This is a genomic window from Psychrobacter sp. UBA6766 (assembly GCF_002453355.1).
Classification (GTDB): domain Bacteria; phylum Pseudomonadota; class Gammaproteobacteria; order Pseudomonadales; family Moraxellaceae; genus Psychrobacter.
The window spans coordinates 118122-175792 of record NZ_DKGQ01000042.1 but is presented as its reverse complement, the minus strand read 5'-3'; the positions used below and the strand labels follow the sequence as shown (position 1 = coordinate 175792).

General features: G+C 43.6%; 48 protein-coding genes, 3 tRNA genes and 1 pseudogene (1 of these 52 only partly in view). 33 read left to right on the top strand and 19 right to left on the bottom strand.

Annotation, left to right across the window (positions count from 1 at the left end; all coding sequences use genetic code 11):
• From B4K26_RS09895 to mrdA, 5 genes are all read right to left on the bottom strand, one after another.
• Nucleotides 1-859 carry the 5' portion of a lysophospholipid acyltransferase family protein gene (locus tag B4K26_RS09895; protein ID WP_296245245.1) on the bottom strand. It extends 248 nt beyond the left edge of the window, so the window shows 859 of its 1107 coding nt (coding positions 1-859); its start codon is at nucleotides 857-859; its stop codon lies beyond the left edge, outside the window.
• Between the two features lie 259 nt (nucleotides 860-1118).
• A complete protein-coding gene (rpsI, locus tag B4K26_RS09890) occupies nucleotides 1119-1505 on the bottom strand; it encodes a 30S ribosomal protein S9 (protein WP_193031305.1) in 387 nt (128 codons plus the stop codon).
• A gap of 10 nt (nucleotides 1506-1515) precedes the next feature.
• Nucleotides 1516-1944, bottom strand: coding sequence for a 50S ribosomal protein L13 (rplM, locus tag B4K26_RS09885; protein WP_068407459.1), 429 nt, complete (start codon nucleotides 1942-1944; stop codon nucleotides 1516-1518).
• A gap of 211 nt (nucleotides 1945-2155) precedes the next feature.
• Nucleotides 2156-2842 carry a 16S rRNA (guanine(966)-N(2))-methyltransferase RsmD gene (gene rsmD, locus B4K26_RS09880; protein ID WP_296245244.1) on the bottom strand — a complete coding sequence of 229 codons (687 nt, stop codon included), beginning with the start codon at nucleotides 2840-2842 and terminating at the stop codon, nucleotides 2156-2158.
• 50 nt (nucleotides 2843-2892) lie between these two features.
• Nucleotides 2893-4854: a penicillin-binding protein 2 gene (mrdA, locus tag B4K26_RS09875; RefSeq protein WP_296245242.1), complete on the bottom strand. Its 1962-nt coding sequence runs from the start codon at nucleotides 4852-4854 to the stop codon at nucleotides 2893-2895.
• A 658-nt stretch (nucleotides 4855-5512) separates the two neighbouring features.
• Between mrdA and B4K26_RS09870 the strand changes: the two genes are divergently transcribed.
• The 6 genes from B4K26_RS09870 (at nucleotide 5513) to adk (ending at nucleotide 12546) form a co-directional block, all read left to right on the top strand.
• Entirely contained in the window at nucleotides 5513-6847 is a 1335-nt protein-coding gene (locus tag B4K26_RS09870; RefSeq protein WP_296245240.1) for a hypothetical protein, read from the top strand.
• Nucleotides 6848-7126: 279 nt separating this feature from the next.
• On the top strand, nucleotides 7127-9136 hold the full coding sequence (locus B4K26_RS09865) for a heme lyase CcmF/NrfE family subunit (RefSeq protein ID WP_296245239.1): 2010 nt from the start codon (nucleotides 7127-7129) through the stop codon (nucleotides 9134-9136).
• A 1-nt stretch (nucleotide 9137) separates the two neighbouring features.
• Nucleotides 9138-9788, top strand: a complete 651-nt coding sequence (locus tag B4K26_RS09860) for a DsbE family thiol:disulfide interchange protein (RefSeq protein ID WP_296245237.1) — start codon at nucleotides 9138-9140, stop codon at nucleotides 9786-9788.
• Between the two features lie 74 nt (nucleotides 9789-9862).
• Nucleotides 9863-10393: a cytochrome c-type biogenesis protein gene (locus B4K26_RS09855; protein WP_409521355.1), complete on the top strand. Its 531-nt coding sequence runs from the start codon at nucleotides 9863-9865 to the stop codon at nucleotides 10391-10393.
• Nucleotides 10390-11670 carry a c-type cytochrome biogenesis protein CcmI gene (ccmI, locus tag B4K26_RS09850; protein ID WP_296245234.1) on the top strand — a complete coding sequence of 427 codons (1281 nt, stop codon included), beginning with the start codon at nucleotides 10390-10392 and terminating at the stop codon, nucleotides 11668-11670. Before B4K26_RS09855 ends, ccmI begins: the two co-directional genes overlap by 4 nt.
• Nucleotides 11671-11892: 222 nt before the next feature.
• Nucleotides 11893-12546, top strand: coding sequence for an adenylate kinase (adk, locus tag B4K26_RS09845; RefSeq protein WP_296245252.1), 654 nt, complete (start codon nucleotides 11893-11895; stop codon nucleotides 12544-12546).
• A gap of 227 nt (nucleotides 12547-12773) precedes the next feature.
• On the opposite strand, the gene secB is transcribed toward adk, so the two are convergent.
• The 4 genes from secB to rsgA all read right to left on the bottom strand — a co-directional run bounded on the left by secB (nucleotide 12774) and on the right by rsgA (nucleotide 15676).
• Nucleotides 12774-13226 (bottom strand): protein-export chaperone SecB, encoded by a 453-nt coding sequence (secB, locus tag B4K26_RS09840; protein WP_296245233.1) that lies wholly within the window; start codon nucleotides 13224-13226, stop codon nucleotides 12774-12776.
• A 199-nt stretch (nucleotides 13227-13425) separates the two neighbouring features.
• Complete coding sequence (gene grxC, locus B4K26_RS09835; RefSeq protein ID WP_296245231.1) at nucleotides 13426-13689, bottom strand: glutaredoxin 3; 264 nt, start codon at nucleotides 13687-13689, stop codon at nucleotides 13426-13428.
• Nucleotides 13690-13970: 281 nt separating this feature from the next.
• Nucleotides 13971-14426 carry a rhodanese-like domain-containing protein gene (locus tag B4K26_RS09830; protein ID WP_296245230.1) on the bottom strand — a complete coding sequence of 152 codons (456 nt, stop codon included), beginning with the start codon at nucleotides 14424-14426 and terminating at the stop codon, nucleotides 13971-13973.
• A gap of 146 nt (nucleotides 14427-14572) precedes the next feature.
• Nucleotides 14573-15676: a ribosome small subunit-dependent GTPase A gene (gene rsgA, locus B4K26_RS09825; RefSeq protein WP_296245229.1), complete on the bottom strand. Its 1104-nt coding sequence runs from the start codon at nucleotides 15674-15676 to the stop codon at nucleotides 14573-14575.
• Between the two features lie 227 nt (nucleotides 15677-15903).
• Here rsgA and orn point away from each other — a divergent pair, with 227 nt between their 5' ends.
• The gene (orn, locus tag B4K26_RS09820) at nucleotides 15904-16491 is read left to right on the top strand and encodes an oligoribonuclease (protein ID WP_296245228.1); all 588 of its coding nucleotides are present in this window, start codon (nucleotides 15904-15906) and stop codon (nucleotides 16489-16491) included.
• 166 nt (nucleotides 16492-16657) lie between these two features.
• Here the strand turns inward: orn and B4K26_RS09815 are convergent, their stop codons facing one another.
• A complete protein-coding gene (locus B4K26_RS09815; protein WP_296245226.1) occupies nucleotides 16658-17137 on the bottom strand; it encodes a hemerythrin domain-containing protein in 480 nt (159 codons plus the stop codon).
• A gap of 60 nt (nucleotides 17138-17197) precedes the next feature.
• Here B4K26_RS09815 and B4K26_RS09810 point away from each other — a divergent pair, with 60 nt between their 5' ends.
• Nucleotides 17198-17635: a CopD family protein gene (locus B4K26_RS09810; RefSeq protein WP_296245224.1), complete on the top strand. Its 438-nt coding sequence runs from the start codon at nucleotides 17198-17200 to the stop codon at nucleotides 17633-17635.
• Between the two features lie 13 nt (nucleotides 17636-17648).
• On the opposite strand, the gene B4K26_RS09805 is transcribed toward B4K26_RS09810, so the two are convergent.
• The 3 genes from B4K26_RS09805 to B4K26_RS09795 all read right to left on the bottom strand — a co-directional run bounded on the left by B4K26_RS09805 (nucleotide 17649) and on the right by B4K26_RS09795 (nucleotide 19411).
• The gene (locus B4K26_RS09805) at nucleotides 17649-18866 is read right to left on the bottom strand and encodes a diaminopropionate ammonia-lyase (RefSeq protein WP_296245223.1); all 1218 of its coding nucleotides are present in this window, start codon (nucleotides 18864-18866) and stop codon (nucleotides 17649-17651) included.
• A gap of 354 nt (nucleotides 18867-19220) precedes the next feature.
• Nucleotides 19221-19297: transfer RNA gene (locus tag B4K26_RS09800), tRNA-Asp, on the bottom strand.
• Nucleotides 19298-19335: 38 nt separating this feature from the next.
• Nucleotides 19336-19411 (bottom strand) — tRNA-Val (locus B4K26_RS09795).
• Nucleotides 19412-19889: 478 nt separating this feature from the next.
• Here B4K26_RS09795 and B4K26_RS09790 point away from each other — a divergent pair.
• The 7 genes from B4K26_RS09790 to B4K26_RS09760 all read left to right on the top strand — a co-directional run bounded on the left by B4K26_RS09790 (nucleotide 19890) and on the right by B4K26_RS09760 (nucleotide 30359).
• Entirely contained in the window at nucleotides 19890-21515 is a 1626-nt protein-coding gene (locus tag B4K26_RS09790) for a cardiolipin synthase (protein ID WP_296245222.1), read from the top strand.
• Between the two features lie 144 nt (nucleotides 21516-21659).
• On the top strand, nucleotides 21660-23138 hold the full coding sequence (locus tag B4K26_RS09785) for a tetratricopeptide repeat protein (RefSeq protein WP_296245221.1): 1479 nt from the start codon (nucleotides 21660-21662) through the stop codon (nucleotides 23136-23138).
• Nucleotides 23139-23312: 174 nt separating this feature from the next.
• The gene (locus B4K26_RS09780; protein WP_296245219.1) at nucleotides 23313-24899 is read left to right on the top strand and encodes a 3-deoxy-D-manno-octulosonic acid transferase; all 1587 of its coding nucleotides are present in this window, start codon (nucleotides 23313-23315) and stop codon (nucleotides 24897-24899) included.
• 56 nt (nucleotides 24900-24955) lie between these two features.
• Nucleotides 24956-25717: a 16S rRNA (uracil(1498)-N(3))-methyltransferase gene (locus B4K26_RS09775; protein ID WP_296245217.1), complete on the top strand. Its 762-nt coding sequence runs from the start codon at nucleotides 24956-24958 to the stop codon at nucleotides 25715-25717.
• Nucleotides 25718-25962: 245 nt separating this feature from the next.
• A complete protein-coding gene (locus tag B4K26_RS09770) occupies nucleotides 25963-27087 on the top strand; it encodes a Fe(3+) ABC transporter substrate-binding protein (RefSeq protein WP_296245215.1) in 1125 nt (374 codons plus the stop codon).
• A gap of 88 nt (nucleotides 27088-27175) precedes the next feature.
• Nucleotides 27176-28849, top strand: a complete 1674-nt coding sequence (locus B4K26_RS09765) for an ABC transporter permease (protein WP_296245213.1) — start codon at nucleotides 27176-27178, stop codon at nucleotides 28847-28849.
• A 109-nt stretch (nucleotides 28850-28958) separates the two neighbouring features.
• Nucleotides 28959-30359 (top strand): ABC transporter ATP-binding protein, encoded by a 1401-nt coding sequence (locus B4K26_RS09760; protein WP_296245212.1) that lies wholly within the window; start codon nucleotides 28959-28961, stop codon nucleotides 30357-30359.
• A 46-nt stretch (nucleotides 30360-30405) separates the two neighbouring features.
• Here the strand turns inward: B4K26_RS09760 and B4K26_RS09755 are convergent, their stop codons facing one another.
• On the bottom strand, nucleotides 30406-31272 hold the full coding sequence (locus tag B4K26_RS09755) for a methyltransferase domain-containing protein (protein ID WP_296245210.1): 867 nt from the start codon (nucleotides 31270-31272) through the stop codon (nucleotides 30406-30408).
• Between the two features lie 333 nt (nucleotides 31273-31605).
• Between B4K26_RS09755 and B4K26_RS09750 the strand changes: the two genes are divergently transcribed.
• The 7 genes from B4K26_RS09750 (at nucleotide 31606) to B4K26_RS09720 (ending at nucleotide 41533) form a co-directional block, all read left to right on the top strand.
• A complete protein-coding gene (locus B4K26_RS09750) occupies nucleotides 31606-33318 on the top strand; it encodes an alpha/beta hydrolase family protein (RefSeq protein WP_296245209.1) in 1713 nt (570 codons plus the stop codon).
• Nucleotides 33319-33734: 416 nt separating this feature from the next.
• Entirely contained in the window at nucleotides 33735-36500 is a 2766-nt protein-coding gene (gene gyrA / locus B4K26_RS09745) for a DNA gyrase subunit A (protein ID WP_296245208.1), read from the top strand.
• A 197-nt stretch (nucleotides 36501-36697) separates the two neighbouring features.
• Complete coding sequence (gene rarD, locus B4K26_RS09740) at nucleotides 36698-37768, top strand: EamA family transporter RarD (protein WP_296245207.1); 1071 nt, start codon at nucleotides 36698-36700, stop codon at nucleotides 37766-37768.
• A gap of 264 nt (nucleotides 37769-38032) precedes the next feature.
• Entirely contained in the window at nucleotides 38033-39103 is a 1071-nt protein-coding gene (gene rarD, locus B4K26_RS09735) for an EamA family transporter RarD (RefSeq protein ID WP_296245206.1), read from the top strand.
• Between the two features lie 253 nt (nucleotides 39104-39356).
• A complete protein-coding gene (locus B4K26_RS09730) occupies nucleotides 39357-40025 on the top strand; it encodes a glutathione S-transferase (RefSeq protein WP_296245205.1) in 669 nt (222 codons plus the stop codon).
• An 82-nt stretch (nucleotides 40026-40107) separates the two neighbouring features.
• Nucleotides 40108-40371 carry a hypothetical protein gene (locus B4K26_RS09725; RefSeq protein ID WP_296245203.1) on the top strand — a complete coding sequence of 88 codons (264 nt, stop codon included), beginning with the start codon at nucleotides 40108-40110 and terminating at the stop codon, nucleotides 40369-40371.
• 40 nt (nucleotides 40372-40411) lie between these two features.
• On the top strand, nucleotides 40412-41533 hold the full coding sequence (locus B4K26_RS09720) for a ribonuclease Z (protein ID WP_296245202.1): 1122 nt from the start codon (nucleotides 40412-40414) through the stop codon (nucleotides 41531-41533).
• A gap of 14 nt (nucleotides 41534-41547) precedes the next feature.
• Here B4K26_RS09720 and B4K26_RS09715 read toward each other — a convergent pair whose 3' ends face one another.
• Entirely contained in the window at nucleotides 41548-42564 is a 1017-nt protein-coding gene (locus B4K26_RS09715; protein ID WP_296245201.1) for an ATP-binding protein, read from the bottom strand.
• A gap of 69 nt (nucleotides 42565-42633) precedes the next feature.
• Here B4K26_RS09715 and B4K26_RS09710 point away from each other — a divergent pair, with 69 nt between their 5' ends.
• Nucleotides 42634-43614 carry a serine/threonine protein kinase gene (locus B4K26_RS09710; RefSeq protein ID WP_296245199.1) on the top strand — a complete coding sequence of 327 codons (981 nt, stop codon included), beginning with the start codon at nucleotides 42634-42636 and terminating at the stop codon, nucleotides 43612-43614.
• A gap of 123 nt (nucleotides 43615-43737) precedes the next feature.
• Here B4K26_RS09710 and B4K26_RS09705 read toward each other — a convergent pair.
• The 4 genes and pseudogenes from B4K26_RS09705 to B4K26_RS09695 all read right to left on the bottom strand — a co-directional run bounded on the left by B4K26_RS09705 (nucleotide 43738) and on the right by B4K26_RS09695 (nucleotide 44719).
• A tRNA-Leu gene (locus B4K26_RS09705) sits at nucleotides 43738-43822 on the bottom strand.
• 213 nt (nucleotides 43823-44035) lie between these two features.
• The gene (locus tag B4K26_RS09700; protein ID WP_296245197.1) at nucleotides 44036-44251 is read right to left on the bottom strand and encodes a helix-turn-helix domain-containing protein; all 216 of its coding nucleotides are present in this window, start codon (nucleotides 44249-44251) and stop codon (nucleotides 44036-44038) included.
• 109 nt (nucleotides 44252-44360) lie between these two features.
• Nucleotides 44361-44465 (bottom strand): annotated as a pseudogene (locus B4K26_RS12885) (DNA-binding response regulator); the annotation flags it as partial.
• An 89-nt stretch (nucleotides 44466-44554) separates the two neighbouring features.
• On the bottom strand, nucleotides 44555-44719 hold the full coding sequence (locus B4K26_RS09695; protein ID WP_296245195.1) for a hypothetical protein: 165 nt from the start codon (nucleotides 44717-44719) through the stop codon (nucleotides 44555-44557).
• Between the two features lie 189 nt (nucleotides 44720-44908).
• Here B4K26_RS09695 and rimO point away from each other — a divergent pair, with 189 nt between their 5' ends.
• The 10 genes from rimO (at nucleotide 44909) to fabZ (ending at nucleotide 57519) form a co-directional block, all read left to right on the top strand.
• Nucleotides 44909-46504: a 30S ribosomal protein S12 methylthiotransferase RimO gene (gene rimO / locus B4K26_RS09690; protein WP_296245193.1), complete on the top strand. Its 1596-nt coding sequence runs from the start codon at nucleotides 44909-44911 to the stop codon at nucleotides 46502-46504.
• Nucleotides 46505-46709: 205 nt separating this feature from the next.
• Nucleotides 46710-47435, top strand: coding sequence for a UMP kinase (pyrH, locus tag B4K26_RS09685; protein ID WP_149489717.1), 726 nt, complete (start codon nucleotides 46710-46712; stop codon nucleotides 47433-47435).
• A gap of 129 nt (nucleotides 47436-47564) precedes the next feature.
• Complete coding sequence (gene frr / locus B4K26_RS09680) at nucleotides 47565-48119, top strand: ribosome recycling factor (protein WP_296245192.1); 555 nt, start codon at nucleotides 47565-47567, stop codon at nucleotides 48117-48119.
• Nucleotides 48120-48378: 259 nt separating this feature from the next.
• Entirely contained in the window at nucleotides 48379-49137 is a 759-nt protein-coding gene (uppS, locus tag B4K26_RS09675; RefSeq protein ID WP_296245190.1) for a polyprenyl diphosphate synthase, read from the top strand.
• A gap of 193 nt (nucleotides 49138-49330) precedes the next feature.
• Nucleotides 49331-50140: a phosphatidate cytidylyltransferase gene (locus B4K26_RS09670; protein ID WP_296245187.1), complete on the top strand. Its 810-nt coding sequence runs from the start codon at nucleotides 49331-49333 to the stop codon at nucleotides 50138-50140.
• Nucleotides 50141-50261: 121 nt separating this feature from the next.
• Nucleotides 50262-51470, top strand: coding sequence for a 1-deoxy-D-xylulose-5-phosphate reductoisomerase (gene ispC, locus B4K26_RS09665; RefSeq protein ID WP_296245185.1), 1209 nt, complete (start codon nucleotides 50262-50264; stop codon nucleotides 51468-51470).
• Nucleotides 51471-51593: 123 nt separating this feature from the next.
• Nucleotides 51594-52970: an RIP metalloprotease RseP gene (gene rseP / locus B4K26_RS09660; protein ID WP_296245183.1), complete on the top strand. Its 1377-nt coding sequence runs from the start codon at nucleotides 51594-51596 to the stop codon at nucleotides 52968-52970.
• 261 nt (nucleotides 52971-53231) lie between these two features.
• Nucleotides 53232-55676 (top strand): outer membrane protein assembly factor BamA, encoded by a 2445-nt coding sequence (bamA, locus tag B4K26_RS09655; protein WP_296245181.1) that lies wholly within the window; start codon nucleotides 53232-53234, stop codon nucleotides 55674-55676.
• 167 nt (nucleotides 55677-55843) lie between these two features.
• Nucleotides 55844-56860, top strand: a complete 1017-nt coding sequence (lpxD, locus tag B4K26_RS09650; protein ID WP_296245179.1) for a UDP-3-O-(3-hydroxymyristoyl)glucosamine N-acyltransferase — start codon at nucleotides 55844-55846, stop codon at nucleotides 56858-56860.
• A 149-nt stretch (nucleotides 56861-57009) separates the two neighbouring features.
• Nucleotides 57010-57519 (top strand): 3-hydroxyacyl-ACP dehydratase FabZ, encoded by a 510-nt coding sequence (gene fabZ, locus B4K26_RS09645; protein WP_296245177.1) that lies wholly within the window; start codon nucleotides 57010-57012, stop codon nucleotides 57517-57519.
• Nucleotides 57520-57671 lie beyond the last annotated feature (152 nt).

The following is a 57671-nucleotide window of genomic DNA, read 5'->3' as shown; positions in this document are numbered from 1 at the left end:
GGTTTTGTTTATCACCCAATTTTGCCATCCGCCGAGAAGCGGTAATAGTAGCAGCGGGCACGCCAAAGAACGGTGCCATGACACCTTGTTTTAAACCATAATCTTGGTCAGGTGAGTACCAAATCACGTGCTTAGCTTTAATAGAATTAACAAGGCTACGCATGTCACGGCTAGAAATCTGCTTACCAAAGATTTTAGTGCGTCCGTTATAAATAAACCAATCAAGAAGCGGATTGTTTTGCGGGCGGTACATACAATCGGTGGCAAAAAACTGCGTACAGAGCATGCCGCCAAGATCGAGCATTGTATAATGCGCCCCAAGTAAAATGACAGGACGACCTTGGTTTTGGGCATTCACTAGGTGCTGTAGGCCCGAGATAGAAACCGTACGGGTAAAAATATTGGGACGAAACCAAGCGCACAAAGTTTCAAACACACCGATACCTTGATTGACAAAAACTTGCTTTGCCATCAGTTCGCGCTCTGCTTCAGGCTTTTCTGGAAAAGCCAATCTTAAATTAATTAAGGTATCACGTCTGCGCGAGCCGGCTAGTTTATAGATTGAAATTCCCAGTTTACGACCCAACCAAAACTGCCAACGTAGTGGTAAATATATCATCGGCAAGAAAATCGCTAATAACAGCCAGATGCCCCAATATTGCGGCAATAAAAACTGCCATTGAAAGGGTTTCTTTTCTGCTTGCGCCGTTTGCTTATGGGTTTGCGTAACAGTAGGCATGCCAGCCGGAATGGCTGGTGACTTAGCCATTTTGCTCTGATTATTATGCTGGCCGGCAGTCGGCGGTGGCATATCAGTTTTCGATGGTTTACTAGGGTCGTATTGTTCAGGGGCTTTCATAATGAGGACAGTGTGATAAAAGTTACTATTATGATGGGGGAGCGCGCCTAAGTTTGCAAGCAGGTTTTGCTAAAGTGAACATAGATGGCAAACATATAGTTATGATACTTTAAAAACCATCGCTAAAACACAGCCACAAAAAAACCTTATAAACTGTGACCAGCTTATAAGGTTTTGCAAATCTATTCTTTTTCTTAATACTGCTATAGTGGCTCCGAGAAAAAGACGACAGTAGTAAAAAGAGAAGAGATAGCTTTGATTAACGTTTTGAGAATTGTGGACGTTTACGTGCTTTACGTAGTCCCAATTTCTTACGTTCAACTTGACGTGAGTCACGAGTGACAAAGCCAGCTGCTTTTAGAGCAGGTTTGTTGGCTTCGTCAAGCTCAATCAAGGCACGGGTGATGCCGTGACGGATTGCGCCAGCTTGACCACTAATACCGCCACCTTTTACCGTGATGTAAAGGTCATAAGCAGTAGGTGATTCAAGTAGTTCTAGAGGCTGACGAACAACCATGCGCGATGTTTCGCGACTGAAGTACTCATCAAGTGGTTTGCCGTTAACAACGATAGCACCAGTACCTTTCGCTAAAAAGACACGAGCGGTAGAAGTTTTGCGACGACCAGTTCCGTAATTGCGTTCCATAAGTATATCCTTAGATGTCTAGTTCTTTAGGTTGCTGAGCTTCATGTGGATGTTCTGTACCCGCATATAGTTTCAGCTTTTTGATCATCGCGTAGCCAAGAGGACCTTTTGGAAGCATACCCTTAACCGCTTTGTGTAGAACATCTTCAGGCTTATGTGCAATCAGCTTGGTGAAGTTGGTTTCTTTGATACCACCTGGGTAGCCACTGTGACGATAGTACTTTTTATCTTGCGCTTTTTTGCCCGTTACCGCGATTTTTTCTGCGTTGATAACAACGATAAAATCACCAGTATCTACGTGCGGCGTATAACAAGTCTTATGCTTGCCACGTAAGCGACTAGCGATTTCAGTAGCTAAGCGACCAAGGGTTTTGCCGTCAGCATCTACGACATACCAGTCATGGGTCACTTCAGCTGGTTTTGCACTAAGTGTTTTCATGATAAAACCTTAAAATTAGAATTCGTTGAGAGTTTAGCTGGGAACGGGGCTCTCAAAAAACAGACTGCACATTATAAGCAGTAGCGCCTACGCTTGCAAGCTGCATTGGGGTTTATTTTCGCCTTATATACATTAAACTGCAGCGTCGGCCAGTTTTTTAGCGGTTTTAAACATTTAGAAAATTTGTTAATGAATTTCATTAACCCGACAATTATGACGATGATAGCCGATAAAGTCCAGCGACAACTTGGCCAACTTTGGTCTGTTTTAAGCTTTCAAAACCCATCAGGCCTTGATTGTCTTGCACTTGAAGGTCAGCGTTTTCATTGAGACTTTCTACTAATTGACTCAATTGAAGTGTCAAATCTTTATCTGCTTCTAAATAAATAAGCGTATCTGACGTAATTAACGACTGTTTGATGAGCGTTGCTAGAATCGGTTGCCATAAATCTTGTGCATAAGGTGGGTCGATAAAGACGATATCAAAATGGCGCTGAACAGTTTGATTTTGTATCAAGACTTGTTCAGCAGTTCCTTGAATAATCTGATAGTTACTGGCGTCTAAGCGTAATTGTTCGGCACTTCGGCGCAGCATTTGGCTTTGGGCTGGATTTATTTCAATAAAAGTAGCGTGCGCCGCCCCGCGTGATAATGCTTCAAATCCTAATACGCCGCTGCCAGCGCAGCTGTCAAGTACGTGGGCATCATGAATATCGGCAATTAACCAATTAAACAAGGTCTCACGCAGGCGATCTGGCGTTGGGCGTAAGCCTTCGGCATCGACAAAGCTCACGATGCGGCGCTTAAATTGACCGCCGATAATACGTACATCACCCGCTGCTGCGTTTTTTGCTTTATGATTTTTCTTTTGCTCGCGACCACTTGAGAGTTTTTTCATAGTGTCTCTTATCCACAGCGTTTCGTTTGGTGCATTTTGTTTTATATATTTTATTCAGATGTCGCTGCATTCTCGGCAGCTAGCGCTTGCTCTTTATCACGAATGGCGTCGCGCATGGCTTTGTCAAAGGCTTTTTGACGTTTGATCTTTCTAAGCTCATCAGCTGTTGGCGGTAAAATAGGATCGGTTTTGCGCTGTAATATCCAGTAATCAAACAATGCGCGGCCAATTGGTGCCGCTACTGCGCCACCGCCACCACCATTTTCGACCAGAACAGCAAGGGCGATTTCCGGCTCTTCGACAGGCGCAAAACCATTAAACCAAGCATGATCCCAATGGCGGGAATCTAGTGCCGCTTTATTGTATCTTTTACCTTGAGCAATCGATTTTACTTGCGCCGTTCCAGATTTACCAGCGGTACGATAGAGCGGATTAAAAGCACGCCGTGCCGTTCCCGACTTGACTGTTTGTTCCATTGCATCATGCATACGTGTCCAATCAGAAGGCTTGCCATTATATTCAATTTTGCCATCAGGCTTAGTGATAACATCGACTGCTGCCGCGCCATCGCTGCTTTTTAATAAGTGCGGTGTGATGTGATAGCCTTTATTGGCGGTCATGGCGGTGGCATTAGCAATCTGTAACGGTGTGGCTAAGAAATAGCCTTGTCCGATACTGACAGAGATGGTTTCACCTGGCAACCAGCCTTTATCATAAGTGTCTTTTTTCCATTTTGGTGATGGCATAATTCCTGGTTTCTCATTGGGTAAATCGATGCCAGTTTGCTCACCAAACCCAAAGCGCACCATCCAATCATGAAGGCGCTGAATACCCATCTCATACGCCAATTTATAATAATAAGTATCAACCGACATAATGATGGATTTTTTTAAATCTACCGTTCCGTGTCCACCGCGTTTCCAGTCTCGAAAACGATGTGAATCGCCTGGCAAACTAAAATAACCCGGATCATAAATGGTCGATTCCCAGTTACGTAGGCCATAATGAATTCCGCCTAAACCTTCAAAAGGCTTAATGGTCGAACCCGGCGGATATGTCCCTTGTAGCGCGCGATTGTAAAGCGGTTGGTCAAGATCATCTCGCAGGGCGCCGTAGTCCTTAAAAGAGATACCTGAGATAAAAGGGTTTGGGTCATAGCTTGGGTTACTGACAAAAGCCAAAACATCACCGTTCTTTGGATCAATAGCAACGATAGCTCCGCGACGACCATCAAGCTGCTGCTGGGCGACGGTCTGTAAGCCATAATCTAGACTGAGCGTGATGTCATTACCAGCAATGGGTGCTTTGGTGTCAAGTTGACGAATGATATTGCCATAGGCATCGGTTTCTACTGACTGATAACCGGGCTGTCCAAGCAAGATATCTTCATAAAAATCTTCAATACCAATTTTACCGATAAGGTCAGTGCCCGCATAGCGATCTTTATCTATTCGCTTAGATTCTTTATCGTTAATACGTCCAACATAGCCAATCACGTGCGCAAACAGCTCATCATAGGGGTAAGAGCGGGTCAGTTTGCTTTGAATACTGACGCCACGAAAAAAAGGTTTACGTTCACTAAACTGCGCCAATTGCGCCTCAGTTAAATCAATCTTAACAGTCACAGGGTCATTTTTGGTTTTGCTCAGACGTGCCAAAATATCAGTGATGTCTTTTTCGGTGAGATCAAAGATGGGCGCCAGCAGGTTCAGCGTACGCTCTGGGTCTTCGACTTCATCGGGGCTAAGCATGGCGGTAAATACAGGCTGATTGTCAGCGAGGATAATTCCATTACGATCGTAAATATAACCACGGCTTGGCGGCGCAGAGATGAGCTTGATGCGATTGTTATCAGCTTGGGTGGTGTATTTCTCGTGGGCATACACTTGCAAATAACCATAACGCGCGATCAAGCCTAGCAAGCCTACCAACATGAATAGCCCAAGGATAATAATGCGGTTGGTAAAAATACGATTGACCTGTTCGGTATCGGACGCGAGCGGTTTGTTCATATAAAGTCAGTACCCAAACGGTCAGTGAAGTGGTCGTTGATAACGTGATCATTGAGTCATCAGCCAGAGATAAATAAAACAATGCGCTTGTTTATCTAAGGCGAGGTGAGCATAAAGGATAAGTCAAAGTATTTCAATAACATAGCTCGATTATTTATCAATAAAGAGTCAATTTCTACCTGCAGTTGGTTGCTAACCATCCGCATCAGGCAACCATAAATTATAACAGAACAAATGCTAGAGCGCAGTATTCAGTCATCCATTTTCTGAGCGCTATCATTGCGATTATTGACATTGTTTTTATTGTTACTTTTCATGCTGTTTTTGCCATCCGCCTTATTATTGCTCGGAAATTTTCACTATCGATATTCTTGTCGTTAAAGCTGCGAGACGATAGTAAAGATTTAGAAGTACGAGTAGGGCTAAAAGCGTGTCATCGTTAGTCACAACTTACCGAGGGTCGATGTGTGCTAATAAATAGCAAGTATGCTAAAATCAGGCGATTTATTTTAGCGGTTTAATAAGTTAAACAGTACTGAATTAGCAGGTAATTCATTTAAACAATTATTGAGGATAGAGCGTTTTTGCTAAGCGTTCTTAATCTACTAAGGATATTTGGTTAACAACGTCAATCATCATCTCAAGGATAATTAGGGTCATGGATGCAAATTCATTATGGCAGACAATAGCGGAGCATCCCGAGTTTTTTGCTATGTTGACCATTCCACCAGTGACGGCATTTGTCACTTGGATTCACGTGTGGATGGCACTCAAGATGCTATTTTATCCGATTAAGTTTTGGGGCTTTCGGATTCCAAACTTTCCGTTTTTTGGTTTACCGGGTATCGGCTGGCAAGGCATCGTACCGCGTAAGGCTGGCAAAATATCGGGTGTGATTGTTGATCAAACGCTCTCAAAACTCGGTTCGCTTGATGAGTTCTTTCAGGCGATGGAACCAGAACAAATGGCGGTATTTATCACCGATACGGTCGATAAAAATCTTGAGAATTTGATTGATGAGATTATGCTTGACCATTCGCCAGTGCTTTGGGGCAATCTTCCTTATGCAGTAAAGCGCCGTGTGTATGCCCAAGCGCACCAAGAATTGCCGAGTATTATGCAGTCGTTGGTGACGTCTCTGACCTACCATGTCGAAGATTTGGTCGATATGCGTAAGATGATTGTTAATAAAATGGAAAGCGACCGTCGTTTAATGGTCAATATGTTTTTAAAAGTTGGACAAAAAGAGATTGATTTTATTTGGCATATCAGTGCCTTGATTGGCCTCATATTCGGTATTATCCAAATGTTTATATTTTTGGTGGTGCCGCAGCATTGGACGGTACCATTTTTTGCCGCCATTTGGGGATTGCTGACCAACTGGATTGCGATTTGGATGGTATTTAATCCTGTTGAGCCGCATTTTATTCCGTATGTGAAGTTTTTTGCCTTGCAGAGCCGTTTTCCTTTTGTTAAGCCGCAACTGCCGCATATCGCTCAGTACCGTTTCCAAGGGGGGTTCATGAAGCGCCAAGAGGAGGTATCTGAGGTCTTTGCTGAGATTGTGGTTAGAGATTTGGTAACGCTAGAAAACATCATGAATGAGATGATGTATGGTGATCGCGCCGCTGAAACGCGCGAGCTGATGAAATCTCACTTGTATAAAGTATTAGAATCGCCAGTTATTAGCACGACATTACGTGTTGGGCTGGGTCGTCGAGAGTTTGGGCAGCTAAAAAATACCATCATCGACAAATCAATCGTCGCGACCATGGTGCCGCTGCGTGATCCTGAACTTAATGAAAGCCGAGCCAGTAAAATATTTGGACTGTTTCGCGACCGTATTCGCGCGTTATCACCCGATGAGTTTCAAAATCTACTGCGTCCCGCTTTTCGTGAGGACGAGATGACCCTCATTATACTTGGCGGCTTGACAGGATTTTTGGCTGGCTGGTTGCATCTGATTTTGGTGTTTTTTCCCGCTACGCAGTGATAGAAAGTTTTTATGGTCTTTACACACATCACATACAGAGTGGATACAGAGACGTGATAAGTTGACGCTAATGTACCATGCTGTAAGGCTTCCGAGCTGCAATGGCTGGCGAGGTTATTTATCGAAGTTAATTATATCGAAGTTAACTATATTGCTATAGCAGTATGATAATAAAAGAAAGTACCTGCAGTAGCGTGTGATGGATACTATCGAATATCCTGAAAACACCACTCCTTAAAATAAACAATGACCGTATTAAGGTAAACAAGGTTAGACCGTATGTTAATCACAGAATTGGGTTATTTTGCCTTGCTGGCCGCCTTTATGTTGGCGATTTTGCAGGTGGTATTACCAACTATTGGTGTTATGAGTAACCACGTTGCTTGGCAACGTCTTGCACCGAGTTTAGCGTGGGCGCAGTTTGCGGCTATGATTACTTCGTTTGGTGCCTTGATGGCAGGCTTTTATTTTAATGATTTTAGCTTGGTCTATGTCACTCAGCACTCTAATACCTTGTTGCCTTGGTATTATAAACTGTCTGCGACGTGGGGTGGCCATGAGGGCTCGCTATTGTTGTGGATGACCATTATGGCGACTTGGTGTGCGCTGGTGTCATACTTTAGCCGAGGTTTGCCATTGTCGATGCGCGCAAGGGTATTGGTGATATTAGCGGGCGTGCAGATGATGATGCTAGCGATGTTAATCTTTACCTCGTCACCATTTGATCGAACGTTACCAAACTTACCTGTAGACGGTGCGGATTTAAACCCTGTTTTACAAGATTTCGGGTTGATTATCCATCCACCGATGTTGTATATGGGTTATGTGGGCATGGTTGTACCGTTTGCGTTTTGTATGGCGGCATTATGGGAAGGGCGCTTGGATGCGGTCTGGACTCGTTGGTCGCGTCCATGGGCGCTTGCTGCTTGGGGTTTTTTAACCCTTGGTATCGCTTTGGGGTCATGGTGGGCATACTACGAGCTTGGCTGGGGCGGATGGTGGTTTTGGGATCCGGTAGAAAATGCATCGTTGATGCCTTGGCTCGCTGGTACGGCATTGCTGCATTCTCTTGCAGTCACTGAAAAACGCGGAGTCTTTAAAGCGTGGTCCATCATGCTCGCCATCTTTGCTTTTGCCTTAAGTCTCTTAGGTACTTTCCTTGTGCGCTCTGGCGTTATTACTTCGGTGCATTCGTTTGCCGCCGACCCAACGCGTGGTTTGGTTGTTTTGGCGATTCTTGGCATTATCGTTGGTGGCGGACTACTGATGTTTGCTATCCGCGGTTGGCGCTTGACGGTTGAGAGTCAGTATCAACTGATATCACGTGAATCATTTTTAGTCATTAATAACGTGATTATTCTAATTGCGACGTTAGTGGTGCTACTCGGTACGCTTTATCCTATCATCGCTGATTCCTTTAATCTAGGTCAGGTCTCTGTTGGCCCTCCATATTTTAATGCGCTATTTGTACCATTAACTTGGCTGGTTTTAGTGGCCATGGGAATGGGTTCTAATATCCGCTGGAAGAAAGACAAGCGACCCCTGTTGGGCGTCGGTATGGTCATTGCGGTCAGCAGTTTAGTATTAGCGGCAATTATTACTTATTTTGTTAGTCCATCAGCCATGCTTAATATTGGCGTGACATTGGCGGTGAGTTTTTGGGTGTTGTTTTGGATGGCAGTCGATTTTAGAGACAAAACCAAAAATGCCCCTAGCTTCTTTAATGGTTTAGGTCAGTTACGCCTGAGCTATTGGGGTCAGCAGACCGCTCATATTGGGGTCATCGTGGCTGCTATTGGTATCGCCTTTACCAGTACTTTGAGTGTTGAGCGAGATGTGGCATTAGGTGAAAATGATATCGTTCATGTGCAGGGCTATGATTTTGAAGTAAAAGATTTCCATGAAGTCAGAGGCAGTAACTTTGATGGCATGCAAGCACAGGTTGAAGTGACCAAAGACGGCCACGCAGTGGCGACCTTGTATCCTGAGAAACGTACGTATGTGATTAGTATGATGCCCATGACCGAGGCCGCAATTGACGCTAGCCTAATGCGTGATGTCTACGTGGCGCTGGGCGAGCCTATCGCTGAAGACAGTAATAAGTGGGCAGTGCGTATTTATGTTAAGCCGCTGATTCGCTGGATATGGCTGGGGGCGATTATCATGGCCTTAGGGGGTCTGTTAAGTATGCTCGATAGCCGCTATCGGTTTAAAAAGGTCAAGACATCGGCACAAATAGCAGCCAATAAAACAGGTTTTATCACCAAAGCTGAAATAAGGGAGAAGTAACATGAGTACATCAGATAATTCTTCCCAAAAAGCGCCTGAGAAAAGAGGCAATCAAACCATGAAAAAAAGCCAAATAAAGATATGGTTTTTAATTCCACTGATTGTCTTTGCAGGTTTTGTGGTCATGCTGTATTTTCGTCTGGGTCAGCCAACGGAAATCGTTACCAACACGGCGCTTGAGCGTCCGGTACCTAAGTTTGAGCTGCCATTGTTGTCAGATACCAGCCGTATTATGACCAACGACAATTTACCACATCAGCCGTTTTTGATGAACGTTTGGGGCTCTTGGTGTCCAACTTGTGTCATTGAGCATCCTTTTTTAATGCAATTAGAGGAGCGCGGTGTCAATTTGGTTGGGGTTAATTATAAAGATGAAATCGGTGACGCCCTAGGATATTTGAATCGCGGCGGTGATCCTTTTTCGATGTCTATTCAGGATTTATCGGGTCAGTTTGCCTTAGATTTAGGGCTGACCGGTGCCCCTGAAACCTTTGTAGTGGATGGCAAGGGTATTATTCGCCAGCATATCGTTGGTGAGATTGATGAGAGCAACTGGCAAAGCCGTATCATGCCTTGTTTGATGGTGCTCAATGAAGCCGATAAAAAAAATATCAGTCCCGATCCTAGTCAGATTCAGGAGGTATGCAAATGAATGCCTCTCATCTAAACGTCATACAATTAATAGCTCAGCAGGCAACGAACTTCACGATAAAGCTAGCAGGTTTAATATTTGCTTGCTTGCTGAGTTTTATTATCAGTATCGGCGCGCACGCCGCAATTGACGTTTATGACTTTGATTCGGTACAACAAGAAGCCCAGTATCGCGGTCTTATTGAAGAGCTGCGTTGCCCAAAATGCCAAAATCAAAATTTAGCTGGTTCTGATGCGCCTATTGCCCAGGATTTAAAGCAAAAAACCTATGACATGATTAAAGACGGTCGTAGTGATGCCGAGATTCGTGCTTATATGCAAGAGCGCTACGGCGACTTTATTACTTATAAGCCGCCAGTACGTCCATCAACATGGATACTGTGGTTTTTTCCGCCATTATTATTGCTGGTGTTAGTGATTGGCTGGTTTTGGCAAAGTAAGCGCAGGCAGCGCGTTGCCCGCGGTCAAAGCGGCGTCACCGTAGAGAGCGCGGCGGCGTTATCAGCTGCAGAAAAAGCGGAGCTTGATCATTTATTATCGCGAAGCAATAAAGATAGCAATAATAAAAACGAGCATGATATCACCAGTACAGAGGACAAAAAATGACCCTATTTTCTACGTTTGGCTTATTTATTGCCCTAAGCTTACTGATGGCACTGTTACTGGCTGTCATCGTTATCATGCCATGGTTACGAGCGTCGCGCTTGCGCGACAAGCCAGTCGATAACCAGCTACTAGATATCAACGTTGCGGTATTCCGTGAGCGCCTAGCAGAGCTGCAAGCGGATAAAGACAGTGGCACTATCGATGAGGTGCATTACCGAAACCAAAAGTTGGAGCTTGAGCGCCAATTATTGGATGCACAGCGAACGGTCACACCTATGGTCGCGCCTGGTATCAAGAGCCGTTTGATTATCATGGTTTGGGTTCCTGTATTGGCGGGGCTCGCTTACTTTTTAATCAGTGATCGTACACCGGTATTTAATCTATGGACAGCTGAAGATAAAGTTGGGCAAGTGGCAGATGACTTGTTGACAGGTAAAATTGATCAGCCGCCAGCTTGGGCAATTACAGATGGTACCCAGCTTATTAGCGCCATGCAGACCAACGTTTATCGGCATGCTGATGATCCTGACCGCTGGATGCGTCTGTCTGAATTGTTCTTATCATTAGAAGCTACTGATTCGGCGCTTGAGGCATTATCGCGCGCTTATCGTTTGTCGCCAGACAACGAAGAAATTGCCACTACTTATGCCCAAATCAGCTTTTTTGCCAATAAAGGTCAGCTCGATGCGAATAGTCGCCGCGTGCTACAAGGGGTTCTGGCGAAAAATCCGCAGCATGAAGGCGCACAAATGCTCATGGCAATGGGCGAGGCGCGTAGTAATAACTTTGAGCAAGCACAGGGCTGGATTAAGCGTCTGCGTGACAGTATTGCTGCCAAGCCGGGTGACCATAGCCAAGCGCTGGCAAGTCTTGATGAATTAAGCGCAAATGTCACCATCCAGCAGCAACAAGCCTCTAAAGGCATTGAGGTGACCGTTTCTATTAATTCTAGTTTGCTACCATTAGTAAAAGCAGATGATGTGCTGTTTGTCGCCATCCGTGATGTAAAAGGTGGTCCGCCGTTTGCTGCCAAGCGTCTACCGATTAGCATCGTTAAACAAGGCGAAGCAACGATTAGCCTAAGCGACTTAGATGCTATGATGCCTGAGCGTACACTTGCGTCTGCTCGAAGCGATAAAGTTCAACTCGCTGTCGTTGCCCGTATTAGCCATAGCGGTACCGCTATGGCGGAATCAGGCGATTTATCAGGCAATCCTGTGGTCATTAGTGCTGAGCAAAATCAGGTAAATGTGACGATTAATCAACAGGTTCCTTAATGAGGAAATATCAAAATATAAGTGATGAATAAATGGGCGCCGTCATACTTATGGCGGCGTTCCACCTTATGCCATGAACAGATAAGTCATCGTAACTTGCCGCATCAAGACTAAAAATACTTGAGCTTTTGAAAGCCACAAGGTAAGGTAAGCTCTACAACCCACCAATCCCTAAGTTTTATTAGTCCCAAAATCCTATCTATTAAGGAGAGTCATATAATGATGCGTATTATTTTGCTAGGTCCACCAGGCGCCGGTAAAGGTACCCAAGCCCAGTTCATTTCTAAAGAATTTGATATTCCGCAAATCTCAACAGGCGACATGCTACGTGCCGCAATCAAAGAAGGTACTGAGCTTGGCAACCAAGCCAAAGATGTGATGAACGCTGGTGGTTTGGTTTCTGATGACCTTATTATTAACCTAGTGCAAGAACGCATCGCGAAGCCTGATTGTGTCAACGGTTGTATTTTAGATGGTTTTCCGCGTACGATTCCACAAGCTCAAGCGCTTGCGGATGCCAACGTTGCGATTGACCATGTGATCGAAATTAGCGTGCCTGATGATGAAATCGTTAAGCGTCTATCCGGTCGTCGCCAGCATGCAGGTTCTGGTCGTGTTTATCACGTCGATCACAATCCACCAAAGGTTGAGGGTATTGACGATGTAACGGGCGAGCCACTGATTCAACGTGAAGACGATAAAGAATCTACCATTCGTGATCGTCTAGCGACCTACCAGCAGCAAACCTCTGCCTTGGTTGGTTTCTATCAAGATAAAGCCAAAGAAGGCGGAGATGCTCCGAAATATGACAAATTCGATGGCACCCAAGGCATTGATGTTGTTAAAGAGCAAATCTTATCTGCACTAAAAGGCTAAGGCTTTTCAGAGCTGTTCATAAGACTTGCTTGTTAAACGTTATATTCAAAACCCTGCCGCTCATAATAATAAGCTGCAGGGTTTTTAATGGTTAACAATAATGAAAAACATAAATATCAATCTATCATCAAAAATAAACGCTAAAAACTGTGCATAAAAAAACCGCTTACTAAAATCAGTAAACGGCTTTCACGTATTGATAAGTTAATGCTTTAGCAAATTAAAAATTAAGCGTTACCTTGCGCATCAACTTGTGCTTGTTGTTGGCTTTGGGCGTAAGCTTGGTCAAAGTTAACGGGTGCAAGCAATAACTGTGGGAAGCTACCACGTGTTACGATATCGCTGATGACTTCGCGAGCATAGGGGAACAACACGTTCGGACAATACGCACCAAGAATCTGACCGATTTGGTCTTCTGGGATGCTTTTTAATAAGAAAATACCCGCCTGATGAACTTCTGCAATAAATGCCGCTTCGTCCGCGTTTTTCGCGTTCACGCTGACAGTCAAAACGACTTGGTAATGATCGTCATCAAGCTTTTCGGCGTTGCTTGATAAATTGATATCAAGCTCAGGGTTCCACTCTTTAGTGAATACAGCCGCGCCTGGGACTTCAAGTGACATGTCTTTTACATAAATACGTTCTAATGCCAATTGTGGTTGTGCTTGTTCTTCAGCCATGGTAATTCCTCTAAAAATTAATCAAATAATAGGGCAAACTGTTATTGTAACAACATCTCATTGTAATATAAATCGAGACTGAGTTTTAAGGTTTTATCTCAGCGTTTTTTGGTAAATCGCTATTTTTAGCAAAATAACTTATCACTACTGCTGTTTATTTTTACATTGATAAAAACTGACAGTAGAGCAAGATAGCAAATTAACCAGCCAATAGCTCGTCAAGTTTGCCTTGCTGATTCATTTGATTAAGCTCATCAAAACCACCCACAAAGGTATCGCCAATAAAAATTTGTGGCACAGTACGATAGTTATTGGTCTTTTGCATCAATGCTTGACGCTCTTCGCGGCTGATGTCGTGCATACCAACTTCTTCATAATCAACGCCTTTAGATTGTAAGAGTTGCTTAGCGTTTGCGCAGTATGGGCAAATAGGGGTGGTGTACACTTTAACAGAAACAGTCATGATAAATCCTTATTTATAAATTTATGAGTGAAGAGTTTTATTATAAGTAATATGATAAATAGCAATATGAAAAAATTACAGGGTAAAAACTAGTATGGTTCGTTATTGATACGTAATTGCACCGTGATTTATTAATGCTTATTATAAAGTGGGGATGACTATCTCAATTTCAACCACTTTTGACCCAAAAGCGCTGAGAGTAGCATAACTGGCGCATAAAAAAACACCTTATAAAAAGGTGTTTTTTTGATGACGGTTTGTACAAAATGAGAAAGTATAAGTTATTTGTGCAAGGTAGGCTTGGCTTTACCTTTATTTTTGGATTTGACATCTTTTAGACCAACCAGTGGCATTCCCGCTGCCTGCCAGCCGCCAATACCACCGTCTAGGCGATAGACATTGTCTTTACCAATCATTTGTACTGCCGCGCCTGCTTGTACACCCATATCGCAGATGATAATCACTGGCTGCTCAATCGCACGAACTTCCTCAATGCGGTCTTTGAGCTCAGTAAAAGGTATGTTGCGACTGCCTTGGATATAACCGGTCTCAAATTTCTTTTTGGCACGAATATCGATCAACTGCGCATTTTGCGAGTTAACCATCATACCCAAAGTATTGGGCGATATTTTTCTGCCACTACGTTTGTTTTCAATAGCAAAAAACAGCACGGCAAGTACGGCTAATATACCAAATAAAAACGGGTGGTTGCCCACAAACTCCAGCGCACGATCCAAACCATACCTCCAAAAAATAAGTGTTCGGTTAAGCTAAGAAAATAGCCTAATAAAGTGAACAAGGCACTATTATACCGATAAGGTCATCTATAGTAAACGGGCGATGGCTTCGTCGTTCCTTTATCAGTAACCTTTAGACATATCTGCTAATAAGGCTTAGTATCCGCCTCTTCTATTAACGTCACAAGGTTTTCAACACGGCGCTGCAATACTTCGCCGTCCGCAACCGCTTGCCATAAGGCGCAGCCTTTACTGTTATGGGTATGGCGACAATCGCGGAACTGGCAATCACCTGCCAGTGGCGCAAGCTCGATAAAGCCTGAGATAATATCATCGGGTGATAGATGCCAAATGCCGTACTCGCGAATACCAGGTGTATCGACGATGCCGCCTTGGGTTAAGTCATCTGGGTTAAAGGGTAATAGGCGGCTGGTCGTCGTCGTATGCTGACCCAATTTGGAGTTTTCGGAGATAATATTTACCACTTGCTCTGACTCTGGCAGTAGGGCGTTAATCAAACTGCTTTTACCGACGCCAGATTGCCCTGCAAAAATAACCAGCTTTTTATCGATATAGCGTTTTAATTCATCAAGACCTTTTTGCTCATCACTATCAGCGATATTTTCAGGACAATCGACCGAAGTCAGTACGCTCTCGTAACCAAGCGCTGCATATTGTGCCAATAATTCACTAGTATCGACGCCGTTTTCTTGCGCTAGTAGATCGGCCTTATTAAGGACCAACAGTGGCTTAACGCCGGCATGATGACAAACCACTAAGTAGCGATCAATCAAGGTTGGGGCGGCAGCAGGTAATGGCGCAAATACAATTGCCAAAATATCGACATTGGCAGCGACGGGCTTAAGCTTATGATAACGGTCGGGGCGTGAGACAAGAGAGCTGCGAGGTTTGACTGATTCGATACGGCCAAAACCAGTATTAGGATCGGCAGTCCAGCGTACTTGGTCGCCAGCCGCTAGCATTGGCAAGTTAGTTCGCACATGACACCGCCAAATATCGCCTAATGCCAGCTCTTGCCAAAATGGCTCAGGGTCATCAGGCGCAATCTTAGGTTGCACAGGTAGCACCGCAGGCAAGCTGGTCACTTGAACTTCTAGTTGCTTGCCATAATGCGCCATGACCACGCCATCCATCAAACTGTCATCGATGCTGTCTTGACTGTCAAGCTGCTGTTTGTCGATGCGACGAATCTGCTGTTTAGTCAGTTTGCGTTGCCGGATTAGTGCCATGGTTTGAACCTATTAGAAAAATATTGCTAAGTGTAGCGTGAAAATTTGCTAACATACAGCCTAAAGCGCCTAGAGCAGATAGTGGTTTTGTAATGTTTTAGATTTTTTCGGCGTTATAAATAAATAGACACAAACCAATGTTATCTGAGCATGACCGTTTATAACTGTTTTATTTGGTTAACATGGCTTGCCAATCGTTTCAGACTTTATTGACTATAGGATATTTTATGAGTACCGACGACCATCCCAATAAAATTAAAATCAAAAACCAAGGTAAAAAAGGGCTGGTATGGATTGATCTAGAAATGACCGGACTTGATACTTTAAATGACGAAATTATTGAGATTGCTACCGTAGTGACGGATGAGGATTTAAACGTCCTTGCTGAAGGTCCTGTGTTTGCGATTAAGGTATCAGATCAAGTGTTAAATAAAATGGATGACTGGAATACCAAGCAGCACGGTCAGTCAGGCTTGGTCGACCGCGTGCGCCGTAGTACGGTGACCTTAGCAGAGGCGGAAGCGGAAACCATTAAGTTTTTGAATAAATGGGTCGATAGTGGCAAGTCGCCCATGTGCGGCAACTCAATCTGTCAAGATCGTCGCTTTCTGGCGCGTCAAATGCCAGAATTAGAAAGGTTTTTCCATTATCGCAACCTTGATGTGTCATCGATTAAAGAGCTGTGTTTCCGTTGGCGTCCCGATATTCTAAAGAACTTTGAAAAAGGCGGCAGTCATTTAGCATTAGATGATATTCGCGATTCTATCCGTGAATTAAAGCACTACCGTCAACATTTCTTTAAACTGATGCCTTAGTGTTTGAGGCGTAAAGGTTAAAGCGATAAAAATAGCGCTTTAGCGATAAGTCTATTTAAAATATAAAGCAGCTAAAAAGCCCGCAAATAAAACGAATGCCAAAGTATGGATCGTGTCTTTGCGGGCTTTTTTGCTTAATCAGTCTTTTTAGCTAAGGTTTAATAGATTACCGATTCTCATCAGGGCGCTTAATACTATCTGGGCTGGCTTTATAAACAGCATCTAGCTCGTCTTCCGACAGATATTTTTCTACCGTAGGGTATAGCTCGCGCTCTTCAAAGCGAATATGGTCGTATAATAGGGTGCCAAGCGCTTTAACTTGCGCGACTGTGATAGCATTACCAGCAGACTGTTGTGACTGTTCGACTGTGTTTATTAGTTGATGCAACTGCTTGTGTTGCCCATCAAGCGCTTCTAGTACCGAGGCAACCTCCGGCTGAGTAGCACGGTATGGCTCCAATGCAATAGCAATCAAGTTATCTTCAATCTGGAAATGATACTGCATATCGTCAATATAAGAGGTGAGATTATGCCAGTGTTTGGCAATCTCTTCGGGTTCATCTAAGCTTTCTTTGGCATGACGAGACAGATTGAGCCCAAGATGATGTTGGCGTGACAGTGGCTGTAATTGATTGGCGCGTTTCATAATTAAATACCTTAATGCTTCGAAAAGTCATGATTGGTTAATTATTTGGAGTGATATTTTATGCTTAATTATCTCTTAATTTTGCATTTACTCGGGGCTGCAATTTGGACAGGTGGTCATTTAATACTAGCATTAGTGGTGCTGCCAAAAGTGCTATCTTCACGTAATTTAGACGCATTGTTACAATTTGAGGGGCAGTTTGAAAAAATCGGTATGCCTGCATTAGTCATTCAAATCATCACTGGATTATGGATGGCATATAAAATATTACCTAATATAGGGATGTGGTTTGCTTTTGATAATGACATCAGTGTGTTGATTGGTATGAAGCTGAGTTTGTTATTACTGACGGCACTAGTCGCGATGCATGCGCGTTTTTGGGTAATTCCACGTTTATCTGCCAACAACTTAAATGGGTTTGCCATTAATATTATTTTGGTGACGCTATTTTCAGTCGCCTTTATCGTGGTTGGAACGCTATTTCGTTCGGGGTTCTAAGCACACATGCTGATCAGCTGCCATTCCATACGATGTCGCGATAGCCACTAGGATTGGTGTCGCCTTCAGTATTAAACAATAAAATCACAGCGTCTTGGTTTAACCCCAATTGTTCGCGGCTATCAAGATAACGGCTGTCTTGGCAAAGCTGATAAAGAAGACCCAAGGTGATGGCACCTGATGCCCCGCTAATTACTTGAGTATCGCCAATAAGCGGATTGCCAAGCACACGCATTCCCACTGCTGATACCGAATCATCAGCATGGGCAAAATAGTTGCTGCACTGTTTTAATATCGGCCACGTGTCGGGATTGGGTTCATCGCAAGCAAGTCCTGTCATAATGGTGTCAAGCACTCTTGGCACCTCGCAAGCCATTCCCGTCATAATAGTATCGATGTTTTCTGAAACATTGACCCTATCGCCGTGAGCACTCGTCCCTGAGCGAAAGATACAGTTTGCTACCGAAGGTTCAGTGATGATACTCTGAAAACTTTCTGGCCCAAGTTTGTCCACCAAATACTCAAGCATACTGCCTGCCATAGAGCCGACCCCTGCTTGCAGCATCACATGAGTTGGGGTGTCCAAATCTAAAAGCGCCATTTGTTCGACCGCTTCATCGGCCATGGTTAGGTAGCCTTGGCAAATCCATGTGGGAATGTCGTGATAGCCTTCCCAGGCAGTGTCTTGAATCAGTATCCAATGGTTTTTTTGCGCTATGTTATTTGCCAAGCGAACGGTGTCGTCATAGTTGTCATCAGTGATAAAACATTCCGATCCCAATTCTCGGACGCGCTCAGCGTTTGCTATCGGTGATCCTTTTGGCATATAAATGATGGCTTTTTGCCCCATTTTCTGAGCCGCCCAAGCAACGCCTATCCCATGATTACCCGCAGTCGCCGTGATAAATATCAAAGGTGTCTCAAGTTTGGCAGCAACGGTGTTGATATCGAGGTCACGGATATCGATATTGAGGCGATCGGCCAATATTTGTCCCAGTGCGTAGGAGCCGCCAAGCGCTTTATAAGCCTTGAGTCCAAATCGATGTGATTCATCTTTGATAACAATGGCTTTTACGCCCAGTTTTTTTGCTAGCATGGATAATGACACCAAAGGCGTTGGCTGATAGTTTTCTATTCGGGTATGAAACTGACGAACGTGTTTAGCAACCTCAGCGCTAAAAAGCGATGTGGTATTGCCCGTATAAAACCGATTTTTAGCGATGGTAATCATAGACACCTCTGATGGGGTACAAGATAAAGTTTTAATATTACTTTATCTTCAATACTGTCTATCAATGTATCAGATATCTTAGAGGGTCTGCCAGCTTTGGGTTGAATAATTTCTCGCGGTAGGTCACCAAATGGTCACCAAGTAGATGCTTACAAATTTTAAAGCAGTAAAACTGCTTTGGTTTAAATTTAGTGTGAATGGGACACAAAAAGATAAGCCGCTTAGACTATATATTCTAAGAGGTGGAAAAATATGTTATAGATCAGTATTTTAGCGGACACGTGGACACAAAAAAACCTCAAACAATCTAATGCTTGAGGTTGAAACTTTTGTATTAAAACTAAGTTTTAAATATGGCGCAGCGGACGGGACTCGAACCCGCGACCCCCGGCGTGACAGGCCGGTATTCTAACCAACTGAACTACCGCTGCTTAGGTCGTATTAGCATGTTTTGCCACTTGCTAATAAGTGGTGGGTGATGACGGGCTCGAACCGCCGACATTCTGCGTGTAAGGCAGACGCTCTACCAACTGAGCTAATCACCCTGAGTGAGGATAAAACGAAGCACTGCTTCGTCTGAGCGCAAGAGAATTTACATTGTCGTAAATTCTAGGAAACGACGCATCCAAACTAGGTATTACTGAAATCCTTTAAATAGGATTTTCTAAAAGTTCTAACATTCAAAGTTGTCACTCTTTGAATAACTTTCAACAGAGGATAACTAAATAAAGCCTCGCTCTGTGGGTGTGTATTATATACATTTACACATGGCTGTCAAATATTATTTCAGATTTTTTTAAAATTGTGATTAATAGTCTTTATTAACATTCAAAAAGCGGCAGAAAAGTAACTGCATAGACCATGCAGCGTACGCTATACAGCCACTACACAGTTATTCGTTGCGTGCCTGCTAAAAGCCACTATACTGATAATGCTTTTGTATCGAATCAATAAAGTAGTTGGCAAAAAGATAAATAGTTTGAGTTATATCTAAAGAGGGAGGCGGACATAGATATTTTTAAAATGGGTAACTTTTCTATTGATGACTACTTTACCACATGGTCGTTAGGCGACTTCGCGGGATTGGGTCTGTTATTGCACATCATTCTTATGATAGTCATGACGCTGCGTATCGTTACGGTACAGCGCAATATCGGTGTGTCGATTGCTTGGGTTGCTGTGCTCTACACCTTGCCTTTGGTTGGCTTTATTGCCTATGTCTTATTGGGTGAGCCGATGATCGGGCGACGTTATCGTGCACGTATGAATCAAGCACGGCTACTGATGAATGATATGGCAAAACGTGAGCAGCTGGTGTTTGACAAAGGGCAAGAGCTGCTGCCCGATAATTACAGCGGCGTCAGTAAAATCGGTACGCGCTGGACAGGATTTGGGGTATTTCCCGATCATCAAATGCAGCTATTGACCACGCCAAATGCTATTTTCGGGCGTTTAATAGAAGATATCAATGCTGCTCAGCGCATCATCTTAATGGAATTTTATATTGTTTATCCAAAAGGGCAAATAATTGAAGTTATGGATGCGTTGATGGCAGCGGTGCAGCGCGGCGTAGAGTGTCATATTTTGGCAGATAGTGTGGGCAGTTTTAGCTTTTTTAACAGCAAACCGCATCGTATGCTAGAAGAAGCTGGGGTTTTTGTGCATCAGTCGCTCCCAGTTGGGTTGTTTAAAACGCTGTTTAAACGCTCGGATTTGCGAAATCATCGTAAAATTATCGTTATTGACGAACATATAGGCTATATCGGTAGCTTTAATTTGGTCGATCCAAAGTTTTTTAAACAAAATAAAAACGTCGGTCAATGGATTGATGTAGCGATACGTAGTGTCAGTCAGGAGCCGATGAGTATTGCTACGGCGATGGCGAAGGTGGTTGCTACCGATATCGGAGCGGAAAATAAAGACAATCTCGACGCGCTTAATCATCGAGTGAATAATTATACCCGTAAGCTCTATGTCATGAACCCGACCATCAATGATATAAATAGCCGCGTTAAAGTGTTAGATGAGCTTTTCGACTCGCATGAGATTCCCGAGATTGGATCGACCTCTATTGTCATACCGCGAATGCCCGTGGTAGAGAATGTATTGGCACAGCTGATACCATCAGCGCCGCAAGTCACGGCGCATGTGATTTATAATACCTTGGTGACGGTGATTCATCGTGCCAATAAAAGCATTCGTATGACCACGCCGTATTTTGTCCCAGATGAAGCGTTATCAGGAGCGCTAACTACCGCAGCCAAACGCGGCGTCGAGGTGACGATTATCGTTCCTGAAAAGGTGGACTCATTTTTGGTGCAGCACGCCTCACAGGCATATTATCAAGAGCTGCTTGAGGCAGGAGTAACGATCGCTTTATTTAAAGGTGGACTACTACATGCTAAAACTGTAGTCATTGATGATGATTACTGTCTGTTTGGCACTGTCAATATTGATATGCGCAGTTTTTATTTAAATATGGAAGTCAGCTTAGCGATTTATACGCCAGAGATGGTCGCTCAGGTTGCTGACTGTCAAGAAGTCTACTTGCAAAGTTGTCGTTTTTTGAGCTTAGAGGAGTGGCGAGAGCGGCACGGCGCCGAGCGTCTGCTCGATAATGTGGTGCGCTTATTTAGTCCTTTATTGTAGCGCTTTTACTTTTAGGTTAAGGTAAACTACTTATTTTTTGTTATTGTCGTGCTTGTGTCATTCGCTTTATTATTCTCAGCCCTAGGATTGGTTTCTAAAACGCTTTTTTTAAATGGCTACTTTGTTAAAGGATAGACTTGTCTTATGTCTGCATCGCCCGTCACGCCCCTTGATTATATTGCAGCAGGTTATTGGCAAGATTTCTTAGCTGAGCGCCCCGTTGCTGGCGGCATCGCTTATGAAGCTGAGTTGCATCATTGTAATCTTGATGAGTCGCTAGCAAGTCTACAGCGTATAGATACCTTGCTATCACAGATTCGCCGCGACATGATTAAGGCTGGCTTGTGGGATGAGGCGACATTGTTGGCAGATGAGCACCATCGTAATTTTATGGTGTTTTTAGGGTTTTATGCCGGGCGTATATTGGCGCAGCAATGGCAATATACGCCGCATTGGTTTGGTGAGTTTGAGCTACGTAAGCGTTATCCTGTCTTACCATTGCTGAGTGATGACTTTTATCAGCATATGGCGGTTATCTATCGCGATGACAATAAGGTAGATGCTAAGCATAATATGCCGTCGCTATTTTTTGCCTTAGCGCCGATAGGGCTGCGCCTGTTTGGTCATATCGATCGGCCGTTCGAGTCAGTTCAAGGTGGTCAGGTCGCAAGCGGTTTATATCAAGCAGTAAGTGCAAGGCTGCCAAGTGTGGGTGATAATCATGAATTACCTATCTCTGCCGCTATAGAAACTGCCAATAAAGAAGCTGTTAAGACAGTAGTGCCTCAACATAACAGTAAAGATACTCAGGCAAATACTGAAAGTATTAATAGTCATTTTGACAAAGAACCTCAAACAGCACCTGAACTTATTAAAACAGACACTCTGCTAGCAAAAGCTCATTCATCAACGGTTCCATTAGAAGCACCCTCAGCACAAACTGCATCAGTAAAATCTGCACCAGTGAGTTTAAAACAAACAGAGCCAAAGCCAGCAGTAAAACCCGTTATAAAAGAGTCGCCAACCCCAGAGCTTTTTACTCAATTGCTTATAGAGCTGAAAGAAATAGAAGTAGCACAAACCGCTGGCAAGACAGAATATGAGCAAGCCAGTAAAATATTGGATCAATTTGAGCAGTATATTGCTAAGCAAGGAAAACCGCGCGCGCAAGTCAATTTTTCACAGCAGCATTTAGCAGCAAAACAGCAAGCCCTATTAAAACTGCAAGAGTCTGCTAATGCTGGTAACAGTACGGCAATGCTACGATTGGCTATGTATGAGCTACTTGATGAAGGGATAAATAGTAACAGTGCGGAGGACACGATATCAGGCGTCGAATGGGTTCAACAAGCGGCCAGCAAAAACGACAGCCGTGCCCAGCGTTTATTAAGTAAGATGTACTATCAAGGATTTGGTGTGCCGCAAGATATGACTAATGGCAAGTATTGGCTTGAGCAAGCGGCGCAAAATGGTCATCTAGAAGCAGTAAGTTTGGTAAACCAGTGGCAACAAGCACAGGCGTTGATTAGCACACAAAAGCAAGAGCAGCATAGTCTAAAGCGTTATCAGCTATTGTTTGCGGTAATTATTATAGTCGCTATATTAATATTTATCATTGTTTAAGCGCTTATTTCAAATTTGGATTTTTAAAATCTGACTTTAAGTTCGAGCTTTTAAATTCGGGTTTGTAATAACGAGCGCTTTAAAACTATTGTTTAGCATTAAATTCAGGTAGAATTGGCGCGCTTTTTATCGCCACTTTTTATTGTCCGATCCATTACTAATCTGGGCTTCTTCATGCCAACTTCTGATCATTCCTTACACTCTCTTGATAATTCGCCTCAGCCATTGCAAAGCCGAGCCGTTTATAAACCCCCTGTTTATTATCAGCTGACGATTGGTTTGTTAAAACCGTTATATCGTTTGCAAGTATGGCGCCGCTCGCATAAGCGCGATAATTATCAGCAGGAAGTAGAGCAGCGTTTTGGTAAGCGCTATCCTGCGCCGCCTGCGTGCGATGTAAATTGTCGGGATAAGACAGTAGATTCTAAATCTGCTGTGAATGTTAATGTCAATCATCAAGACCGCAATGGCAAAAAAGTCATTTGGTGTCATGCGGTGTCTTTAGGGGAAACCAATACTGTCGCGCCTTTGCTTGATGCTTTATTGGCAAAAGGCTATCAAATCTGGTTGACCAATACCACGCAAACGGGGTTTGCGCGCGGTGCCAGTCGATTTGCCGACGATATTGCCCAAGGCCGCTTGAGTCATAGCTACGTTCCCGTTGATAGCCCTGCGGTCATTGAGACGTTTTTAGCGCATGTGCAACCCGTTGCCGCACTGTTTGTGGAAACCGAGCTTTGGGCGAATATCTTAACCAAATTGTCCGAGCATCATATCCCAAGCATTTTGGTTAATGGCCGACTATCAGCGTCTTCTTTTAAAAGTTATCAAAAAATTGGCGCGGTCAGTGCCAGTATGATGAAAAACTTAAGTTTGATTATTGCGCAAGATAATGAATCGGCAAAACGCTTTCGGCAATTGGGCGCTCATAGCGCGCAAATCCGCGTCGCAGGCTCGCTAAAATGGGTAATTAATACGCCAAAGCTAAATAAAGATAATGATGCTAAAGAAGTTGAAGTAGCAAGCGATACCGAAGATTTAGGTGTGACAGGTCGTCCGATTTGGGTAGCAGCAAGCACTCATAGCGGCGAAGAAGAGGCAGTATTATCATGGCAGCAGCAAGTTCTCTCCAACCCTTTGTTAGCTGATACTCTGTTAATTATCGTGCCAAGACATCCGGAGCGCTTTGATGAAGTCGCAGAGTTGATTGAAAAATCGGGCTTAATAATGACGCGGCGCAGTGACGAAGGCACAATGAATTCGAGAACTCAAGTTTATCTGGCCGATAGTATGGGTGAGTTGATGAAGTGGTATGCGCTTGCCGATGTGGCATTAGTGGGTGGCTCACTAGTTGATATTGGTGGCCATAATCCCGTTGAGCCGGCGAGTGTGGCGACGCCTGTATTGATGGGCAATTATACTCAGTCTTGTCAAAGCGTGGTTGATAAATTGGCGAGCGTTGGGGCATTATACCAACCGCACAATCCTTTTTATAATGCGATTAATTTTAATGGACAAATGTCTCAGCCTTCATTCAAGCTCCATAGCTCTGATGAAAATAACCCATCTTCCGATAATGATAATCTGCTTTATCAGCAGTTGAAATTTTGGCTCAGTCATTTGACCTTAGCAAAACAGGCAGGGCAAGCAGGTGCAGTAATGACCGAGCAGCAGCAAGCAGTTTTGCCTCGGCAGCTATCGATGATTGAAGATATCATTGAGCAATACGCAACACCGCCTTTCAATCCAGAACTGAACTAAGATTCGAATTAAGATCTGAATTAAGACGTGAATTAAAAGCGGATATAAGTGACGCTATGAACTGTATATTATTGCCAGCAGCTAATTTTCAACATGATAATGCGTCTGCGTATATCAATGATTTGGCGCAAATTGCCCATGTAAATAAAGTGTTGGGCGCCAAAGTAGGGGGTACGTTAAAAGTTGGTCAACTGGGTGGCAGTCTTGGTACGGCGACTATTGAAAATATCGCGGCCGATAGTATTCAACTACGTGATGTGGATTTAACTATAGACCCGCCACCAAAGCTTAATCTTACGGTGGTACTGGCATTGCCGCGACCAAAGGTATTACGCCGTCTAATCATGGATATGACCGCGCTTGGTGTCAATGATATCATTCTTATCAATAGCTACCGGACGCAAAAAAGCTATTGGCAAAGTCCCATGTTAAACCGTCTTGACGAGTTTGTATTAGAAGGGCTACAACAAGGCGTTGATACAATGGCGCCGCGCGTTACGTTGCAAAAACGTTTTAAACCCTTTGTTGAAGATGAGCTTACAAGTTTCATCACCAATCGTGCCATCGTTGCGCATCCTTACAGTGCGCTATCATTTTCACAATACGTGCACCAACAATTGACAAAACCCAAAGCACCAAATGGCTCAGTGTTACCTAGTATGGTATTTATCGGTGCAGAGGGCGGCTGGATTGATTATGAGATTGACCTACTTACCGCACAAGGCTGCGCGGCAGTCAATATTGGGCCGCGTATATTGCGAACAGAAGCGGCAGTTAATGTTATTTTAGGGCAGTGGCTGTTATATAGCCAATATTAAAAAAACCCATCTTAAATTAGGCCAGCTAGCCAAAGTATTCCTATTATCTTTAAGAAGTTAACGGCGCATTACTGATATACTGAGTCCAGATAAATGTATTGATAATTACTATCATTTCTATTAGTATGTTGTTTTTAGTTTTGTTACCCTTCCATCGATTCATTTATCATTCGTGTGTGATTTTGACTGACAAATGATGCGTTATTTTTATCCCTTATATCGGCAGTATTATCTTGGAGACATCTATGTCATTGAATGCGTCTGTAGCACCTTTGTCTTTTGTTCGCCCTGTTAAAGCGACTTTGTCTGTTGCTATATTTAGCTTGATGTTGGGTTTGGTTGGGTGTAACAAGGCAGAAACGCCTGAACAAAATACCGATGTTACAACAGCTGGCGTTGAGACAGAAGCTGCGGATACTGCGCCTGCTAACAATGAGCATGTAGTTACCGCTTACTCCTCACATCATGAGCAGTCAATAAAGCCGTTACTTGATAAGTTTACCGAAGAGACGGGAATAAAAGTTGAACTCGTCACAGATAAATCCGGTCCATTGATGGCCCGCTTAAAGGCCGAAGGCAAAAACACCCCTGCTGATTTACTCATGACAGTGGATGCTGGCAATCTATGGCAGGCAGCAGATCAAGGGTTATTACAGCCCGTATCGTCCTCTATTTTAAATGCAAATGTCCCTGCTAAGTATCGTGACCCAGAAGGTCACTGGACGGGCCTGTCTTTGCGGGCGCGAACCATATTTTATGATCCAAGTAAAGTTAGTGCCGATCAATTATCTACTTATGCGGATTTGGCCGATCCAAAATGGAAAGGCAAGCTGTGTCTGCGCACCTCAAAATCGGTCTATAACCAATCATTGGTCGCCAGCATGATAGAAAACTTGGGCGAAGAGAAAACTGAACAAGTCATTCGTGGTTGGGTTGCGAACTTAGCAACAGATGTCTTTAGTGATGACACAAACATGCTAAAAGCCATTGCTGCTGGTCAGTGTGAAGTGGGACTATCTAATAGCTATTACTACGGCCGTATCGTTGCTGAAGATCCTAATTTCCCTGTTAAAATATTTTGGGCAAACCAAGATACCACAGGAACTCATGTGAATGTATCGGGAGCTGGGGTAACGGCTTATTCGGATAATCCAGAAGACGCTCTTAAAGTCATAGAGTTTTTATCTTCTGATAAAGCTCAGGGACTTTATGCCAGTGCTAATAAGGAATATCCGGTAAAACAAGGGGTTGATGAGTCAGATTTACTCAAATCGTGGGGTAAATTTAGACAAGACGATATTGGCGTTCAGAAATTTGGCGCCCTACAAACCCAAGCCATTCAATTGATGGATAAAGCCGGTTATAAATAAGAGTTCGACGATAATATAATAAGGTTTTCGTGCGTCTAATACGGTAATGATTTTATAACGATAATGGTTTTATAATGACGATAGTTTTATGATGACCTTGCCAAAAGCATCTGCTAATCGAGATTCTGATAGTACTATCCGCCAAGGAAGTACTGTCAGCCGTGACTATGCCATGAAAAAACGTATCATCTCAAAATCAGTCTTAGGGCTGATTTCGTTGTTTATGTTCATCCCAATTGTAGTGGTGTTGTTTTCATGGTCACAGCCGGTTGAAGACATCTGGACGCACATGGCCGATTATGTATTGCCGCAAGTCCTCAAAAATACCGCTGTTTTATTGACCATGGTGATCATCATAGCCGGCAGTATCGGTACTGGTCTTGCATGGGTGACGAGTATGTACCGCTTTCCTGGACAGCGGTTTTTTTCGTGGGCACTGATGCTACCATTAGCAATGCCGGCTTATGTATTAGCGTTTGTTACCGCCGGTATTGTTGATTTTAGTGGCCCGCTACAAACGGCTTTAAGAGAGTTTGGGGTGACATCTGCTATTCCATCAGTACGCAATGTCTGGGGTGCTGGTCTTATCCTGTCATTGGCTTTTTATCCTTACGTTTACTTGCTGGCACGCCAAGCGTTTTTATCGCAAGGCAGACGGGTGGTTGAAGCAGGGCAAATGCTGGGTCTGGGTCGTAGCCGTATCTTTTTCCGTTTGGCATTACCGCAAGCACTGCCTTGGGTAATTGGGGGTTTATTATTAACTACCATGGAGACATTGGCTGATTTTGGTGCTGTGTCAGTATTTAATGTCGATACCTTTACCACGGCTATTTATAAGGCATGGTTTGGTTTTTTTAGTTTGACGACCGCCGCGCAGTTAGCAGCGTTATTGATTGGCGTGGTCTTTATCGTTGTGCTGTTTGAGCAATATTGGCAAGCACGCCGCGGTACCACGACCATCTCTCAAGGTGGTAACCGTCGTCTTGAGTCCAGTACGGCGGCCAAGATTGCGATGGCAGGACTTTGTACGTTGGTGTTTTTGATCGCGTTCTTAGCCCCATTTTTACAGCTTATTTACTGGACACTCACAAACTTTCGCCAAGATTTTGACGAACGTTATATCGGCTTTGTGACCAATAGCCTCATGATTGCGAGTATGACCACGCTGTTTATTGCTTTTTTGGCTATTATTATTGCTTGGATCAAACGCCAATATCCGGAAAAAACCACTCAGATGATGGTGACATTTGCCAATTTAGGCTATGTGGTACCGGGAACGGTACTGGCTGTTGGGGTGTTTATTCCCATCGCGTGGTTAGATAATCAGATGATTGGCTTTGGTCTTATCTCCAAGCAAGTGTTGTCCGGTAGCGTGATTGTGATGTTACTGGCCTTGTCAACGCGCTTTATGACTGTGGGGTTTCAGCCTGTGGACCGTCAGCTACAGCGCTTGACCGTCAATCAAGAAGCGGCAGCAAAATTGCTCAGTGATAGCCCATGGCAGCGCTGGCGGCAAGTGATGTTGCCCGTGCTTAGTCCTGGGGTGTTGACCGCATTATTGATGGGTTTTGTTGAGGTCATGAAAGAGATGCCCATTACGCTTATGACGCGGCGGCACGGCTGGGACACGCTGGCGGTGCGGGTGTTCGAGATGACGGGCGAGGGCATGTGGGAACGTGCTGCTTTGCCAAGTTTACTCATCGTGCTGGTTGGCCTTATTCCGGTTTGGATACTGCTGCGTCAAAGCGATAAGCAGGGTTAAATTGTCTCTTATTAAAGAAATTATTAAAAAATAGCCTTATTAGAAACAACAGTATTTAAAAACCTATTTATGATGGGTTTTATTCACTAATAGCTTACTGGTACCGTCTATGTATACTGACTTGATGAACGATTCAACCAATCCAGCAGCGCCAAAACCTGTAAAAGTTGGCGGCAAGGCAAAACCGGAGCCTGTGAAAAGACCCCCAGTAACGCCATTAACCAAAGCTCAGGTAGTGCAGCTACAAGCGGATAAAAATTTGCTTCATCCTTTAAATCAAAACGGCTTAAATCAAGGCGGTTTAAATCAAAGTGATACAGAACAAAACCTTGATTCTTTTCATGCTATCGACGGCGATGTCGATGCTTATTTTAGCGTAGAAGATTTAATCGTTGGTTATGATGATACGATTATCGTCAATGGCTTATCACTTGATTTACAACAAGGCGAAATCGGCTGCTTTTTAGGGTATAGCGGCTGCGGAAAAACCACGGCTTTAAGAGCGATTGCGGGCTTAGAGAAAAGCCGCGGCGGCAAGATTGACTTAAATAACCAGCGTCTAACGGAACAATCAGCACGAACTGGCTTTGCGGTCGCGCCCGCCAAGCGCGGCATGGGAATGGTGTTTCAGGATTATGCGTTATTTGAGCATTTAAGCGTGGCAAAAAACATCGCTTTTGGTCTTAATAAATGGTCGGCGGCCGATAAAAAAGCGCGCGTTAGAGAAATGCTAGAGCTCGTTGAGTTGACGGAACATGCCGATAAACGGCCCAATGAGCTATCGGGTGGGCAACAGCAGCGGGTAGCATTGGCACGTGCATTGGCACCCAACCCTAAGTTGTTACTACTTGATGAGCCCTTTTCTAATTTGGATGTGGTGCTGCGCGAGTCGCTAGCGATGAACGTTCGGGATATCCTTAAACGTACCAATACCACCGCTATCTTAGTCACTCATGACCAAAACGAAGCCTTTGCTTTAGCGGATAAAGTCGGGGTGATGGATAAAGGTAAATTGGTTCAATGGGCAACCCCAAGCGAGCTTTATCATGAACCAGTCAGTCCGTTTGTTGCTGAGTTTGTCGGTGAAGGGGCGATGATAGACGGCATCATCAAAGAAGGTCATGTCGAGACCGCGCTTGGAGATATTTATCGACGCATGGAAGTCTATGATGCGCTGGGGCAGCCGCTGTATTGTGAGTACGACTATCCCAATGGTACGCCGATTAAAGTATTGGTTCGTCCTGATGATATCATTCATGATGATGAAAGCACGCAAACAGCTTTAGTGGTTGGACGTGTGTTCCGCGGCGCAAACTATCTTTATCGCCTGCAACTTGATGACGGCCAAACGGTTTTATCGTTGGTTGCCAGTCATCACAACCATGAAATTGGCTCAAAAATTGGTATTTTGCCTATCCTAGAGCATGTGGTGGTGTTTGATGAAAAAGACATCAACGCCACCACGTGGTCAGAGTATGATAGATCCGAGCGCGTGGAAGAAATCAGATAGTTATTAGTTCTAAAATTAGCGCTGCTCTTTAAGCGTAGCGAGAACCTTAAACTTGACGCGTTGCCAATATATGCAAATAGCGACCAAGCCATTTATACGGTTCCAGCTGTGAGTAGCGCAGCTCCATTCGTATGACAGCATCAGGGTCGTTATGACCGCCACGTTTTAGCGGCGAATAATCATGAAATACGCGTAAACCACTAGCCAGTATGGTGTGGTAATGATGTGCCTTTAACCAAGATTCCACCTCATCCTTAGCGACGGGGTGGTTGGGTGTGAGGCTTTTTTTATTGTCCGCTTTATAATCCGTATTATCTAATACGTTAAAGTTACCCATGATAAGATTGCGATAATCAAAACTTGCCGGATTATAAAAGCACAGCGATAGCGCGCCGTTTTTGCTTAAGTGCTTGTCAAAAAAATCCATCACAGCAGCTGGTTCTGCTAGCCATTCAAGCAGCGCATGACACATGATCAAATCAAACTTTTCTGTTTTACCTGCTAGTTTTTCTTCAAGTTCTTGATACGGGCAGACATGCCACGTGATGGCTAGCGCTTTATCATTTTGAACGGCGCTTGCTTTGGCTTTCTCGAGCATATTGGCAGAGATATCATTAATCACCACGCTATGTCCTTGAGCTGCAAGCTCAATGGCGATCTGACCCAGCCCTGCGCCTACATCTAGAATTCGTAGCGGACGTCCAAGCGTCGTGCTCATCTGGGCGCTATAGTCAAAAATATCACGGCGCAATACTGCCAGTCGAATTTCACCTTTTAACCCACCGTAGACCTTTTTTTCAAAATGATCGGCAATGGCGTCAAAGCTCCGATCGGTACGCGCTGCTGTTTGTTTTTTTGATAACGACTCAGCTTGGTTGTTATTATGTTGGCTGTTCTTAGTATTACTTAGCATAAAATTCACATTGTTTTAAAAGTAATGAGACGGGAATGGCGTTTATTTGGATATTATCAAAACACCCTAAAAATACTATCTAAAAATACTGTGTTACTGCGGCTACAAGTTGTAGCAGTAGATGGTGTATTAGTATTAATTTACGGATTATAGCATTTCATTTTTTAGCCTAAATATAATAGAGACCAACAGTTGGATGTTTTTCTATAGCTTTTCATATTCTTTTACGGTATAAATAGTAAGGTTCTAGAAACAATTCATATTAAAATTAACGAAGTTATTGTTAATAACTTTTAGCAAAATTTTTATTTTCCACTGCTAAGGATAGCACCTATGACCTTTTTAAAAAATGACCGCGACAATACAGTGGTAAGCAGTATTACCCATTCATCAACATCTACCAGCTTTAATAATAAACCTTCGATGACCCGCTGCCTATTATCAGTTGCTATTGCAAGTAGCTTGCTACTGGTTGGTTGCGGCGATGATGACAATGACAGGGTTGTTTCTGATGCTACGAGCGTTAAACCCATCAGCTCATTTTCTGCCAATCAAATAAATACACAGTTTGGCCTTAATGATACTGCCACCCCATTAGCCAAATGCGATATTAAAATTGAGAAAGTGAGCTATCGAACAGTAGGCGCTGCGGGTGAACGCACTAATGCGACCGCTGCGCTAATGCTGCCAAGTGGAGAAAGCGCCGACTGCCAAGGTGATCGTCCAGTATTATTGTACGCACATGGCACGACGACTGATAAAGGCTATGACTTTGCACAAGTAGGCAATGTCAAAAACCCCGCAGTAGGAGAGGCAAACTTAATTGCTGCGAACTTTGCCGCCCAAGGTTATATCGTCGTCGCCCCTAACTATGCTGGTTATGATGAGTCTAATCTTGATTACCATCCATACCTTGTGGCTGATCAACAAGCCACTGATATGGCTGATGCGCTAGATAGTGCGCGCAAAATTATAGAACGAAGAAAAAGCGCTAATGATGCCAATTACAGCAAAATAGATGATTCGGGTAAGCTGTTTATTGCGGGCTACTCTCAAGGTGGCCATGTCACCATGGCCACCGCTAGATTGCTACAATCGCAAAATAAGCCAGTTACGGCTATTGCACCTTCATCAGGGCCTTATGCTTTAGCGGCATTTGGCGATGCAATATTTGCTGGGAATGTCAATATTGGTGCAACTCGTTTTGCGCCGTTACTTGCCGTTGGACTTCAAAAGGTTGATGGTAAACTGTATCGAAACCCGACCGAAATTTTTACCGATCAATATGCCAATACAAAGCTGCCGAATGAGTTAAGTTTTGATGAGTTGACCAGTAATAAGGTCAATAAACTTCCAAAAAATGCCTTATTTCAAGCGCCGCCTACCGGATATCCGGATTTAGATGCGTTACCGCCCAGTAAGCTGCCTTTTGCCCCGTTAGGATTTGCCAATGATGGCAAGTATCTGATCCAAACCAGCTACCGAAATGAGTATATTATGGATGCCATCGCCCATCCTGATGGCGTGTTTCCTACAGTCACCACCGGACTTCCGGCTGAAAATCCAGAAAACAATTTACGTAAAGCGCTAAAGGTTAATGATTTGCGTAGTTATACCCCTAAAATGCCAACACTTTTATGTGGAGGTAGTCAAGATCCAACAGTATTTTATGATATTAATACTGGTTCTATGTCGGCTATTTTACAACAGGCAAGTGCCGCGCCAGACGCTAACCTTAACATTACTGTGCTAGACGTAGATACAAGGAACGATCGAGGTGCACTAACCCCTATTGGTAGTGCAATGAGCAACCCATGGATGACGACGACGGTAATTGATAATCTCCAAGATAGATTCTCTGCTACATTGATAGGCGTTCAAAACAAAGCCATCGCAGATGCTCGCGCTGCTGGAGTAACTGATCCAGTGATATTGGAACAAGCCGCAGGCGCTGCGATATTAGGTAGCTATCATGGAGGTTTAGTCAGCGCCTCTTGTACTGAAGCCACTCGTGAGTTCTTTGAGCAAAATTTTAATCAATTGTAAGACGGTTTAAGTTTGACTTTAATCTTTATATTAATAAAAAAAAACTGCATTCATCGGATGCAGTTTTTTATGGGAGAGCCTCTAAAAATGCTAAATACAAAGCTTTGGCCTTAAAGTCGTTTTTACCCTTGTTATGGGATTAAAAAATACCTGTTAGTCGGCTGTTTTGCTTGATTTTAATGGCTTCTAGAACCCCCTAAATCGGCAAAAATGTGTTAAAATAGCTTCTTTAATTAAACATTACTTTTAACAAAAACCGTATCGCCATTTTCCTATTATTTAGCCTGTTTGATAATGATTTTTATAGACTGTTTATCATGGGTATTGACGCTTTTTAGCGCCTTTATTTTTGTACAACTATCAGCATTTTTAACCGAGCCAAATACTAGAAAAAGAATGTGAATAAAGGAGTGTATATGAGCGACTCGATCAGTCCTATTGCCATCGTGGATGAATTAAAGCAGTCCTATCTGGATTATGCGATGAGCGTGATCGTCTCGCGCGCGCTGCCTGATGTGCGTGATGGATTTAAGCCAGTGCACCGCCGTGTGATGTACGCGATGCATGTGTTGTCTAACGATTATAATAAGCCTTACAAGAAATCAGCACGTGTGGTCGGCGATGTCATCGGTAAATATCATCCGCATGGCGATAGCGCTGTCTATGATGCGATTGTACGAATGGCGCAGGATTTTAGCTTGCGCTATCCGATGGTTGATGGTCAAGGTAACTTTGGTTCGATTGATGATGATCCACCGGCGGCAATGCGTTATACCGAAGTACGAATGACCAAGCTGACCCACCAAATGCTTGCTGACTTGGATAAAGATACGGTCGACTGGGAAGACAACTACGATGGCTCTGAGCGGATGCCGAGCGTCTTGCCTGCGCGTATTCCAAACTTATTGGTCAACGGCGCAACCGGTATTGCCGTCGGTATGGCGACTAATATGGCGCCGCATAACCTGACTGAGGTGATTAATGCGTGTTTAGCGTATGCGCAAAATCCACAAATTTCAGCCGAAGAGTTAATGTCGCATATTTCAGGTCCTGATTTCCCTACAGGTGGTGTTATTTACGGTCGCGCGGGCATTTTAGATGCGTATCGTACGGGAAAAGGCCGATTGCACATACGCGGGCGTTATATCATCGAACCGATGAGCGACACGGGCGTCAACCGTGACCGTGAGCGCATTGTCTTTACCGAAGTGCCTTATCAAACCAATAAAGCCAAATTGATTGAGCGTATTGCTGAGCTGGTGCGTGATAAAAAAATCGAAGGCATTACTGAAATTCGTGACGAGTCTGATAAAGACGGTATGCGTATTGCCATTGATTTGCGCCGCGGTGAAACGGCGGAAGTGATTGTTAATAATTTATTCTTGCAAACGCCGCTTGAATCTAGCTTTAGTATCAATATGGTGGCGCTCGATAACGGTCAGCCGAAATTGTTGACGTTACGCCAACTGATCGCCGCCTTTGTCCGTCATCGTCAAGAAGTGGTGACGCGTCGTACCATTTTTGAGCTGAATAAAGCTCGTATTCGTGGTCATTTGCTTGAAGGTTTGACCGTTGCGCTTGCCAACATTGATGAGATTATCGCAACGATTAAGGCTTCTGCAAACCGTGGCCTCGCTCGTGAGAACTTACTGAATAATACTTGGGGCTCAGGTAGTGTAGTGGCAATGCTAACTGCTGCCGGCAGTCAGTCTGTGCGTCCTGACTTTATCGAAGGCGAAGATCCTAAAGCGCCGTTTGGTTTGATTGATAATCAAGAAAGCTATCGCTTATCACTTGAGCAGGTCAATGCGATTTTAGATATGCAGTTGCACCGTTTGACGGGTCTTGAGCAAGACAAATTGACCGAAGAATACCAAGATTTACTGCGTGAAATCGCTCATTTAGAATCAATCCTTGGTGACTTTGATAAGTTAATGACGATTATCTCGAATGAGATGATTGAGATTCGTGAAAACTTCGGTGATGAGCGCCGCACAGATATTATTGATTCACGAATGGACTTTAACCGTGAAGACTTGATTCCAGAGCAAACCGTTGTAATGACCGTTTCTCGTACCGGTTACGCGAAAACGCAACCGATTGACGATTATGTGGCGCAAAAACGAGGCGGTAAAGGCAAGTCTGCGACCGCAATGAAAGAAGACGATGTGATTGATCATTTAGTCGTGACCTCAACGCATGCAACGGTATTGTGTTTTACTGATAGCGGTCGTGTCTTTAGTCTACGTGGTTTTGAAGTGCCGATTGCTAGCCGCGGTGCTCGTGGTCGACCATTAGTAAATTTAATTGGCTTAAATGCTAATGAAACGGTCACAACGATACTACCAATACCGCAAAATACCGCTGATGTCACCGGACATTTTGTCTTCTTTACCACAGCAAATGGTACGGTTAAGCGTGTCGAGCTTGAGCAGTTCGCCAGTATTCGCTCGAACGGTTTGATTGCTATTGGATTAGAAGACGATGATAAATTGGTGAGTGCTCGTATCACCAATGGTAACCAAGAAGTGATGCTATTTGCTTCGAGCGGCAAAGCCATTCGTTTTGATGAAAACGATGCACGCGTGATGGGTCGTACGGCTAAAGGTGTCCGTGGTATGCGTCTGGCAGATGATGAGTTTATAAAATCGCTGGTGGTTATCGAAGATGATGTCCGCGAAATTCTCATTGCTTGTGAAAATGGCTTTGGTAAGCGTACCTTTGTTGATGAGTTCAATACCCAAAATCGTGGTGGTGGCGGTGTCATTGCGATCAAGACCAGTGAACGTAATGGCGCGCTTGTTCGTGCGACCAAGGTTGAGCCTGAAGACGATATTATCTTAATCTCAGACAAAGGCACGCTCGTTCGTACGCCCGTTGAGCATGTAGCAAGCTCGGGTCGTAATACACAAGGGGTCACGCTGATTCGTCTGTCAAAAGATGAAAAATTGGTAGCAATGGCGCGTGTTGAGCACGAAGAAAGCGACGATGAGTTGATTGAAGTGATGAAAGAAGACGGCATATTTACGATAGAGGGTCAGGAACAAGTCGATATTGATGCCGAAACGGGTGATGAGACGAAGACTAACATCAATGATGTTATCGATATTGCCAATGACTACAAGCTAAAAGACAACATATCGAATGCTGAAATAGATGAAAACACAATCGATGACGAATAAATGTCTTAATGGTTAGCTTTTTAGTTTGGTTAATAATACTGTTCTAGAATAAGCCTCTGACGTCATCGTTGGAGGCTTTTTTTCCAAATACTATTTATCCTTAGAGCGTATTTTCTAGCGCTTAACTTCTAATTGTTAACTTTTTTAAATTTATTATAAATAATTTCCATTAAGCGCTATTTTTTAAGGCCGTTGTTATGCTTACGACCAATCAAACTTTTCAGGGAACCTTAGCGGCAGTATCATCCAGTTTTTTATTCTCGATGATGTTTTTGTTTGGGTTATTTATGCTGCCCTTAACCGGAACGCAGGTGGCGTCATGGCGCATACTGATGATGCTATTGAGTTTGCTCATATTGGTCAGCTTTACTAAGCAGTGGCAACATGTTTTTTATTATCTAAAAACCTTAAAAACGGCGAAAGAATGGCTTATCTTTATCTTGCCGACGCCGATTTTGGGCGGACAAATTTGGTTGTTTATGTGGGCGCCCGTCAATGGATTTGGTCTTGATGTCACTTTGGGCTATTTTTTATTACCGCTGGTGATGATAATACTGGGACGCTTTTTTTATCATGAACATATGAGCACGTTACAGTGGCTAGCGGCATTGTTGGCAGCGTTGGGTATCGGCCACGATATTTGGCAATTTGGCACTGTATCTTGGGTAACGTTATTTGTCTGCTTGGGTTATCCGCCTTACTATCTACTGCGGCGTAAGCTTGCCGTACCGCCGATTACCGGCTTGTTGTCGGACTTGACCTTGCTTACGCCAGTAGTTCTCATTATGCTATATAGCAGTGGTGGTTTTAGCGTGGCGGTACAAAATACGAAATTTTGGTATTTATTGCCGCTACTTGGTGCTTTTAGTGCGCTTGCGATGTCACTGACCATGATTGCCAGTAGTAAATTGCCAGTCTCATTATTTGGCGCGCTAAGCTATATAGAGCCGATGCTATTATTTGTCTTATCTATTACGGTCTTAAGCCAAAGTCTCGATGAGGGCGGCTCGCTATTTATGTATGGCATGATAACTTTGGCGTTATTTATCATGATTGCAGATAGTGTAATGGGTTATCTTCGTCGCCGCCGTGACAACCATTTACAGGGCTACCGCGAGCCGCAAGTGGGCGGCTTTCCACCGCGTCGCCGCTTGATAAATCGTCGTATCGATGGCGTACTAGCCGCGCATCGCTTTCGTAAGATTCGTCGTTATCAAAGAAAACTGAATAGCATACAGCGTAAAATTGAGCAGCTTGACGCCAAGTAAGTCGTCATACTTATAGCGATTAAAGCGACCAAATATAGAAATAAATAGACGGCCTAAGCGAATGTATTGCTTATCTATTCTAACTTTGACATAATGCAGACCATAAAACAAACGCTCTATATTATTAGCATTTATTTCAGCATCATATAGTTAAGCGGTAGATAAAAGCTTCTATAGACAAAAGGCCTCCGACGTTCGCGTCTGAGGCTTTTGTTTTTTTTCGAAATTGCCAAGGACGTGCGCTTATCTTTAAAGGCAGTTTTTATGTTCCCCACCAGTCAGACGTCGCAAGGCACCATTGTTGCTGTGTTAGCAAATTTTTTATATGCAGGGTTGTTTTTATTTGGTCTATTAATGCAACCGTTATCAGGGACGCAAGTGGCTTCTTGGCGCGTACTGATGATGCTATTAAGTTTGGTGTTATTGGTCAGTGTGCTGAAACAGTGGCAGCATATTTTTGATTATTTAAAAACCTTAAAGACGGCAAAAGAGTGGTTTTTATTTATCATTCCCACCCCAATCTTGGGCGCCCAAATTTGGATATTTATGTGGGCGCCTGTCAATGATTTGGGATTAGAGGTGACCTTGGGTTACTTCTTATATCCGATGATTATGATTATTGTGGGGCGCTTTTTTTATAATGAAAGTATGAGTTTGTTGCAATGGCTCGCGACCATTTGTGCCGCTTTAGGTATTGCCTACGATGTTTGGCAATATGGCGCCATTTCTTGGGCGACTTTATTTGTCTGTTTGGGTTATCCGCCTTATTATCTCCTTCGCCGTAAGCTTGCCGTTCCGCCAATTACGGGACTTATCTCTGATTTGGTTTTATTAACGCCTGTGGTATTAGTGATACTACACTTCAGCGGTGGTTTCCAGCTGGCGATGACGACGGATAAATTTTGGTATTTGTTGCCTTTACTAGGTGTTATTAGCACGGCGGCGATGGCGCTAACCATGGTCGCCAGCCAAAAGCTACCCGTGTCGCTATTTGGCACTTTATGCTACCTTGAACCGATATTTTTATTTATCTTTTCCATCACCATTTTGCATCAAAATATCGATGACGGCGGCTCGCTATTTATGTATGGCATGATTGTTGTTGCGCTGCTGATTATGATTGCCGATAGTGCGCTTGGTTATTTGGCACGTAAGCGTCACGACCGCCTGCAAGCGTACAACGAGCCACAAGTGGGCAGCTTCCCGCCACGCCGTCGTCTAAAAAATCGCCGCATCAAAGGGGTTTTGATTGCGCATCGCTTTCGTAAAATCAGAAAATATCAGCAAAAAATAGATAAGATGACGCGCAAAATTGAAGAGTTACATGCTAAATAAGCTTTTTGCGTAAAGACCTTCAATTGAGCTTAGCAGGCGTTGTTTTTCATTATGTTTTTCATTATGTTTTTCATTATTGCTCTACATAGTTTCTGTATTAAAGAAACATTAATTGAGTTATTATCGACAACAAGGTTGCCTTGCTCAATGGTGCTTGACGAGTTACAAAAATGAAATCTGGGCGCAGGCTCTGCCTATTGATATAGGTCTTATTTAAGATTATCGCTTATTCACATTATAACTAGGATGGTTTATGTTACATCTTCATCATTTAGCAAATTCGCGCTCGTTTCGTATTTTATGGCTGTTAGAAGAGCTTGGGCTCGATTATAAATTGACCTGTTATGAGCGCAATAAAGCTTACCGTGCGCCCGACAGTTTAAAAAAAATACATCCGCTCGGTCATGCACCGATATTAGAGGTAAACGACCGTGCGCTCGTCGAATCAGGATTTATCATTGAGTATTTGATTAAGCATTATGATAAAGAGCGCCAATTTAAGCCTACTGATGACAATGAAGCGGCGTGGGATGCTTATACGTTTTGGCTACATTTTGCGGAAGCGTCACTCATGCCGCCATTGGTCATGCGTCTGGTCTTTACCAAAGTGGTTGAGCAGTCGCCGATGCTGATCAAACCTGTGAGCAAAAGCATTCGCAATCAAGTCGAAAAAAGCATGATTAGCAAAAGTTTGGATACGATGCTAGCGATGATAGAGCAGCATTTGCAGGACAACCATTGGTTTGCAGGAGCCGAATTTAGCGCTGCTGATATTCAAATGCATCTTGCGGTTGTGGGCGCTAATGCTGGAGCAGGTTTAGATAGCAGTAAATATGCCAATATATTAAACTGGCTTAAACGCTGTGAAGAGCGTGATGCCTTTAAGCGTGCAGAAGAAAAGGGTGGCCGTTTGAAGTTCTAAAAACTGAAAGTTATCATTACGAATTAATATTAAGATAAAAGGTTTTGTTTATTTATAGACAAAACCTTTTTTAGGATAAAAAATGACAGACTTAAATAAATCGCCTAACAAAAACACCAATGCTGATACTGGCGCTGCTGTTGAACAACCCATTAATACTGCTGAAGGTCATAGCCAGCAAGTTTCTATCAAAGCTTGGTCACAAAAGCTGCTGGTAGTATTGCTCTGTCTTGCCAGTTTTTATGGTGGCTGGAAATCTTATGAGTCCAACATGGTCAATGAATGCACGGCCAATGGCGGGCAAATGATTGAAGGTCAAAGAACCATGTTATGTCAATCGCTATAAAAAATGTCGTTATAAAAAAATTGAGTAAGAGAGGTCGTCTATGTTAAAGCTAACCTTTTTAGGGACCTCAGCGGGCGTGCCGACCAAGCAACGTAATGTCACAGCATTGGCCATTGAGTCTCTTAATCCTTATTCATCAAGCACGCAAAACAGCCATCAGTCTAAAAAATCGCGACCTTGGGTTTTGGTTGATTGTGGTGAAGGCACGCAGCAGCAGTTATTACATACCAAGCTTTCGCTACATCAACTAACGGCTATTTGCATCACCCACGTCCATGGCGACCATTGTTATGGATTACCAGGACTGCTGGCGAGCGCAGCAATGTCGGGACGCTGTGAGCCGTTGATAATTATCGCACCAAAAGCGATTGCGACGCTGCTTGAGGCGATTGCCTTAACCACCGAGTTACATTTCTCATTTCCCATTAATTTTATGGCGATTGAAGATTTTCTGTCTCAGCCAAATGGTGAAAATAAAGCTCAGGTAACTATCGACCTAGACAATCAACATCAGCTGATGATAAATGTTCATCCTTTATCGCATCGTGTTGCGTCTTATGGTTTTGGTATCACGCAAATTATTAGCCACCGTACGCTTAATACCGATAAATTGACCACAGAAGGTATTCCAGCCAGCGCGCTGTGGGGTAAGTTGCAGCAGGGACAAGATGTTATAACAGAAGATGGTCGCCAGCTTTATTCAGCGGATTATGTCGATAATGACAGTCAGCGTACACGAGTAATCGTCGCAGGCGATAACGATACGCCAGACTATCTGAGTGCTGCGGTAATAGATGCCGATTTACTAGTTCACGAAGCCACTTATACCCATGATATTTTAAATAAGATTCAGGCAAAAAATCCAGACTTTGATCCGATGCATAGTAGCGCTCGATTGGTTGGCGAATTTGCGCAAAAAAATGGAATCCAAAATTTAATTCTGACCCATTTTAGCGCCCGTTATCAAAGCTTTGATAACCCAAATAGCAGTACGTCCAATATGTCGCATATTCGACTGGAAGCTGAAAATGTTTATAAAGGCAATTTATGGTTAGCTGCTGACTTTGATCAATATATGGTAAATGGCGCAGTCGATAAATCAGATAAAAAAGAGCATAGCCGCGTACAATATTTAGGTTCTGCACGCGACCATAAAAAATAATTTTTGGCTAATTCTCAAGATTGGCTATCTTCAGCTGCTAATTGAGTCTGTCCTATCCAGTAGCGGCTGAACTGATACGCTACTCGTCCTGAACGTCCGCCACGCTCTGATGCCCAGCGTAAAGCTGCTGCTCTGATATTGTCAGATAGCGTATTGTTGGTTGTTTCAACGTCGTATTTTTTAATGTCTGTTTCTTTAAGGTCTACTTTTTTACCATCACTGTCTTTAACATCACTTTCTTTAGCGTCATTGGTTGAGCCAAGTGTGGGTAAGATAGATAAGTAGTGATGCACGATGTGTAAGTACGTGTTTTGATCCATCGGATGAAAGGACAGCCATAACCCAAAGCGATCAGATAGCGATACCGTCTCGTCAATGGTTTCATAAGGGTTGACCTCATCAGTCTGACCGTTATAAATATTGACATTGTCCTTCATGAGTTGCGGCAAGAGATGGCGGCGATTACTGGTCGCATAAACCAATAGCTTGTCTTGCTCAGAGTCCAGCGCCCCATCTAAGATACTTTTTAATGTCCGATAATTCTCATCCTGACCGTTAAAAGCCAAATCATCACAGTACACCACATAACGACAACCACAATCCGCTGGTAGTGCATTAATGGCGGCCCGAATCTTATCAAGAACTCGCAGATCATCACGGGCGATTTCGATGATACGTAGCCCTTCACTATGATAGGCTTGTAGCAACGCCCGAATCAGCGATGATTTTCCCGCACCGCGTGTTCCTGTCATCAAGACGTGATTGGCTGGATAACCTTTTAAAAACTGTCGCGTGTTTTGTACCAGTTTTGCCTTTTGGGTATCAATACCATGCAAATCATCTAAACTTAAAAATAAATTGACCGCTAGCGGCTCCAAATGACCATGATGACCACCGACCCAGCGATACGCCAACTGCGCAGGATCAATCTTGATAGTCGGCATGACCTGCTCTTCTAGATACTGCTCAAGAATGTTTAATAGATGATCGGGCAGGGCGTAACTCATAACAGGCGTAGTAGATTGGGACATAATACTCGGTCGCTTATAACAGTGAAAATGACAGTTCGGCTAATAAATATACCAAGGCAGTACTTTACCATGAAAAATAGTGCTAGTAATTGCTCTGTAATTCAAGCAAAGACAAAACAAGGATTTGCAAAACAAACCTTGCAAACGGATGCCCAGCAAATTCTACCAGCGCTGACGACTGTGTTCTCAAATTTACAGTATAGTAATATATCACATCGCCGTCTTAGTCAGCAGGGTGTCAGTAGTGGGATTGTTTATCAAGGTTTAACCCGTGCCCAACATCCAAATTTTGGTCAGGTGATGATTAAGTGGCAGTTAAGTACTGATAATCATCGAAACATGGCTGATCTGGCGTATGAAGCTGAAGCGCTAAAATCTATCAGTCAGGTATCGAACAACCAAGTCAGCTTTTTTTCTATTGCCCCGCCACTATTAGCCAGCCACCATTCACAGCTAAAAGTATTAAATAACAATCAGAAACTCACCATTCTTGTCATGCCAGATTATGCCAGTGGCAGTCTCGCGCAGTATTTAAAACAAACACTTAGTGATAGTCAGAAGCATCGTTTTATCGTGCAAACTGCTCATCTAGTAGCCAATTTACATAATGTTGGTTGGCTACATAATGATATTAAGCCAAGTAATATTTTACTAGATAATGCCAGTCTAAGGCTCGATTTATTACTAACAGATTTTGCCTTAGCGCAGCGTTTTGAAGCGTTAAATGTAGAAAATCCTGCCGGAACGCCAGCATATCTTGCGCCTGAACGCTGGCAAGGACAGGGAGCAACGATGCAAAGCGATGTTTACGCATTCGGTATAATGATGTATGAAGTGATAACGGGCGAGCGACCGTTTAGTATTGATAGCCTAAGTAGAGAGCCGTTAAAAGAGTGGGCGACTCAGCATTGTCAAAAGCCAATTCCAAAGTTGCCAGTAGAATATAGTCGCTATCAAGGTGTCATAAATAAAGCATTGGCAAAGCGTGTAAAGAGAAGATATAGAACTATGGAGAAGATACTTTTAGACTTAGAAAATATTGGAAAATGATTTAGCAAACAATTATAGTCCAAAATATAAATCAGCCAAAAATTACATACAAAAATAACAGACACAAAAAAACCTGCTAAAAAGCAGGTTTTAATATTTGGTCTAAGATGTACTATCCGAAAATGGTGGGGCTGGAGAGACTCGAACTCTCACACCTTGCGGCGCCAGAACCTAAATCTGGTGCGTCTACCAATTCCGCCACAGCCCCATTTTCGTTACTCTATCATCAACAGTAGTTAAATTCAAATACCATCTAGATAGCTAACTGATTCGGTAGTGCGTCTCAGTGGTTGGCTATTATATAGAGTTTGAACGGTTTAGCAACCCCTATTTGTGGTTTTTTTTAATTATTTAGCAGTTATTTTTGCTGAGTGTTATAAATATTTGATATTGTTGGCTTTTAATTCCGTGGTTTATAACCTCAATTGTCGTTATTTTGCCCTTCTAATGTTGTAATCTCTAATTGCTGTAATTTACGGGTTAATGTATTGCGGCCCCAACCAAGTAAGCTGGCGGCCGCTATCTTTTTGCCGCCGCTATGATTGAGCGCGGCTTTAAGTAATACACGTTCAAACTCTGGCATTGCTATTTGTAAAATATCGGTTTCACCAGTTTGCAGAGATTGCTTCGCCCACATCGCTAAAGCTTGCTACCAGCTTTGATTGTCATTAGTTTGGCTGACTTACTCGCTCATTATTCGGCTGATAGTTAACGGCTTTATAAATAGTAGCGACCGCATCATTCTAGTCAAATGGCTTCGGTAAATATTCAACTGCACCAGTTTGATAGCTATTGATAGCAGAGGTCAGGTCTGAATGCGCGGTCATAATCACAATCGGCAGCGCAGGAAAATATAGTTGATTAAAAGGGCCAAATGATCATTTAGCAGCGTACTAACGAGTTAATTATGGTCGATAAAGGGCTGCCGGTATTGCTTTGCTTAATGAAAGCGTTCGGTTAAAGCGCCAGTTTGCTCATCGCCGTTATTATTAATGCCACTGTTTTTATAAATGCGGTTGTAGTCATTTTTATCATTATGATTGGTGTGACTTGTTGATTTTAATGCTTCGTGAGCAAGCAGGGCTAGTATTGATTGACCTAGCAAGCGACCACTGCTAATAGCAAAAATTTGCTCGGCTTGGACATTTAGCCAAGTAATGGATAATGCCTCAAGTAGAGAGATATTGGGAATAATATTTAACCATAAATCAATATACTAGCGCGGCAAAACTGGCGATTATCACAAAAAAAACGTACAATGCGCACAGCCAATTTATCTCTAGCAAGGTCAGCCATGCCCAACACTTCTACCAAGTCGACTATTACGACGGTTACTACCGCACAGCCAGCTTCTACATCATCAGTTTCTATGCCAAAAAACACTGCCACTATTTTTAATCCTGCAAAGCCAACTATAGCGCAAGAGCAAAATCAGGCGGACAGTACTCAGCCCTATCACCATAAAGCCAACCACAATCAAAATCGTAGTATTGAACAAAGTAGTGATGCTACGTTAGCCCATTCAGCGACTATTGATGCACCCGTGAACGCCGCGCCAAAGATTGGTTTTGTGTCGCTTGGTTGTCCAAAAGCGCTGGTCGATAGTGAGCGTATTATCACCGAGCTTAGCCGTGATGGTTATCAAGTGGCAAGCGACTATGATGGTGCCGACTTGGTTGTCGTCAACACTTGCGGCTTTATCGAATCCGCCGTACAAGAGTCACTTGATGCCATCGGTGAAGCCATTAGCAAAAATGGTAAAGTGATCGTGACGGGCTGCTTAGGTAAGGAAGCGGAAAAAATCCGTACCATGCACCCAGCCGTGCTATCGGTCACAGGTGCACATGCTTATGATGAAGTGATTACTGCTGTCTCGCAACATGTGCCCAAACCAAAGCGCGATATAGATAGCAACTACGATCCAAAAATAGATTTGATCAATGAGGCGGGGATTAAATTAACCCCAAGCCATTATGCCTATTTAAAAATATCGGAAGGCTGTAACCATCGCTGTACATTTTGTATTATTCCAAGCTTGCGCGGCGATTTGGTTTCGCGTCCGATTGATAGCGTCATGACTGAAGCGCTGGCGCTAAAAAATGCTGGCGTGAAAGAGCTTCTTATCATCTCGCAAGATACCTCTGCTTATGGGTTAGATTTAAAGTATAAAACCAGCTTTTGGAATGGCATGCCGCTTAAGTCAAAATTTTATGACTTATGCCAAGCATTAAATGATTTGGGTATTTGGGTGCGCCTGCATTATGTTTATCCGTATCCACACGTTGATAAAGTGGTTGAGCTGATGGGCGAGAAAAAACTGTTGCCGTATTTAGACATTCCATTTCAGCATGCCAGCCACAGTATTTTAAAGGCCATGAAACGCCCTGCACATAGTGAAAACACATTAGCGCGCATCAGAGCGTGGCGTGAGATTTGTCCTGATATCGTTATTCGTTCAACGTTCGTCGTCGGCTTCCCGGGAGAAACCGAAGAAGATTTCCAGTGCTTGCTTGATTGGCTAGTCGAAGCTCGCCTTGATCGCGTTGGTGCTTTTACCTATTCAGAAGTTGAAGGCGCGGTTGCCAATGATTTACCAAATCATGTCCCTGAAGACGTTAAGCAAGAACGCTATGAGCGTTTGATGACGCTACAACAAGAGATATCCGCACAAAAACTACAAGGAAAAGTCGGCAAAACCTTGATGGTTTTGGTCGATGAAATTGATAGTGAAGAGGGCATTGCGATTTGCCGCAGCTACGCGGACGCTCCAGAGATTGATGGTCACGTTTACGTTGATGAGATTACTGCGCAAGTTAAAGTCGGTCAGTTCCTAACCGTTACGATCGATGATGCAAGCGAGTACGATTTGTTTGCCAGTTATCAAGGCTAGAAGTCGAGAATGATAACTAAGTGAAAATTGCCCAATCGTGGGTGGTTTTTGCTACAATTAGCGCAATTTGGCTTTTTACCCCTTTGTCCTCATTTTTAGCGCTTGTTATGACATTTGGGATACTTTAAAGGTCAAGTTAAAGTCCAACGTAATTTGTGTTTTACCGCTCATTTTAATTATAATTTCATGCTAACAAGGTGACCTCATGTCTGACAAAAACCCGCGTTACTCTCGAATCTTGCTAAAACTTTCTGGCGAAGCCTTAGCTGGTGGTAAGGAGATGGGGATTGATACCGAAGTGCTCGATAAGATGAGCTTGTCTATCGCCCATTTGCGCGGACTTGGGGTCCAAGTCGGTATCGTCGTTGGTGGTGGTAACTTATATCGCGGTGCTCAGCTACAAAAAGAAGGTTTGGTCGGCCGCGTTACAGGTGATCAAATGGGCATGCTTGCCACGGTGATGAATGGTTTAGCGATGCGTGATGCCCTTGAGCGCCGCAATATTAAAACGCGATTGATGTCAGCATTGCCAATTGGCGAAGTCACTGAAAGCTACAGCAGCCGTAACGCCATTCGTTATCTCAAAAACGGCGAAGTTTGTATTTTTGTTGCTGGCACGGGCAATCCGTTCTTTACCACTGATACCGCCGCTTGCCTGCGCGGTATCGAGATCGAAGCGGGCTTAATTCTAAAAGCCACCAAAGTAGATGGCGTTTACGATAAAGACCCAAGCCTCCATGCTGATGCCAAAAAATATGATGGCTTAACCTTTGATGAAGTGCTCGAGCAAAAACTTGGCGTCATGGATTTAACGGCGATTGCTTTATGTCGTGAACACAACGTCCCGCTACAAGTATTTGATATGACTAAGCCTAATGCGTTATTAAACGTTATTATGGGCGAAAATGAAGGTACCCGCGTTTATCATTAAACGCACACTTTAATATGAATAAAAAATCACTGATATCCTAAGTATCAGTGTTTTAATGATTTTATACCTAACAGCTTTATACCTAACAATAATGAATGATTTATCGATAGCGATAAATAAGGATACATGATGATTAAAGAAATTAAGCAAGACGGCGAAGCACGCATGCAAAAAACCCTGGAAGCGCTTGAGACGACTTTTAGTAAAGTTCGTACTGGACGAGCGCATCCGGGCATGTTATCAGGCGTCATGGTTAGCTATTACGGCTCAGATACGCCCTTAAATCAAGTCGCCAGTATCAACGTCGAAGATTCACGCACGTTACTTGTACAGCCATTCGAGCGTACCATGGTACAAGCGATTGATAAAGCCATTCGGGAAGCAGACTTGGGCCTAAACCCAATGACCGCTGACGTCATTCGTGTACCGATGCCAGCATTGACCGAAGACACGCGCCGTGATATGCAAAAGCTTGCCCGCAGTGAAGCGGAAAGCAGCCGTGTTTCTATCCGTAATATCCGCCGCGATATGATGAACGACATCAAAGAGTTGGCAAAAGAAAAAGAAATCTCAGAAGATGACGAGCGCCGCGCCAGTGATGATATCCAAAAAATCACTGACAAATATATCGAAACCATTGATAGCCGCCTGAGCAAAAAAGAAAGCGACTTAATGGAAGTGTAAGTGATCTTTTTTCGTCTCTTCTCTCTCATTAAAAACGACGCGTGAGTGCTATTCTTTCTTAAACAACAGTCAATACTAAATGATGATTGGCTGTTTATTGCCGTATAAACGATAAGCTATTATTTTGCTATAAACCATTTATCAAAACGTTTTTTTGATAAATTTATGTTTTTAATAAAACAATGGCAAATAGGCAATATCTTTGAAAGGCGATAACGTGCGTCTCTCTACTTTATCTAAAATACAAGCAAGTCAGCCTATGTCTATTTCAGATGCTTTAGCCTCCGATCTTCTTCCTCGGCACATTGCCGTCATTATGGATGGCAATAACCGTTACGGTAAAATCAATCAGTTAGGCAAAGGTCAGGGGCATATCGCTGGCAAAGATGCGCTAGACCCTATTGTCGAATACTGCGTTGGGGCGGGCATTGAAGTGCTAACGGTGTTTGCCTTTTCTAGTGAAAATTGGCAACGTCCACCAAGTGAAGTGGCACTGCTCATGCAACTCTTAAGCTTAACCATCAATGAGCAAATACCGCGCATGCAAAAGTATCGCATCCGCTTGCGTTTTGTTGGTGATCGGAGCCAGTTGAGTGAAGAGTTGCAAGCGTTGATGGTGGATGCGGAAGCAAAAACAGCTGACTATAACGCCATGACTTTGGTCATCGCCATCAGCTATGGCGGTCAATGGGATATTGCTCATGCTGCCAAACAGTTGGCAAAACAAGTAGAGGCGGGGCAATTACGAGCTGAAGATATTGATAAAGAAATGCTTGGCGAATATGTGCAATTAGCCGATGCGCCAGCGGTCGATATGTTGATACGAACGGGCGGCGAATATCGTCTATCGAATTTCCTATTGTGGCAATCGGCCTATGCTGAGTTGTTTTTTACCCAAACCTTGTGGCCGGACTTTAAAGTAGAAGAGTTGGCTTCGATGATAGCAGAGTTTGCCCAGCGTCAACGCCGCTTTGGCAAAACCAGCGAACAAGTCGTGACAAAGCAACAAACTCATTAAGGTGGTTGTAAGAGTTGTAGGCAATAACCGCTTTAAAAACGTTTGGTTAAAATGTACTAGAGATTTGAATTACACTTGTTTGGTCAATGATAAGCTGCTTTAATTAGCGTTAATCATGATTAATGGGCTATTATAGAGCGCTGTCATGCTAGATTTTGATCAAACATTTTTCGTTATATAAGGCTCGATAAGTATGTGGCAACGAATTAAGACGGCAATTGTTCTCGTTATTATCGTTGGTGTGGCAATGTTTGCGAGCCAAACGCCTATTTTAATTGCGCCACTGTTGGTATTTGGTGCCATAATTGCGGCTTACGAATGGACCAAGCTGATGCCAAAATGGCAGCAGCCTATATTATTTGTCTTATTAGTTTTAGTTCTGACCTTAACATCCCTTTTCTTTAAAGTCACTTGGCTGTTTTGGTGGGTAGCGTCCCTTATCATCTGGCTAATGGCAATATCTTGGGTTCGAGTGTTTCCCACGCACACCAAATGGTATGGAAAAAAGCTTGCATGGATGGGCGCCATTATATTAACGGCCGCCATTACGGCCATGTTTTACTTATGGCAGCTGTCAGCATGGTGGCTGCTGTATGTGTTCTTATTGGTATGGTGTGCCGATAGTGGCGCTTACTTTGTGGGACGTAAGCTTGGTCGCCGCAAAATGGCACCGAACGTTTCCCCTAATAAAAGTATGGAAGGGCTGGCAGGCGGCCTCGTCACGGGTTTGATTGTCGTTATTGTAATTAGCGTCTTTAAACTACAACTGACTGGCGTTCCATTAATCGCTTTTGTGGCATTATCGGCACTGACAATTTTAGCTTCTGTACTGGGTGACTTGTTTGAGTCGATGCTCAAACGCCGCGCTGATGTCAAAGATTCTGGAACCATTTTACCGGGGCATGGCGGAGTGCTTGATCGCATTGATTCGCTACTATCAGCCACGCCGATATTTGCCCTTGGTTTTTGGATAATACAGTACTTTGGTTTAATCGTCGTATAAGACTAGAGATGATCAAAGCTTTATATGACTAATTTTGAACATCATAAAATAAGCTTTCAGTCTTTTACTTGCTGTTTATTGCTTTATTTCTCATCTAATTTTCACCGTATTATAGGCACCGATGGTTATGACCCAACGCATCGCCGTACTAGGCGCGACAGGCTCGATTGGCGATAGCACGTTAGCAATTCTGGCGGCGCAACCTCAGCTTTATAAAGTTTATGCCTTATCAGGTTATCACCGTTTAGACAAGCTGTTTGCGCTTTGCCAGCAGTTTTTGCCCAAACGCGTTAGTGTGCCAACAGCCGCCGTTGATGATTTTGCTGAGCGTCTTAACGCTGCAGGTCTCGATATTGACGTAGTAGGCGGAGCGGCGGGACTGGTCGATATTGCAACCGACTCGCAAACCGATACTGTCGTTGCTGCGATCGTAGGCGCAGCTGGTCTGCCCTCTACCTTGGCCGCTGCACGAGCAGGCAAGCGTATTTTGCTAGCGAATAAAGAGGCGCTAGTCATGGCTGGGAAGGTGATGATTAATGCCGTAAAGACCCATAACGCTACTTTGCTGCCGCTTGACTCCGAACACAATGCGATTTTTCAATGTTTGCCCTTTGCCATTCAGCAAGATTGTAGCCAAATTCATCAATCAAACCATGGTGTTCGTAAGCTATGGCTTACGGCATCTGGTGGACCATTTTTACAGCAGTCGTTTGAGCAGATGCAGCAAGCAGGTATTGCTGAAGCGGTTAATCATCCAAATTGGTCGATGGGGCAAAAGATATCGGTCGACTCAGCAACGATGATGAATAAAGGGCTTGAGCTGATCGAAGCTTGCCATTTATTTGACTTGTCCGAAGATCAGATAAATGTGGTGATTCATCCACAAAGTATCATTCACTCAATGGTAGAATACAGCGACGGTAGCTTTTTAGCGCAACTTGGCAGTCCAGATATGAAGACGCCAATCGCTCATGCACTTAGCTATCCTGACCGAATCGACAGCGGCTCGCAGCCATTGGATTTATTTGCGTTAAGCGGCTTAGAGTTTGTTAAACCAGATTTACAGAAATTTGCGTGTTTGCGTCTGGCGCGTCAAGCCATGCAAGCAGGCACGCAAGCAACCATTGTATTAAATGCCGCCAATGAGATTGCAGTAGCAGCGTTTTTAAATGGGCAAATTCGCCTCACTGATATTGCTGAGATTAATGAGCAAGCACTGAATGAAATAGAAGTTCCTGTATTAACTGAGACTGCTGACATCAATGATATTTTAGCGATTGATAAAATTGCGCGCCAGCATACCGATACGTTGGTGGCAAAGCTGGCATAATGGTATTAATAATCAATTACTTGACGAAAGTATTTGATAAGTGCTGTACGCAAACAATATTAAAAGTTGTGTTAAGCACTGATGTTGATAAAAAATGCTAAAAGAGAATACTGAGAAGAGATTATGACGTTTTTATTAACGCTGCTTGCGGCCATATTTGTCTTAGGTCCGCTCATTGCTTTACATGAGTGGGGCCACTACATCGTAGCCCGGCTCTGCGGCGTTAAAGTGCTCACGTATTCTATTGGCTTTGGTCCCAAGCTTTTTGGTTGGACGAGTAAAAAAAGCGGCATTGACTATCGCATTTCGGCATTACCGCTCGGTGGTTATGTCAAAATGCTTGATGAGCGTGAAGGTGAGGTGGCCGCAGACGAGCTACATCTAGCGTTTAATCGTCAGCATCCGCTCAAAAAGATTGCAGTGGTTGCCGCCGGTCCTATTATGAACTTTGTCATCGCTATTGCCCTATTTTGGGTGTTATTTATGACCCCGTCTGAGCAATTAGCAACCAAGATTGGTGAGGTTTTGCCGAATACCCCAGCAGCGATGGCACAGTTGCCCGTTGGTGATAAAATCGTTGCTATTGATGGTCATGATGTACAAACGTGGGAAGGTATTAACTATCGTTTGGCGGGACGTATGGGTGAAACCGATCATGTCAGTGTTACCTTGCAATCGCAGCTCCAAACCAATCAAACAACCAAAACTTATCAAGCACCGATTAAAGAATTTATGCAAGGTGACGCCCAAGGCAAAGACGCGTTATCAAGCTTCGGTATGATACCGTGGCAGCCGCAGATTGAGCCAATTGTTGGCGACTTGACCCCTGATGGCGCTGCCAGCCGTCAAGGCTTGCAGGTTGGTGACCGCATCACTGCGATTAATGATAAAGAAATTAAAGATTGGATTAGCTCCACGCGAATCATTCGCGATAATCCTGAGACCTTGCTAAGTTTCACTGTGCTGCGTGATGGCAAACAGGTTCAGTTATCCATCATGCCGCAAGGTAAAAAAGACAATTTAGGTAACGATTACGGGCAAATTGGTGCTATGGTAGCAGAGTCAGAAATCGTCATTCCTGATGTTTACAAAACCACGGTCGTTTACGGTCCTGGTGAGTCTCTGGTGAAGTCGTTTGAGAAGACAGAGCAGTTAGCAGTCATGACCGTCAGCTCAATGGGAAAGATGCTGTCAGGCATGATAGGTTTGGAAAATTTGTCAGGACCGATTACTATTGCAAAAGTCGCCAAACAAAGCTTTGATATTAGCTGGCAGATGGTGTTATCGACGGCAGCGTTGATAAGTTTGAGCCTTGCCGTATTGAATCTTCTGCCCATTCCTGTATTAGATGGCGGCCATATTGTTTATTATCTGATTGAGCTAATACGCGGCAAACCACTCTCTGAAGGCGTGCAAGTGGTCGGCCTAAATATCGGTTTACTCTTGCTGGCAGGTTTCATGGTGTTAGCAATTGGTAATGATATCAGTCGGCTATTTTGACAAAGGTCGTAGCGATTTAACCACTAAGACACGATAGATTAATGGTTGTGCGTTTCTCAATTGCAGATTGTTAAGGCAATACGGCGTTTATTTTATAGCACGGCTACTGTACTAATTCTATTTTTTAGTTTATTTTATGATGCGTTTTATATAAAGTGTCGTGAGTCCGCCCTGAGCGCATGAATAATTGCGCGAAATAGGCTGGACAAGATGTGCTTTTTAACTTAACTTAAGCAAGTTTTTTATTGACGGATAGTGTTTATGCGTACGCCTTTATTTATGAGCGCGGCTGGGTTGCCGTTAGTTGTAGCGATGATGAGTATGCCAGTTCAGGCCGCAGAATTTGTGGTCACTGATATTGGTTTTAACGGTCTACAACGCCTAACTCCTGATAGTCTCTATCCAGTGTTACCTATTACAGTGGGTGATACGGTCAATGATAGTCGCTTGGCCGCCAGTATTAAGGCGCTATATGCGACGGAAAACTTTGCCGATATTCAAAGTCGTGTCGAAGGTGGCAAGCTGCGCTTTGATGTCGTCGAGCGTCCTATCATTGCTGAAGTAAATTTTGAAGGCAATAAACTCATCCCAAAAGAAGGGCTTGAGCAAGGGCTTAGTAACGCAGGCTTGTCTGTCGGCGACGTACTTAAACAGGCCACGCTACAAGGGGTTGCTAACGAGCTCCAACAGCAATATATCAGCCAAGGTTATTACAATAGTAATATTGAAGTCGATCAAACGCTGCTTGATGGCAATCGTGTCAAGCTTGACGTACGCTTTATCGAAGGTAAACCTGCCAAAGTGGTCGATATTAATGTTATCGGCAATAAGCATTTTAGTGATAAAGACATCAAAGACGTCTTTGCCGTCAAAGAGTCCTCTTGGACACGTCTGCTATCTAAGTCTGATCGCTATGCCAAAGAAAAATTGGCAGCCAGTTTAGAAAATCTAAAAGCACTTTATCAGAATGATGGTTATGTTCGTTTTTCCGTGGATAATGCGGTTCTTAATATCAGTGAAGATAAAAGTAGTGTGTTTATCGAAGTTAGCTTAAGCGAAGGCGAGCAATATCAATTTGGCGAAGTCAACTTCTTAGGTAAGCCAACCTTTGATAATAGTGAGCTAAAAGAGCTGGTGGCGTTTGCGCCCAATGAAAAATACTCACAAGCCAAACTTGATGCCACAACGGCCGCCCTTAAGAACCGTTATGGTAATGAAGGTTATTATTTAGCGCAAATCAGACCAGTACCGCGAATCAATGATGAGACCAAAGTGGTCGACGTCGATTATTATATCGATCCTGCGCGTCCTATCTATGTGCGTCGTATCAACTTTACGGGCAACTTAAAAACCCAAGATGAAGTGCTGCGCCGTGAGATGCGTCAGTTAGAAGGCGCGCTTGCCTCTAGCGATAAGATTCAGCTGTCACGAACGCGTTTAATGCGAACCGGTTTCTTTAAAGCGGTCAATGTCGATGTGAAGCCAGTTCCTAATCAGCCAGACCAAGTCGATGTCAATTATACGGTTGAAGAGCAGCCTTCTGGAAGCTCAACGATCGCCGCTGGTTATTCGCAAAGTGGTGGGGTAACTTTCCAGTTAGACTTAACCCAAAATAACTTCATGGGAACCGGTAACCGTGTGAAAGCAGCGCTATCACGTTCTGAAACGCGTGATTCCTATAGCTTGGGTTATACCGATCCGTACTTCACCGAAAACGGCGTGTCGCAAGGTATCAGCGCGTATTATCGTGAAACCAAATACGATGACAGAAACGTTAGTAACTATGTTACCGATGCTTATGGCGCTACGCTTAACTACAGTTACCCAGTAGATGAAACTAAGCGTGTGAGTGCAGGATTAAACGTTGATAAGACAACGGTACGCGGTGGTAACCGTCTTGGTGTGTCAAACGTTCAGCAAATTATTGATGGCGGCGGTACATTTGAAGAGTTTGTGAATGACGATGATACCCCTTCAAATCGTACTGGCTTTAAAAACGACTATCAGACCTATAACTTGCTTTTCGGCTGGGATTACAGCACGCTAGATCGCCCTGTATTTCCAAATAAAGGCATGAGCCATACCGTTGATGCAACGATTGGTCTTGGTGATGAAAGCTATCAAAAGCTTATTTATCGCGGCAATATTTATTATCCTATCTATAAAGACTGGATAGCTCGCGGCTATACTAAGCTTGGCTATGGTAATGATTTGCCATTTTATGAAAACTTCTATGCTGGTGGTTATGGCTCAGTGCGTGGTTATGAGTCTTCAACGCTGGGTCCCAAATCGCAAAGCTACTATGATGCAGTCAACAAAGATGTGCGTTATTCAAAAGATGAAGAAGTTGGGGGTAATGCGCTAGTTAGTTTTGGGACTGAGCTAATTTTGCCGATGCCATTTAAAGGTGATTGGTCAGACCAAGTACGTCCAGTATTATTTGCCGAAGGTGGTCAGGTATTTGATACCACAGATAAAGAAGATCGTACCTTTATCAACCCCGTAACTGGTAATCCTGCCGTAAATGAAGATGGAAGTGAGGTCAAACTCCTTACTCAAGATAATAAATTCCGCTTTAGTGCTGGCTTAGGTGTCACTTGGTATACGCCAATTGGTCCAATTTCACTCAGTTATGCGGTGCCCATCGGGGATAAAGAAGGCGATGAAACTGAAAAGGTTCAGTTCCAAATTGGTAACACCTTTTAGATTAATAAATTCCCATAGCGCGGTTTAATTGCTTTTGTTATGCGAATAAGTAAATTGGCCCGTACTTAAAGTTTAGCTGGTCGTCAAGATGATATCTCAAATTGGCGACCCTCTTATTCATACCACTACTAATCTCAACTATACTAGCAATTATACTAATAGCAACTATGATAACGATTGAGCAACTTATCACTCGGATTGAGCAGCGTCAGCCTGTTCTGAATAAGAATGGCCTTAGCGCTGAACAACTGTGTCTAAAATTAGACAGTATTGGTAATTTAACAACCGCCAACTCGCAGCAGTTAAGTTTTCTAGCCAATCCGCATTATATTCCTAGTTTGTCGAGCAGTCAGGCGGGAGCAGTGCTGATCACGTCAGAACATCAAGACAAGGTCGCAAAAAATGCGATCGCTCTAATCGTTGATGTACCTTATTTGGCTTATGCCAGTGCCAGTCAGCTTTTTGCTCACCAATCGTTGGCTCGTGGTATTCATCCAAGCGCCGTGATAGCCGAAAGCGCGGTTCTTGGCAATGAGGTGACGATTGGTCCTTTTTGTGTCATTGGTGAAAATGTGCAAATTGGCAACCGCAGTGCGCTTAGTGCCAATGTGATCATCGAAGCAAACACCATCATTGGCAATGATTGTGTCCTCAAATCCCAAGTGGTCATCGGGCATGATTGTGTGCTTGGTGACCATGTTAGATTACACGCTGGCGTCAGCATAGGGGCAGAAGGCTTTGGCTTTGCACCCACTAGCAATCCTAGCGTTACTGGCTGGGAACGTATTGCTCAGCTAGGACGCGTGGTGATTGGTAATCATGTGCGAATTGGTAGCCAAACCTGTATCGATCGTGGTGCTATCGATGATACGGTGATTGGCAATCATGTTATCATTGACAACCTCGTACAAGTTGCTCATAACGTTCGTATCGGTGATGGTACGGCCATCGCGGCACAAACTGGCATCGCGGGTAGTACTAGCATAGGTAAGCGCTGTATTATAGGAGGCGCTGTTGGTATTACCGGCCATATTGAGATTGCTGATGATGTGATCTTATCTGGGATGACCATGGTGACTAAATCCATCACCAAGGCCGGTTCGTATTCTTCTGGAACAGCTGCCATGCCAACCGCTAATTGGCGCCGGGCAGCGGTACGTTTTCGCCAGCTTGGACGTGACTAGTACGGTGTGACTGGCACGGCTTGATGAGACTCTGACAATTAATGAGTGATAATAAGTGCTTAGTGCTACGATAAGTATTTACAGAATTTTAAAACACAGCAATGCTTAAAAATAAAGCAACGCTTAGAATATAGCAAGGAAGCGCCATTATGAGCACGACTGATATCGATAGACCGAGTGATGAAGACATCAAAAGCTTAGCAGAACAAGGCTTAACACTCCCATTAACCTATCATACCCTTAAGCATTATCTGCCGCATCGTTATCCATTTTTGCTGGTCGATAAGGTGATATCTTGCACGCCTGGCGAATGTATTACTGCTATCAAAAATGTGACCATTAATGAAGAATTCTTCAATGGCCATTTCCCTGATCAGCCGATCATGCCAGGAGTATTGATGGTTGAATCAATGGCGCAGGTGTCAGGCGTCCTTGGTTTTATTAGTGCAGGATTGACGGTAGAAGACGGTTATTTGTATCTGTTTGCAGGCGTGGATAAAGTGCGTTTTAAGCGCCGCGTCATCCCAGGCGACCAGTTAATTATCCGTGCCAAAACCGTGATGCAAAAGCAGGGCATTTATAAGTTTGATTGTACTGTTCATGTGGAAGACGAGCTTGCTGCTAGTGCACAGATTATGATTGCTCGTCAGGGACAATAAGATAGAATAATTGGTATTGAATGACAAGTTGTAAGATGAGTTAAAACTTGTCCTCGATAGAGCATCGCTAATAAAATAGTGAGAATCATGTCTGTATTTTAGGCAAAATCATATTCGTAAACGTAGTTACATTTTTAACAACAGTTGTATTT

Coding starts and splice junctions, on each gene's coding strand:
- ispC (WP_296245185.1), top strand. CDS start 50,262: ATGGTTATGACCCAACGCATCGCCGTACTAGGCGCGACAGGCTCGATT.
- B4K26_RS09730 (WP_296245205.1), top strand. CDS start 39,357: ATGTTACATCTTCATCATTTAGCAAATTCGCGCTCGTTTCGTATTTTA.
- B4K26_RS09700 (WP_296245197.1), bottom strand. CDS start 44,251: ATGTGGGCGAAGCAATCTCTGCAAACTGGTGAAACCGATATTTTACAA.
- B4K26_RS09765 (WP_296245213.1), top strand. CDS start 27,176: ATGATGACCTTGCCAAAAGCATCTGCTAATCGAGATTCTGATAGTACT.
- B4K26_RS09775 (WP_296245217.1), top strand. CDS start 24,956: ATGAACTGTATATTATTGCCAGCAGCTAATTTTCAACATGATAATGCG.
- B4K26_RS09870 (WP_296245240.1), top strand. CDS start 5,513: ATGGATGCAAATTCATTATGGCAGACAATAGCGGAGCATCCCGAGTTT.
- orn (WP_296245228.1), top strand. CDS start 15,904: ATGAGTACCGACGACCATCCCAATAAAATTAAAATCAAAAACCAAGGT.
- B4K26_RS09815 (WP_296245226.1), bottom strand. CDS start 17,137: ATGAAACGCGCCAATCAATTACAGCCACTGTCACGCCAACATCATCTT.
- B4K26_RS09865 (WP_296245239.1), top strand. CDS start 7,127: ATGTTAATCACAGAATTGGGTTATTTTGCCTTGCTGGCCGCCTTTATG.
- B4K26_RS09780 (WP_296245219.1), top strand. CDS start 23,313: ATGCCAACTTCTGATCATTCCTTACACTCTCTTGATAATTCGCCTCAG.
- mrdA (WP_296245242.1), bottom strand. CDS start 4,854: ATGAACAAACCGCTCGCGTCCGATACCGAACAGGTCAATCGTATTTTT.
- B4K26_RS09710 (WP_296245199.1), top strand. CDS start 42,634: ATGAAAAATAGTGCTAGTAATTGCTCTGTAATTCAAGCAAAGACAAAA.
- ccmI (WP_296245234.1), top strand. CDS start 10,390: ATGACCCTATTTTCTACGTTTGGCTTATTTATTGCCCTAAGCTTACTG.
- B4K26_RS09760 (WP_296245212.1), top strand. CDS start 28,959: ATGTATACTGACTTGATGAACGATTCAACCAATCCAGCAGCGCCAAAA.
- bamA (WP_296245181.1), top strand. CDS start 53,232: ATGCGTACGCCTTTATTTATGAGCGCGGCTGGGTTGCCGTTAGTTGTA.
- B4K26_RS09725 (WP_296245203.1), top strand. CDS start 40,108: ATGACAGACTTAAATAAATCGCCTAACAAAAACACCAATGCTGATACT.
- rarD (WP_296245207.1), top strand. CDS start 36,698: ATGCTTACGACCAATCAAACTTTTCAGGGAACCTTAGCGGCAGTATCA.
- uppS (WP_296245190.1), top strand. CDS start 48,379: ATGTCTATTTCAGATGCTTTAGCCTCCGATCTTCTTCCTCGGCACATT.
- B4K26_RS09810 (WP_296245224.1), top strand. CDS start 17,198: ATGCTTAATTATCTCTTAATTTTGCATTTACTCGGGGCTGCAATTTGG.
- B4K26_RS09790 (WP_296245222.1), top strand. CDS start 19,890: ATGGGTAACTTTTCTATTGATGACTACTTTACCACATGGTCGTTAGGC.
- B4K26_RS09670 (WP_296245187.1), top strand. CDS start 49,331: ATGTGGCAACGAATTAAGACGGCAATTGTTCTCGTTATTATCGTTGGT.
- B4K26_RS09755 (WP_296245210.1), bottom strand. CDS start 31,272: ATGCTAAGTAATACTAAGAACAGCCAACATAATAACAACCAAGCTGAG.
- pyrH (WP_149489717.1), top strand. CDS start 46,710: ATGTCTGACAAAAACCCGCGTTACTCTCGAATCTTGCTAAAACTTTCT.
- rplM (WP_068407459.1), bottom strand. CDS start 1,944: ATGAAAACACTTAGTGCAAAACCAGCTGAAGTGACCCATGACTGGTAT.
- B4K26_RS09860 (WP_296245237.1), top strand. CDS start 9,138: ATGAGTACATCAGATAATTCTTCCCAAAAAGCGCCTGAGAAAAGAGGC.
- B4K26_RS09805 (WP_296245223.1), bottom strand. CDS start 18,866: ATGATTACCATCGCTAAAAATCGGTTTTATACGGGCAATACCACATCG.
- rsgA (WP_296245229.1), bottom strand. CDS start 15,676: ATGGCACTAATCCGGCAACGCAAACTGACTAAACAGCAGATTCGTCGC.
- lpxD (WP_296245179.1), top strand. CDS start 55,844: ATGATAACGATTGAGCAACTTATCACTCGGATTGAGCAGCGTCAGCCT.
- rseP (WP_296245183.1), top strand. CDS start 51,594: ATGACGTTTTTATTAACGCTGCTTGCGGCCATATTTGTCTTAGGTCCG.
- B4K26_RS09750 (WP_296245209.1), top strand. CDS start 31,606: ATGACCTTTTTAAAAAATGACCGCGACAATACAGTGGTAAGCAGTATT.
- adk (WP_296245252.1), top strand. CDS start 11,893: ATGCGTATTATTTTGCTAGGTCCACCAGGCGCCGGTAAAGGTACCCAA.
- gyrA (WP_296245208.1), top strand. CDS start 33,735: ATGAGCGACTCGATCAGTCCTATTGCCATCGTGGATGAATTAAAGCAG.
- rimO (WP_296245193.1), top strand. CDS start 44,909: ATGCCCAACACTTCTACCAAGTCGACTATTACGACGGTTACTACCGCA.
- rsmD (WP_296245244.1), bottom strand. CDS start 2,842: ATGAAAAAACTCTCAAGTGGTCGCGAGCAAAAGAAAAATCATAAAGCA.
- grxC (WP_296245231.1), bottom strand. CDS start 13,689: ATGACTGTTTCTGTTAAAGTGTACACCACCCCTATTTGCCCATACTGC.
- fabZ (WP_296245177.1), top strand. CDS start 57,010: ATGAGCACGACTGATATCGATAGACCGAGTGATGAAGACATCAAAAGC.
- frr (WP_296245192.1), top strand. CDS start 47,565: ATGATTAAAGAAATTAAGCAAGACGGCGAAGCACGCATGCAAAAAACC.
- B4K26_RS09715 (WP_296245201.1), bottom strand. CDS start 42,564: ATGTCCCAATCTACTACGCCTGTTATGAGTTACGCCCTGCCCGATCAT.
- B4K26_RS09785 (WP_296245221.1), top strand. CDS start 21,660: ATGTCTGCATCGCCCGTCACGCCCCTTGATTATATTGCAGCAGGTTAT.
- B4K26_RS09720 (WP_296245202.1), top strand. CDS start 40,412: ATGTTAAAGCTAACCTTTTTAGGGACCTCAGCGGGCGTGCCGACCAAG.
- rpsI (WP_193031305.1), bottom strand. CDS start 1,505: ATGGAACGCAATTACGGAACTGGTCGTCGCAAAACTTCTACCGCTCGT.
- rarD (WP_296245206.1), top strand. CDS start 38,033: ATGTTCCCCACCAGTCAGACGTCGCAAGGCACCATTGTTGCTGTGTTA.
- secB (WP_296245233.1), bottom strand. CDS start 13,226: ATGGCTGAAGAACAAGCACAACCACAATTGGCATTAGAACGTATTTAT.
- B4K26_RS09770 (WP_296245215.1), top strand. CDS start 25,963: ATGTCATTGAATGCGTCTGTAGCACCTTTGTCTTTTGTTCGCCCTGTT.